Raw genomic sequence first — 57,671 nt, forward strand, 5'->3', positions numbered from 1 at the left:
TCCGTCCGGTGTTCATCCTGGTGGTACTGGCCTTGACCGTGCGCCTGGCCTGGCAGCACTGGTTCACCGTCGCAGCCTGAGGCAGGCCGGAGCGGCGCCTGGAATCAGGCGCCGCCGGGCAGGACAGGATCGGGACGACCGGCGCGGCGCGCCAGGTAGACCTCGATCAGGTAGCGGGCGATGGAGCGCTCGGCCGGCAGGCGCGGCAGCTCGTCGACGTGGAACCAGCGGGCGTCCTCGATCTCGTCAGGCTGCATGACGATCTCGCCACTGACGTACTCGGCGTGGTAACCGAACATCAGCGAATGCGGGAACGGCCAGGGCTGGCTGCCCATGTAGCGGATATTGCCGATCTCGACGCCTACCTCTTCGCGCACTTCACGCGCAACGCAGTGCTCCACCGACTCGCCCGGCTCGACGAAGCCGGCCAGGGTGCTGTACATCCCCGGCACGAAGCGCGGCGAACGCGCCAGCAGCACCTCATCGCCACGGGTCACCAGCACGATCATGCTCGGCGACAGCAGCGGGTAGCGCTGGATGCCACAGCTTTCGCAGTGCATCGCGCGGTCGCGGAGCATGCGCAGGCTGGGCTGGCCGCAGCTGCCGCAGAAGCGGTTCTGCCGCCACCAGATACCGATCTGGCTGGCGAAGCCGAGCATGGCGAAGATGTCTTCCTCGGCCTGCATCATGAACTGGCGCAGGCCGATCCAGCTGGCGCCTTCCAGCGGGTCGGTACGGTCGATTTCCAGCAGGTACACCGGCTCGCCGTCGAACTCGCCGACCGCATGCTCGGACAGCACCGAAAGGTCCTGGCGCTTGAGCCAGTCACGGGGGAACAGCACGCCGTTGCTGTCGGCGAGGAACTGCTGCTGGCAGTGGGCGAGTGCCCAGCCGCCGTTGGCAGCGACCTCGAACATCGCGGATTCCCAGCGTCCGGTACGCATCAGGCGGCCACCGTCAGGCCCAGGGCCTTGACGCTCTCGCTGGCGACGTCCAGGACGTCGGGTTGGCCTTCAGGCCGCATCATCGCTCCACCCTCCAGGTAGTACTCCAGGCCGGTCAGCGCATCCGCCAGGGTTTCCAGCATCTGCTCGGACGGCATCTGGGTCGTCTCGATCATCTGCCCCTGAATGTAATCGGCACAGGCACCCACGAGCAATGCCGCGCGCTCCTGACCGAGGAACCAGAGGCCGCCGCGTACCGCCTGCAGGCTGATCGGCACGTTGGCCAGATGCAGCTTGTCGCCGTTGGATTCCAGGTACGCGGTGATCGCGCGCTTGGCGAGCGCCAGGCCCGCCTGGGCCTCGTCGATCACCACGATGCGCGCTTCGGCGAGCTGGTGCACGGCGAAGGAATCGTCCTCCCCCACCGGCGTCGGACGCGCGCTCATGCGCTCGCCACGCTCCAGGTTGCCGACCATGCTCTCGACATACAGCAACGCGTCGGCCAGCGCGTTGAGCGCGGCCGGTTCGTCCACCGCGCCCTTGGCGACCCAGCCGGCGACCACGCCATGCTGATGCTGCAACGAAGTGGCAGCGGAGTTCAGGCCGACCATGCCCAGGGTCTTGGCCAGCTTGCCCAGCTGGGTGTGCAGGATGCCCAGCGCATCGGCCTGGGACACGCCGCGCTCGATCAGGTCGAGCTGGTCCTTCACCGCGGTGAGTTCCTCGCGGATCGCCACCGACAGCGAGCGCATCACCGACTGGCCGGGGCCGGACAGGCGTTGCGACTCGTCTTCGAGCAGGTGATCGGTGAACGGCAGCGCTGCCAGGCCGAACACCTGGCGCAGTTCGGTGGCACGCTCGCCGCTGGTATCAGCCAGCGTGGTGAGGTACAGCAGCTCCTTGAGCAGCTGCCGCGGCGCTTCGTACTGCGGGTTGGCGATCAGTTGCTTCAGCTCGCGGTCCAGGCGCGAGAACACCAGCTTGCGCGTCTTGCGCGGCAGCATCTGCGCATCCACCAGCGACTCCAGCGCACCAGCACCGACCCAGCACAGACGGGTGCGCGCGGCGCTGCCCAGCAGCACGTCGAGCTTGCCCAGCGCGCGGCCCATGAGCTTGAGGCTGGGGTAGAGATTCTGTTCGCGGATCAGCCCCACCAGGCCGACCTGGTACATCTGCCGCAGGCGGCGGACTTCACGGGCCGGGTCTTCCACCTGCGGCGCGGTGACGGCGCGCAGCGGGCGCGGCAGGTCCAGGCGCGCGCTGAAGAAGAAGCTCTCCGGCAACGCGGGCTGGCCGGCAGCCTGGCGCACATCGTTGATCGCCGGCAGCAGCAGCTCGGGGATTTCCTGGCGGTGCGCTTCGAGGTTTTCCAGGTAGCGACGCAGCACATAGAGCGCGTTGCCAAGCGCGGCCAGTTGGCCGTCGCGGTCTTCACTGACCCCGGTGGGAATGTCGGTGGCCAGGTCCAGCGCTTCCTGCGCCAGCAGTTCGGCACCGGCCAGCTCGATGAGATTCAGCGTGCCGCGAATCTGGCTCAGGCAATCGACGGAATGTTGCAGCAGGCTGCCGTTCTGACGCTCGGCGATGAAGTGCTCGAGATTCTGCTCGGCCTCTTCCATCGTCGCGAACAGCTCGTCGCGGACCAGACTGAGGGACGTGGCTCCAGTAACCATCGGCCTAGTGCGCCTCCTGCGCGCAAGAAGAGTGGACGGACATCAATCGGCGAACTCGGCGGTCTTCTTGCTCATGTGCGCCATCATGGCGGCCTGCAGGTCCGCGGACTGCAGCATGGCGGCGTTCCAGGTGGCGATGTACTCCAGGCCGTCCTCGACGCGGTGATCGCGGGCGTAGCCGATCATTTCCTTGGTGCCGCGGATGGCGATCGGCGACTTGGCGGCGATCTGCCGGGCCAGCTCCATCACGCCGTCCTGCAGCGCGGAATGATCGGCGTAGACGCTGTTGACCAGGCCGATGCGCTGCGCTTCCTCGGCGTTGACGTTGCGCCCGGTGTAGGCCAGCTCACGCATGATGCCGTCGCCGATCAGGCGCGGCAGGCGTTGCAGGGTACCGACGTCGGCCGCCATGCCCATGTCGATTTCCTTGATGGAGAACTGCGCGTCGGCGCTGCAGTAGCGCATGTCGCAGGCGGAGATCAGGTCGATGCCGCCGCCGATGCAGTAGCCCTGGATCGCTGCAAGGACCGGCTTGCTGCACTTGTCCACGGCGTTGAAGGAGCCCTGCAGTTGCAGGATGGTCTTGCGCAGAGCGCGGGCGTTGCGGCCGACGTCCTTGCCCAGGTGGCTGGCGGCCTGGGCCAGCAGGGCCAGGTCGATGCCGGCGGAGAAGTGCTTGCCGGCACCGCTGAGGACGACGACGCGGACTTCATCCGTTTCATCGGCCCACTGGAAGATATCGATGATTTCCTTCCAGAAATCGGCATTCATCGCGTTGAGTTTTTCCGGACGGTTGATCTGCACATGGGCGATCTTGTCCGCCAGTTCAACGCGGAAGGCTTTGTATTCGGTCACGGGAGATGTCCTCGGGAATGCCCTGCTTCTCGTCTGGGTGCGGCGCGCTGCCGCTGGAGCCCGGGCCAACAGTTCTTATGGTTGCCGCATACAGATTTTTGGCATCGCGCCACTATAACAAGGCAAGACCAAAAGTCGATGCCGCGGTCTGTGACACAGGCCACGGCATCGGTCGTGAATCTGCTCGCAATTCATCCACCAACTGCTTGATCTGCCAGGAAGGTGGCCGCCGCGCGGCAATCAGTCGCCAGCAGCCATCGGCAGCCCCTGCGCGCGGTTGCGGTACTGGCGCCAGGTGTACATCGGGATGCCCGCCATGAACACCAGGAAGCCCCAGAAGATCGCTTGCTGCCCCGTGCCGTAGAGCGCCCACAGCGAGTAGAGGAACCCCAGGCAGCCAATCGCCAGTACTTGCGGACGCGAGCGCGGCGAGAAGGACTCCGGCTTCACCGCCAGCATCTGGATCAGCGCAGCGGTGCAGAAGGCGTAAGGCACGACGCCGGTCATGGTGCCGAGCAGGATGATGACGTTGAACACCTCCACCAGTTCGCCATGGCCGTCGACCATCACCAGCGCAGTCACCAGCAGCCCGGAGGACAGCAGGCCGTTGGCCGGCGCGCCGTTCTTGTTGAGCTTGCCCAGGGATTCGGGGAACAGCCCGTCGCGGGCCGGCGCCACCGGGATCTGGCCCTGCAGCAGCACCCAGCCGTTGAGCGCGCCCAGGCAGGCGATCACCGCACCGCCAGCCACCAGGTAATAACCCCAGGTACCCAGCAGGATGCGCGCGGCATCGGCGAACGGCGAAGTGGACTTGGCCAGCACTTCCGGCGGCATCAGGCCCTGCACGGCGGTGATCGACAGGATGTACACCGCGGCGGCCGCCAGGGTGCCGAACAGCGTGGCGCGGGGGATGGTCTTCTTCGGGTCGCGCACATCGTCGGCCGGCACGGTAGCCGACTCCAGGCCGATGAACGACCAGAGCGTCAGTGCCGCCGTGGTGGCGATCGCCTGGGCGTAGCCCATGTTCGGCAGTTCGCTGGGCGCCGGGATGGTCAGGTAGTCGGGGTTGAAGTGGAACCAGCCGAGAATCCCCACCAGCAGCAGCGGGATCAGCTTGAGCGCGGTCAGGCAGTTCTGCACCACGGCGAAGGCGGTGATGCCGCGCAGGTTGATCAGGGTGCACAGCCAGATGGCGCCGATGGCCGTGGCGACCATCAGCAGCGGGTCGGCCAGGGCCGGGATGAATACCCGCAGGTAGCCCACCAGGGTCACGGCGATGGCGGCGTTGCCGATCCAGGCGGCTTTCCAGTACGTCCAGGCACAGAGATAACCGGCGAAGCTGCCGAAGCCGTCACGGGTATAGGCGTAAGGCCCGCCAGCTCCCGGGTTGAGCCGCGCCAGCCGGGCGAAGGTGAAGGCCAGGATCACCGCCCCGGTACTCGACACCAGCCAGCCGAACAGGCTGAGGCCGCCGAACGCCGCCAGGCTCGACGGCAGCAGGAATACCCCCGACCCCACCATGTTGCCAACCACCAGCGCGGTGCAGCTCCAGAACCCCATGCTGCCCTTTTTCGCTTCCGCCATCTGCGCTCCTTAGAAGCCCGCGATCCGTATTATCGTTTTGGCGCCCTGCTCCTTCGACGAGAAGACGCAGCGCGGCGATCTGTCCTACAGGGTAGACAGCGCCGGGCAAAGGAGGAAACCGTTTTGCAGGGCGAGACCGCCCGTTTCGAGCGATTTCGCCCCGTCTGGTCAATGCCGCTGCAGAAAATCCGTCGTTCAGGCGGACCCGACCTGGCGCGTGCCGATCTCGTAGAGCTGCTCGAACTGCAACGACGGCATCGGCTTGGCGAACAGGTAGCCCTGCCCTTCAGTGCAGCGTTCGGCACGCAGGCGATCACGCTGGGCGGTGGTTTCGATACCCTCGGCGATGGTCTCCAGATCAAAGCTGCGGGCCATGTCGAGGATCGCGCGGATCACCGAGAGGTCCTGCTGGGTCTCCAGCATGCCGATGACGAAGGTGCGATCGATCTTGATGCGGCTCAGCGGGTAGGTCTTGAGCAGGCTGAGGGAGGCATAGCCGGTGCCGAAATCGTCGAAGGCGATACCGACGCCGTAGGAACGCAGGCTCTGCAAGGTGCTGAGCACCGTGTCGTCGTGGTTGAGCACAATGTTCTCGGTGATCTCCAGCTCCAGCGCCTCCGCCGGCAGGCCGTGCCGTTCCAGCGCTTCCAGTACCTGTGTGACCAGGTTGCCCATGCGGAACTGCGCGCCGAACAGGTTCACCCCCATGCGCAGCTCCGGCGCACCGTTGCGCCGCCAGTAAGCCGCCTGGGCACAGGCCTCATCGAGAATCCACGCCCCGACGATGGCCGCCAGCGGTCCGCCCTCCAGTGACGGCAGGAAGGCGGCCGGCGACAGCAGGCCGCGCTGCGGATGCTGCCAGCGGATCAGCGCCTCGACCCCGCGCAGGGAGCCATCGCGCAGGCTGACCTGGGGCTGGTAGAACAGCAGGAACTCGCCGTTGGCCACGGCGCGATGCAACTCCATGCCGTACAGATGCCGCGCTGCCGCTTCCATCTTCAGCGCCGGAAGGAACACGAAGGCATGGCTGCGCCCGCTGCTCTTGGCCTTGAACAGAGCAAGGTCGGCGTCGCCCACCAGCTCCAGTGCCTCCTGCGCGTGCAACGGCGCCAGCGCCACGCCGCAACTGGCAGCGACCCGCACTTCATGCGCGTCGATGACGATGGGCTCGGCGATGCTGGCGATCACCGCCTGGGCGAAGCGCATGGCATGCTCGGGGGAAAGCAGGTTCGGCTCGAGGATGGCGAACTCGTCGCCGCCGATGCGCGCCACCGTGGCGCCCGCGGTCGCCAGCCGGTCCAGGCGCTCGGCGACCTGCCGCAGGATGCCGTCGCCCACCGCGTGGCCGAGGGAGTCGTTGACGTCCTTGAAGCCGTCGAGGTCGATCATCAGCACCGCTGCCGGGCGCGACTGCACCAGCACTTCCTCGGTACGCCGGTAGAACTGGCCGCGATTGGCCAGGCCAGTGAGCACGTCGACGCTGGCCAGTTGGCGCAGCGCCTCCTCTTCCCGATGACGGGCGGTAAGGTCCTTGAGCACGGCTTCGAACTTGAGCTTGCCTTTCTCGGTCCAGCTGAACAGCGTCAGGCCAAGGGACAGCTCGGAGCCATCCTTGCGCACGCCGACGATTTCCCCCGGCACGGCCATGCCATCCAGGGACGTGGCGTCACTGGCCCCACTGATCAGCGCGCGGAACCCCGATCGGTTGCGTTCAGGCAGCAACAGCTCGAAGGACTGGCCGCTGCCCTCGATCAGGTCGTAGCCGAACAGGTTGGCTGCCGCCTCGTTCCAGGCGCCGATCTCGCCCCAGCAATCGAACCAGACCACCGGCGTTGGCGAGGTGCCGGCGTACTCCTCGAACAGCGGCCGGGTGCGCGACGAGGCCACCTCGATGCGCCGCAGTTCGAGCCGGTCCGACGCCATGCGCGCCAACTCGACCAGCCTATCGCGGTCCTCACCGGAAAAATCTTCATGGGGCTGGCTGTCGATGATGCACAAGGCGCCCAGCGCCTGCCCCTCCACCGACAGCAGCGGCACACCCGCGTAGAAGCGCACACCATTGGGCGCGGTCACCAGCGGGTTGTCGTGGAAGCGTTCGTCGCGGCTGGCGTCGCCCACCACCATCACGCCGTCCTGGGCGATGGCATGGGCGCAGAAAGATACGTCGCGCCCCATGTCGACTTCGCCGATGCCGGTGGCGGCGGCGAAGAACACATGGTCACTGCCGATCATGTTCACCGCTGCGACCGGCATGCCGAACATGCGCACAGCGATCTGCACCACCGGGTCGAGGCTGGGCAGCAGGCTTTCGTCGTCGAATCCGTAATCGGAGAGCGCACTCAGGCGCTCGCTCTCGTTCGGCAACGTCACGGGACAGCGCATGGGGGAAACCTCCTTTTTTCCTCAATTTCTCCCTTTACCGATGCGCACAAGGATAGTTCCACTTTTCATACAGTGATGTATGTCACTGCTGTCAGGAGCCGGACGGTCACTTGCAGCATTCCACGGTGTAGCGCCGCTCGCCGTCTACTTCGCGCACTTGCAGCCCATGGACGTCCGAGTCGAAGCCGGGGAAGTTGCGCTCGAAACTCTGGGCGAAGGCCAGGTAATCGAGTATGGAACGGGTGGATTCAGTGAACCGCTCCCCCGGCATGATCAGCGGGATGCCTGGCGGATATGGCACCAGCATCACCGCGGCGATGCGCCCTTCCAACCGATCGATAGGCACCGCCTCGACTTCGCCGCGCACCAGCTGCGCATAGGCATCCGCCGGGCGCATGGCGATTTCCGGGAGCACGGTGTACATGCGCTTCATCGCCTTGGCCGTGGCGTGGTCGCGGTAGCAGCGGTGCAGCTCGTCACACAGGTCGCGCAGGCCCATGCCCGCATAACGCGCCCCGCCCGCCTGGGCAACGCTGGGCAGCGCATCCGCCAGCGGCTGGTTGGCGTCGTAGCTGCGCTTGAACTCCAGCAGTTCGGTGACCAGGGTGCTCCACTTGCCCTTGGTCACGCCCATGGAGAACAGCACGAGGAAGGAGTACAGCCCGGTCTTCTCCACCACCAGCCCGCGCTCCCAGAGGAAGCGGCTGACCACCGCGGCGGGAATCCCACGGGAGTCCAGGCGCCCGCCGGCGGTGAGCCCCGGCGTGGCCAGGGTGACCTTGATCGGGTCGAGCAGCACGTAGTCTTCCACCGCGTCGCCGAAGCCGTGCCAGTCGGCGTTGGGTTCCAGCACCCAGTCGCCGGTCTTCACCTCGTCGGTGCCCTCCACGCCCGGCGGCTGCCAGACGCAAAACCACCAGTCGTCCTCCGCGAGGTTCTGCTGCACGTTGGCCAGGGCGCGGCGGAAGCTCAGGGCTTCGTCGAAGGTCTCCTGGATCAGCGAACGTCCTGCCGGGCCTTCCATCATCGCCGAGGCCACGTCCAGCGAGGCGATGATGCCGTACTGCGGCGAGGTGGAGATGTGCATCATGAAGGCTTCGTTGAAGCGCGCCTGCTCGAAGCGCCGTACGCCGGCATCCTGCACGTGGATCATCGAGGCCTGGCTGAAGGCGGCGAGCATCTTGTGCGTGGAGTGGGTGGTGAACACCAGCGGGCCGCTGTCATCGCGGCTGGTGCCCATGCCATAGCGTCCGGCGTAGAACTCGTGGAAAGCCGCGTAGGCGTACCAGGCTTCGTCGAAATGCAGCACCTCGACGCTGTCGCCCAGGGCCTGCTTGATCATCTGCGCGTTGTAGCAGAGGCCGTCGTAGGTGGAGTTGGTCACCACCGCCAGCCGCACCCTGGGCTCCCGGCCGCGAGCCAGCGGGCTGGCCTCGATCTTCGCAGCGATGGATTCGCGGCTGAATTCCGCCAGCGGGATCGGCCCGATGATGCCCAGCTCGTTGCGCTCAGGCGTCAGGTACAGCGGGATCGCGCCGGTCATGATGATCGCGTGGAGGATCGACTTGTGGCAGTTGCGGTCCACCAGTACCAGATCATCGCGACAGACCATGGAGTGCCAGACGATCTTGTTTGCCGTGGAGGTGCCGTTGATCACGAAGTAGGTGTGGTCGGCGCCGAAATTGCGCGCTGCGCGGGCTTCGGCCTCGGCCAGCGGACCGGTGTGATCGAGCAGCGAGCCCAGCTCGGGGACCGAAACGGAGAGGTCCGAGCGCAGGGTGTTTTCCCCGAAGAACTGATGGAACGCCTGCCCCACCGGGCTCTTGCGATAGGCCACGCCACCGCCGTGACCGGGCGTGTGCCAGGAGTAGTTGGACTGCGCGGTGTGCTCCACCAGCGCGCGGAAGAACGGCGGCAACAGGCCTTCCAGGTACTTGCGCGCAGCGCGACTGACCTGGCGGGCGAGAAAGGGCACGGTGTCTTCGAACAGGTAGAGGATGCCGCGCAGCTGGTGCAGGTCGGCCATGGACTCGGCCGGCGCGTTCTCGATGGTCATCTGCTCGCCGAGGGCGAAGATCGGCAGTTGCGGTGCGCGCACCCGCGCCATGCGAATCAGCTCCACCACGTCCTGCAGCAGGCGCTGGTTCTCCCCCGCCCCCTCGGCGGCCACCAGGATGCAGGCGAGACCATGGTGGGTCGAGGCGACGATGCGCCCCTCGGCGGAACTGGCGGTGGAAAGGATGCTGAAGCCGTCCTGCTCCAGTTCCCGCGCGATATCCCGCACCCGGTCGCCGGCCACGGTATCGGCCTTGATGTCGCGGTGAACGATGAGGATGGGGAATTTCAGATCTTTGTACATTGTGACCCCCTGAATGACGTACGACTGGCGTCGATCCCTTTCAGAGTATGGACTCACGGAATGTAGGGGAATGCGCTCGGCTGACGGCTGTAATAAAACGTCGCGTGGGTGACAGGTGCGCTCACCTTGAGCGTTTTGCTCTGGCTCTGCCTCTAAAAGATTTCCAGAGAAATGCCAGCGCACTCCAGACTGCCCCGTTCAGGAGGCCTCGTTGAATTGGAGTTTCAGGGGTTGAGCGACAGGGATGTCGCGAGAGCCACGGAGCAAAAGAAAGCGCCGGCCTTGCCGGCGGGTCGCGGGCATGGCCCGCTCCTACACTGGACGCAGAAATGAAAAAGGCCCCTGTTCAGGGGCCTTTTTCAGACAGCGCGACGGATCACTCCTTCGGCGCCTCCATCTGTGCCCAAAGCGACGGACCACCCGCAGACTTCTCGATCACTGCCAGACGTGCCACATGCGCCTCGATCTCCGCATCGCTGGCGCGGATCACCCGCGTCAACCCACGCTCCGCCGCCAGGCGACGGATCGCCGAGGCCGTGGCACGGCCGCTGCCGTCCCCTTCTGCACCGTTGCCAGCCAGCGACAGGCTGGTCTGGCCACCGGTCATCGCCAGGTAGACGTCGGCGAGAATCTCGGCGTCGAGCAGTGCGCCGTGCAGATCACGGCCGGAGTTGTCGACGCCATAGCGCTTGCACAGCGCATCGAGGTTGTTGCGCTGGCCCGGGTGACGCTCGCGGGCCATCAGCAGGGTGTCGAGGATGCCGCAATAGTCGGCAACGTCGGCGCGCTCGCTCTGCCCCAGCAGGGCGAACTCGTTGTTGATGAAACCAACGTCGAACGCCGCGTTGTGGATGATCAGCTGGGCGCCCTTGATGAACTCGAAGAAGTCATCCGCCACTTCGCGGAAGCGCGGCATGTCCTTGACGTATTCATTGGTGATGCCGTGGACCGCGATGGCACCTTCGTCGATCTCGCGGTCGGGCTGCAGGTAGACGTGGAAGTGCCGACCGGTGAGACGGCGGCCCTCGAGTTCGACGCAACCGATCTCGATGATCCGGTGGCCGTCGGTGACCGGCATACCGGTCGTTTCGGTGTCGAGTACGACGCTACGCATTCTGTGTGAAACCTTCTTGCCATTGATGCGCCCGAATGGCTTCGGGCGCCCTTGATTCTGAGAGCCGGACGCTTAGCGCGGCAGCTCGCTCACGCCACGGTTGGCGAGCATGTCGGCGCGCTCGTTGCCGGGGTGGCCGGTGTGGCCGCGCACCCAGCGCCACTCGACAGTATGCCGGTTTACCTGCTCATCCAGCGCCTGCCACAGGTCGGCGTTTTTCACCGGTTGCTTGGCGGCGGTCTTCCAGCCGCGCTTCTTCCAGTTGACCATCCACTCGGTGATGCCCTGCATGACGTACTGCGAGTCAGTGACGATGCGCACCTCGCAATGCCGCTTGAGCGCGGCCAGGGCCATGATGGCGGCCATCAGTTCCATGCGGTTGTTGGTGGTTTCGGCCTCGCCGCCCCACAGTTCGCGCTCGGCGCCCTTGTAGAACAGCACGGCACCCCAGCCACCCGGTCCCGGGTTGCCCTTGCAGGCGCCGTCGGTGTAGATCTCGACTTTCTCTTCGCTCATTTGGCTCGCTTTCAGGACTCGGAATCGCGGCGGCTGACCTTGGCCACCGGCAGCGGCACCAGTTGGCCGCGCGGCTCGCGACGGGGCTGACGCAGGGGCCGCAGACCGACCACCAGCTTGCGCGCCACCAATAGATAGAAGCCGGCGCCAGAGCCTTGCAGGACGGGGCCCCAGGTCTCCATGCGGGCCAGACGGCCCTGCCATTTCGCCGATGCAAGCGGCGGACGATAACACCCGAAGCGGCGTTTCTCCAGCGCAAAGCCCAGCAGGTTGAGCCAGTCGCAGACCCGGTTCGGCGCGATGCAACGGGCACGGCGCAAGGCGTCGCGGGCGAAGTAATGGCGGATGCCCCAGGCGCTCCAGGGATTCACCCCGACCACCAGCAAGTGCCCGCCCGGTCGCACGCTGCGCGCGGCCTCACGCAGGAGCCGGTGCGGCGATAGGCAGAAATCCAGGCCATGCTGCAGCAGCACCACGTCAGCGGCATGCTCGCCCAGCGGCCAGGCCGCCTCGTCGCAGGCGATTTCCACACCGGGCAACGGTGGCCCGAGGCGCACGCCACGCTGGATATTGCCGACGCTCGCCGGCAACTCCGCATGCGGCCCGTAATGCACCAGATAGCCGCCGAAATAGCGCTCCAGTTCGTCGATCAGCAGTTGCTGTTCTTCGGCGAGCATCATTCCGCCCACCGGCCCGGACAGCCAGTGGCGGGCCTGGTCGATCAGTTCGAGCCAGTCGGCATCGGCCTGGGCGAAGGGTTCTTCGATCATCACTACCCCCCTGTGGGACAGCGCGACACAAAAGTGCGTATCCGCACTACTATGCGCCAATGCCCACCACTTGGCGACTTTCCACCCATGATACAGATAGATGCTCTGCCCGCCTTTTCCGACAACTACCTCTGGCTGTTGCAGGATGTGACCCGCCGCGAATGCGCGGTAGTCGATCCAGGTGACGCCGCGCCAGTCGAGCAATGGCTGCAGGCCCATCCCGGCTGGAAGCTGACCGATATCATCATCACCCACCACCATGCCGACCATGTCGGTGGCGTCGTTCGCCTCAAGACCGAAACCGGCGCCCGCGTACTCGGCCCGGCCGGAGAAAGGATTCCCGAACGCGATGTGGCGCTGGAGGACGGCGACCGTGTCACCGTACTCGGCCTGGATTTCGAGGTTATCCACGTGCCCGGTCACACGCTGGGGCACATTTCCTACTTCCATGACGACGCGGAACAGCCGCTGCTGTTCTGCGGCGACACCCTGTTCGCCGCCGGTTGCGGCCGGTTGTTCGAAGGCACGCCAGCACAGATGCACGCATCGCTGAGCCGACTGGCCGCCCTGCCCGGCAGCACCGCCGTGTACTGCGCCCACGAGTACACCCTGAGCAATCTGCGCTTCGCCTGCGCGGTGGAGCCGGACAACCCCGAAGTGCTGGCACGCTTCGAGGAAGTCAGCCGCTGGAGGGAACAAGGGAAGATCAGTCTTCCTTCTTCCATTGCTCTGGAGCGGGCTACGAATCCTTTCCTTCGCGTGTCGGAAACATCCGTTAAGAAAGTCGCCGACGAGCGGAGCGGCCAGCAAATCCGCACGCCGGAAGAGGTCTTTGCGACCATTCGCCGCTGGAAGGACCAGTTCTGAAGGCTGGCGAAATCTTGACCAGGGCCGGCTCGGTTTCTAGAATCGCCGAAATTTTTGCCCCGGACATAGTCATCAGCCAATGCCGCCCAAGACCAGAAAGACCTCCGATCTAGACGCATTGGCACGCGCCATCCGAGTCTCCATTGTCCTCCTCGCGGCGGGCCTGGCGGGCTGCCAGTCAACCCAGCAGAGCACCAGCGACAATCAGGCCCGCAGCGCCTCCCGCGCCGTCGACGTGCAGTTCAATCCCGCCTGGAACCAGGCCCAGAACGATATCTGGGAACGCATGCGTGGCGGCTTCCAGTTGCAGGACCAGCTCAATACCAACCCGCGCATCGAGCGTCAGCGCCTGTGGTTCATGAGCAACCAGTCGTTCCTGGAAAACGCCAGCGAGCGCGGTGCACCGTACATGCACTACGTCGTCGAGCGCCTGGAAGAGCGCGACATGCCGCTGGAACTGGCACTGCTGCCGATGATCGAGAGCTCGTACAACCCGATGGCCGTGTCGCGCGCCCAGGCCGTGGGCCTGTGGCAGTTCATCCCGAGCACGGGTACGCACTTCAACCTGCGCCAGACCAACTTCTACGACGGCCGCCGCGACATCACCGCGTCGACCAATGCCGCGCTGACCTACCTGAACCGCCTGCACGACATGTTCAACGGCGACTGGCTGCTCGCGCTGGCCGCCTACAACGCCGGGGAAGGTACCGTCAGCCGAGCGATCGAGCGCAACGAGCGCCTCGGCCTGCCCACCGACTACTGGAACCTGCCGCTGCCGCAGGAAACCCAGGACTACGTGCCCAAGCTGCTGGCCCTGTCGCAACTGGTGAATGCCCCGACCATCTACGGCATCAACCTCAGCCCGATCGCCAACCAGCCCTACTTCACCTCGATCCGCGTCAAGCCGGGCCTGGATCTTTCCCAGGTCGCCGCGGCGGGTGACCTGGACCAGGACGAACTGCAACAGCTCAACCCCGCCTTCAAACGCGGCGTGACCCTGGATGGCCCGCATCACCTGCTGGTGCCGCTGGCCAAGGCGGATTCCCTCAAGGCCGGTGTCGCGAACCTGGAGCCGGTACAGGTCAAGCCCCTGGTGGCATCGAAAAATGGCCATTACCGCGTGCGCAAAGGCGACAGCCTGCACAGCATCGCTCAGCGCTACCGTCTCAGCGTCGCCGAGCTCAAGGCCGCCAACCGTCTGAGCGCCAACCGCCTGCGCAATGGCCAGACCCTGGTCATCCCCGGACAGCCCGGCCGCCCGACCATCGAGCCGGAGAGCCCGCGCCAACTGGCCCAGGTCGAAAGCTCGAAGACCATCGCCAGCGCCCGGGTCGCTACTCGCAGCTACACCGTGAAGAATGGCGACACCCTGTGGAACATCGCCAAGAAGAACGGCGTCGAGGTCGCGGACCTCAAGCGCTGGAACAACCTGGACAGCCATGGCGTCAAGCCCGGCCAGACCCTCAAGCTGCAAAGCGCCGCTGCCACCCAGCTGGCCTCCAGCAGCAAGAGCAAGGCCAAGCAGGACACCGCGACCTACTACAAGGTCAAGCAGGGCGATTCGATGTACCTGATCGCCAAGCGCTTCAACGTCGAGATGCAGCACATCAAGCGCTGGAATCCGCGCAGTGGCCAGGCCCTGAAGCCGGGCCAGACCATCACGCTGTACCTCGACACCGCCAGCCGCTGAGCTTCATCCTGCGCCGGGGCGCACAGCCCCGGCCGCATGTCTTCTGGCAGCAAGGACAAGCTGCTACTGTACGACGCTAACCTCCTTCAGCCAGCCGGGATCGGATCCTACGCCTGATGCGTCGCTTGTCTCTCCTGCTCCTGGGACTCTTCCTGGGCCTCCCCGCCTCCGCCCAGATCACCGAGAGCCACGGCTACGCCCAGTTCGGCGACCTCAAGTACCCGGCCAGTTTCGACCACTTCGACTGGGTCAACCCCAAGGCGCCCAAGGGCGGCCTGCTGCGGCTGATGGGCCTGGGCACCTTCGACACGCTCAACCCCTACACCTTCAAGGGCAGCCCGCCGGTCAGCACCGCGGACTTCCTGCAGTACGGCGTCAGCGAGCTGAACGAGCCCCTGATGGTCGGGACCGGCCTGTACGACCCGTCCGGCGACGAGCCCGCCTCCAGCTACGGCCTGATCGCCCGCAGCGTGGAGTACGCCGAGGACCGCAGCTGGGTGGTGTTCAATCTGCGCCCGGAAGCCCGTTTCCACGACGGCAAGCCGATCACCGCCTACGACGTGGCGTTCTCCTATCGCACACTGCTGCACCACGGCCACCCGATGTACCGCACCAACCTGCAGGAAGTGCAGCGGGTCGACATCCTCTCGCCGACGAGCATCCGCTTCGTCTTCAAGCGCCACGACAATCCTCTGCTGATTCTGCGCCTGGGCGAAATGCCGGTGCTGCCGCAGCACTACTGGAAGGGCCGCGACTTCCAGGCCACCACCTTCGAGCCGCCGCTGGGCAGCGGCCCCTACCGGATCACCGAGGTGGAGCCGGGGCGCCGCCTGGTGTTCGAACGGGTCAAGGACTGGTGGGGCAAGGACCTGCCGGTGAACCGCGGCAAGTACAACTTCGATCGTGTCGAGGTGGACTTCTACCGTGACGCCGGCATCGCCTTCGAAGCCTTCAAGGCCGGCGAGTTCGACGTCTACATCGAGCACCAGGCGAAGAACTGGCGCAGCAACTACCGCTTCCCGGCCGTTCGCCGGGGCGACGTGCTGAAGGTGGAAATCCCCCACCAGATTCCCACCCAGACCCAGGCGCTGTTCCTCAACACCCGCCGCGCGACCTTCGCCGATCGCCGCCTGCGCGAAGCCCTGGGGATGATGTTCGACTTCGAATGGACCAACCGTGCGCTGTTCAACGATGCCTACGTGCGCGCCAGCAGCTACTACCCCAACAGCGCTCTCGCGGCCACCGGCGTACCCCAGGGCCAGGAGTGGCTGCTGCTCTCGCCGTACCGTTCGCAACTGCCCGAAGCGCTGTTCAAACGCCCCTTCACCGTGCCGGTGACCAAGGGTGCTGGCATCCCGCGGGAAACCCTGCGCCACGCTTTGGGTCTACTGGGCGAAGCCGGCTGGAAGCTCTCGGGGGATCGCCTGCTGGACGCCAACGGCAAGCAGCTGCGCTTCGAGATCCTGCTGGTCAACCCCAGCCTGGAACGCATCCTCCAGCCCTATCGCGAGAATCTCGCCAGCATCGGTATCGATGCGAGCTTGCGCACCGTGGACCGCGCCCAGTACAAACAGCGTCTGGACCAGTTCGACTACGACATGATTCTGATGACCCTGCCCCAGACCCTGAGCCCCGGCCTCGAACAATGGCAGTACTTCCATTCCAGCCAGGTGGCGGTGAAGGGCAGCAAGAACTATGCAGGCATCGCCAACCCCGTGGTGGACGCGATGCTCGAGAAACTCCTCGGCGCCACCAACCGCGACCAGCAGGAAGCCGCGGCACGCGCCCTGGACCGGGTGCTGCTGTGGCAGCACTACAGTATTCCCAACTGGTACCTGAACAAGCATCGACTGGCGTACCGCAACCGCTTCGCCTTTGTCACCACGCCGCCCTATACGCTGGGCCTGCGCGCCTGGTGGCAAAAAGACCAGGAGAACACCCTATGAAAAGCCCCCGCCGCGCCGCGCTCTGCGCCGGCCTGTTGCTGGGACTGCTGGGCAGTGCGCAGGCCGCGCCACAGCACGCCATCACCCTGTATGACGAGGCGCCGAAGTACCCGGCAAACTTCAAGCATTTCGACTTCGTCAATGCGGATGCGCCCAAGGGCGGCACGCTGCGCCTCTCCGACTTCGGCGGTTTCGACAGCCTCAACCCCTTCATCGCCAAGGGCAACTCCGCGCCGCAGATCAACCTGATCTACGACACCCTGACCTTCCACTCCCTCGACGAGCCCTTCACCGAATACGGCCTGCTCGCCGAGAAGATCGAGAAGGACCCGGAGCACCGCTTCGTCCGCTACTACCTGCGCCCCGAGGCGCGCTTCCAGGACGGCACGCCGGTCACCGCCGAAGACGTGGTGTTCACCTTCGAGACGCTGATGAAGGACGGCGACCCGATGTACCGCAACTACTACGCGGACGTCGACAAGGTGGTGGCCGAGGACAAGCTGCGGGTGCGCTTCGACTTCAAGCACGGCGACAACCGCGAGCTGCCGCTGATCCTCGGCCAGCTGTCGATCCTGCCCAAGCACTGGTGGGCCAGCCGCGACTTCAACAAGACCAACATGGAGCCGCCGCTGGGCAGCGGCCCGTACCGCATCGCCAAGGTCGAGGCCGGCCGTTCGATCCGCTACGAGAAGGTCAAGGACTGGTGGGGCGACAAGCTGGCGGTGAACCGCGGCTTCAACAACTTCGATGCCGTGGTGGTGGAGTCCTACCGCGACCTCACCGTCGCCCTGGAAGCCTTCAAGGCCGGGCAGTTCGACTTCAACGACGAGCGCATCGCGAAGAACTGGGCGACCGCCTACGACTCCCCCGCCGTGCGCGACGGCCGCATCGTTCGCGAGGAGCCAGTGAACGGCAACCCGTGGGGCATGCAGGCCTACGCCTTCAACATCCGCCGCCCGGTGTTCCAGGACCCGCGCGTGCGTGAGGCGATCACCAACCTGTTCGACTTCGAATGGACCAACAAGCAGCTGTTCTTCGGCTCCTACCTGCGCGATGGCAGCTACTTCGAGAACTCCGAAATGGCGGCCAAACAGCTGCCCGACGCCGAGGAGCTGAAGATCCTCGAGCCACTGCGCGACAAGCTGCCGCCCGAGGTCTTCACCCAGGTCTACGTGCCGCCCACCAGCGACGGCAGCGGCATCATCCGTGACCAGAAGCGCAAGGCCTACCAGCTGCTGCTGGAGGCCGGCTACAAGATCGAGAACGACAAGATGGTCGGCCCGGACGGCAAGCAGCTGAGCTTCGAGTTCATGCTCGCCCAGGCCGACTTCGAGCGCGTGCTGCTGCCCTTCAAGCGCAACCTCGCGGAGCTTGGCATCGACATGCAGCTGCGCCGGGTCGACGTCTCGCAGTACATCAACCGCCTGCGCTCGCGGGACTACGACATGATCGTCAGCAGCTGGCCGCAATCCAGCTCGCCGGGCAACGAACAGCGCGAATTCTGGCATTCCAGCAGCGCCGACAAGCCCGGCAGCCGCAACTTCATCGGCCTGCGCGATCCGGGCGTCGATGCCCTGGTGGAAGGCCTGATCAACGCCGGCTCCCGCGAAAGCCTGGTGCGCCACGCACGCGCCCTCGACCGCGCGCTGCTCTGGGGCCATTACGTGGTGCCCAACTGGTACCTGGGCAACTGGCGCATTGCCTACTGGAACCGCATCGCCCACCCGGAGAAACTGCCGCCCTACAGCTATGCGCTGCAGACCTGGTGGCAAGCCCGCGACAAGGCCGTACCGACCAGCACCGACGCCAAGGCCGCGAACGAAACGCCGGCTGACGGCACCGTCGCCCAAGGGGCCGAGTGATGCTGGCCTACATCCTGCGGCGTCTGCTGCTGATCATCCCCACCCTGTTCGGCATCCTGCTGATCAACTTCATCATCATCCAGGCCGCCCCCGGCGGCCCGGTAGAGCAGATGATCGCCAAGCTGGAAGGCTTCGACGCCGCCAGCGGCGGCGCCACCGGGCGCATCTCCGGCGGCGGCGGTGAAGTCGCCTCCGCCGGCACCCACTACCGCGGCGCCCAGGGCCTGGACCCGGAGCTGGTGAAGGAAATCGAGCGCATGTACGGCTTCGACAAGCCGGCGCCCGAGCGCTTCTGGATCATGCTCAAGAACTACGCACACCTGGACTTCGGCCAGAGCTTCTTCCGCGACGCCAAGGTCACCGACCTGATCGTCGAGAAGTTGCCCGTGTCCATCTCCCTCGGGCTGTGGAGCACGCTGATCATGTACCTGGTGTCGATCCCCCTGGGCATCGCCAAGGCGGTGCGCCACGGCAGCCATTTCGACGTCTGGACCAGCTCGGCGATCATCGTCGGCTACGCCATCCCGGCCTTCCTCTTCGCCATCCTGCTGGTGGTGCTGTTCGCCGGCGGCAGCTACTGGGACTGGTTCCCGCTCAGGGGACTGACGTCCAACAACTTCGACGAGCTGAGCTGGGCCGGCAAGGTCCGTGACTACTTCTGGCACCTCGCACTGCCGATCACCGCGCTGGTGATCGGCAACTTCGCCACCATCACCCTGCTGACCAAGAACAGCTTCCTCGACGAGATCGGCAAGCAGTACGTGGTCACCGCCCGCGCCAAGGGCCTGACCGAGCGCCGCGTGCTCTACGGCCACGTGTTCCGCAACGCCATGCTGCTGATCATCGCCGGGCTCCCCTCGGCCCTGCTGGGCATCTTCTTCACCGGCTCGCTGCTGATCGAGGTGATCTTCTCCCTCGACGGCCTGGGCCTGCTCAGCTTCGAGGCCGCGCTGAACCGCGACTACCCGGTGGTGTTCGGCACGCTGTTCATCTTCACCCTGTTCGGCCTGATCATGAAGCTGGTCAGCGACGTCCTCTACACGCTGGTCGATCCGCGCATCGACTTCGAGAACCGGGAGTAATCCGATGCGCCTGTCTCCCATCAATCAGCGCCGCTGGGCGCGCTTCAAGGCCAACAAGCGCGGCTGGTGGTCACTCTGGCTGTTCCTCACGCTGTTCATCCTCAGCCTGGGCGCCGAGCTGATCGCCAACGACAAGCCCCTGGCGATCCGTTACGACGGCGAGTGGTACTTCCCGGTGGTCAAACGCTATCCGGAAACCGCCTTCGGCGGCGAATTCCCCATGGAGGCGAACTACAAAAGCCCGTACATGCGCGAACAGATCGCGCAGAAGAACGGCTGGATTCTCTGGCCGCCGATCGCCTACAGCTACGACACCATCAACTACGACCTGCGGGTGCCGGCCCCTTCGGCGCCCAGCGCGGAGAACTGGCTGGGCACCGACGACCAGGCGCGCGACGTCATGGCGCGGGTGATCTACGGCTTCCGCGTGTCGGTGCTGTTCGCCCTGATCCTCACCGTGCTCAGCTCCGTCGTCGGTGTCGCCGTGGGCGCTCTGCAGGGCTTTTACGGCGGCTGGATCGACCTGCTCGGCCAGCGCTTCCTGGAAATCTGGTCGGGCCTGCCGGTGCTCTACCTGCTGATCATCCTCGCCAGTTTCGTGCAGCCGGGCTTCTGGTGGCTGCTGGGCATCATGCTGCTGTTCTCCTGGATGAGCCTGGTGGACGTGGTGCGCGCCGAGTTCCTCCGTGGCCGCAACCTGGAGTACGTGCGCGCTGCGCGCGCCCTGGGCATGCGCAACGGCGCGATCATGTTCCGCCACATCCTGCCCAACGCGATGATCTCCACCCTGACCTTCATGCCCTTCATCCTCACCGGCGCGATCGGCACCCTGACCTCCCTGGACTTCCTCGGCTTCGGCCTGCCCGCCGGCGCGCCGTCGCTGGGCGAGCTGGTCGCCCAGGGCAAGTCCAACCTGCAGGCGCCCTGGCTGGGCATCAGCGCCTTCGTGGTGCTGGCCGTGATGCTGAGCCTGCTGGTGTTCATCGGCGAAGCCGCCCGCGATGCCTTCGACCCGAGGAAATGACATGAGCCAGAACGAGAACCTCATCGAAGTCCGTGACCTGTCCGTCGATTTCCTCTGCGGCGATGAACAGGTGCGCGCGGTGGAACACATCAGCTTCGACATCCGCAGGGGCGAGACCCTGGCGCTGGTGGGTGAAAGCGGCTCGGGCAAGTCGGTGACCGCGCACTCCATCCTGCGCCTGCTGCCCTACCCCACCGCCAGCCATCCCTCCGGCAGCATCCAGTACGCCGGCAAGGACCTGCTCAAGCTGCCCGAGCGCAAGCTGCGCGGGATCCGCGGCAACCGCATCGCCATGGTGTTCCAGGAACCCATGACCTCGCTGAACCCGCTGCACACCATCGAGAAGCAGATCGGCGAAGTACTGGCCCTGCACAAGGGCATGAGCGGAAACCAGGCACGTGCCCGCACGCTGGAGCTGCTCGACCTGGTCGGCATCCCCAACCCCGCCAGCCGCCTCAAGGCCTACCCGCACGAGCTTTCCGGCGGCCAGAGGCAGCGGGTGATGATCGCCATGGCGCTGGCCTGCGAGCCGGAGCTGCTGATCGCCGACGAACCGACCACAGCGCTGGACGTCACGGTGCAGCTGAAGATCCTCGACCTGCTGCGCGACCTGCAGCAGCGCCTGGGCATGGCCATGCTGCTGATCACCCACGACCTCAACCTGGTCCGGCGCATCGCCCATCGCGTTTGCGTGATGAAGCGCGGCTGCATCGTCGAGCAGGCCGATTGCGAAGCCCTCTTCGCAGCCCCACAGCACCCCTACACGCGCGAATTGCTCGGTGCCGAGCCCAGTGGTACCCCTGCGCAGAACGAGCCAGGAGCGCCGCTGCTGGAGGTCGACGATCTACGCGTGTGGTTCCCGATCAAGAAGGGCGTGTTCCGCAAGACCGTCGACCACGTCAAGGCAGTGGACGGTATCGACTTCAGCCTGCCGCGCGGCCAGACCCTGGGCATCGTCGGCGAGAGTGGCTCGGGCAAGTCGACCCTGGGCCTGGCCATCCTCCGGCTGATCAGCAGCCAGGGCGGCATCCGCTTCGAGGGCCAGGCCATCGAAGGCATGAACCAGGCGGAAGTCAGGCCGCTGCGCCGCGAGATGCAGGTAGTCTTCCAGGACCCGTTCGGCAGCCTCAGCCCGCGCATGTCGGTGGGGCAGATCGTCGGCGAAGGGTTGGAGATCCATGGCATGGGCACGCCCGAGGAGCGCGAGCTGGCGATCATCGCGGCGCTCAAGGAAGTCGGGCTCGACCCGGACACCCGTCACCGCTACCCCCACGAGTTCTCCGGCGGCCAGCGGCAGCGCATCGCCATCGCCCGCGCGCTGGTGCTCAAGCCGGCGCTGATCCTGCTGGACGAGCCGACCTCGGCACTGGACCGCACCGTGCAGCGTCAGGTCGTCGAACTGCTGCGCGGACTGCAGGCCAAGTACAACCTGACCTACCTGTTCATCAGCCATGACCTGGCGGTGGTGAAAGCCCTCAGCCATCAACTGATGGTGATCCGCCACGGCAAGGTGGTCGAACAGGGGGTGGCAGACGAAGTCTTCGCCGCGCCTCAGCATGCCTACACACAGCAACTGCTGGAGGCAGCCTTCATGGTGCCCACGCAAGCCTGACAAGGAAGCAATGACATGGGGTTTCTCGCCGGTAAACGCGTACTGATCGTCGGTGTCGCCAGCAAGCTGTCCATCGCCTCCGGCATCGCCGCGGCGATGCACCGCGAAGGCGCCGAACTCGCCTTCACCTACCAGAACGACAAACTCAAGGGCCGCGTCGAGGAATTCGCCGCCGGCTGGGGCTCCAGCGCCGAGCTGTGCTTCCCCTGCGACGTGGCCAGCGACGCGGACATCGAAGCCGTGTTCGCCGCACTGGCGAAACAATGGGACGGCCTGGACTGCATCGTCCATTCAGTGGGGTTCGCGCCGGGCGACCAGCTCGACGGCGACTTCACCGAGGTCACCACCCGCGACGGCTTCCGCATTGCCCACGACATCAGCGCCTACAGCTTCGTCGCCCTGGCCAAGGCCGGCCGCGAGCTGATGCACGGCCGCAACGGCAGCCTGCTCACCCTCTCCTACCTGGGCGCCGAACGCACGATGCCCAACTACAACGTGATGGGCATGGCCAAGGCCAGCCTGGAAGCCGGCGTGCGCTACCTGGCCGGCAGCCTCGGCCCGGAAGGCACCCGCGTCAACGCCATCTCCGCCGGCCCGATCCGCACCCTCGCCGCCTCAGGCATCAAGAGCTTCCGCAGGATGCTCGCCGCCAACGAACGCCAGACACCGCTGCGGCGCAACGTCACCATCGAGGAGGTCGGCAATGCCGGCGCCTTCCTCTGCTCCGACCTGGCCAGCGGCATCAGCGGCGAAATCCTCTATGTGGACGGCGGCTTCAACACCACGGCGATGGGCCCACTGGCCGACGATTGAGGCTTTCCGCCGGACAAAGAAAAAGGCCGCAACAGCGGCCTTTTTCTTTGTCCGGAAAAAACAGGGGCCGCTTGCGCGGCCCCTGTTTCTTACTTCTTGGCGTCGTCGAATTTCTCGATCTTCGCCTGATCCTGCAGGTAGCGGCGGAAGGCAGCGAAGTCGTCCTGGCCGCTGCGCGAGGCGAGGAAGCGCTGGTACATCGCCTTCTCCTCCTCGGTCGGCTTGGCGGTCGGTTCGTTCACGCCACTGAGCTTGACCAGCACGAAGTCGCCGTTCTGCAGCGCGACACCACCCAGGCCGGGCTTGTCGGCGCCTTGCGGGCGAGCCATGCGGAACACGCTCTGCAGCACCACCGGGTCGACGCCTTCCTGACCACGGGCGGCAGCTTCCACGACTTTCCAGTCCTGGCCTTCCTGGGCCTGGGTCAGCGGAATCTTGCCGTCGCGCAGACCAGCCAGCAGCGCTTCACCGCGGGCCTTGGCGTCGGCAGCGGCATGCTCGACCTGCAGACGCTTGAGGATATCGGCACGCACCTGCTCCAGGGTTTCCTGTTCAGGCTTGTGATGCTCCTTCACGCGCAGTACGACCACGGTATCCGGGTCCAGCTCGATGGCGCCGCTGTTGGCAGCTTCTTCCAGCACTTCCGGGCTGAAAGCAGCCTGGATGACCTGACGGTTGGCGGTCACGCCTTCGCCGCCTTCCTTGCCGAACGGCTTGCTGGTCTGCACCTTCAGGCCCATGTCCTGAGCCGGCTGGCCCAGATCGGAAGCCTCGTAGGCGGAGCTTTCCAGTTGCTTGGTCGCGTCGACGAAGCGCTGCTCGACCAGTTGGGTCTTGGCTTCGTGCTCCAGTTTGGCCTTCAGGCTGTCGAAGGTCGGAACCTCCGGCGCTTCAACACCCAGCAGCTTGATCAGGTGCCAGCCGTAGGAGGTCTTCACCGGAGCGGAGACTTCGCCCTTCTTCAGCGCGTACAGCGACTCTTCGAAGGCCGGGTCATACACGCCACGACCGGCGAAGCCCAGGTCGCCACCGTTGGCGGCGGAGCCGGTGTCGTTGGACAGCTCCTTGGCCAGCTTGGCGAAGTCTTCACCCTTGTCCAGGCGTGCCTTGATCTCGTCGATCTTGGCCTTGGCCTGCTGGTCGGTCTGCTTGTCGTTCACCTCGATCAGGATGTGCGCGGCGTCGCGCTGCTCGGCCAGGCCGGCGATTTCCTTCTGATAGAGGGCATCGAGATCTTCCTTCTTCACCTCGACCTGATCGAAGAAGGCGGACTTCTTCAGCTCGACGTAGTCGATGGTGACCTGCTCGGGCGTCATGAACTCGGTGCTGTGGGCGTCGTAGTACGCCTTGATCTCGCTGTCCTCGACCTTGCTCTTGGCCGGGTCGGCCTTGAGCGTCAGGGTAGCGAAGTCACGGGTCTGCTTCTCCAGGCGGGCGAAGGCATTCAGCTCCTCATCAGTGACGAAGCCGGTGCCGGCAATCCCCGCGCGCAGCTGACCCATCAGCATTTCCTCGCCGAACATACGGCGGAACTGCATGCGGTCGTAGCCCATCTGGCGGATGACCTGGTCGAAACGATCAGCGCTGAACTTGCCATCCACCTGGAACTCAGGGGTCGACAGGATCAGTTGATCCAGCGCCTGCTGAGAGAAGGCGAACTTGTCGTTCTGCGCAGCCTGCAGGATCAGCTTGCGCTCGATCAGCGACTTCAGCGCCGAATCCTTGAGCAGCTTGTCGTCGAGCATGGACGCATCGAAGTCCTTGCCCAGACGCTGCATCAGCTGGCGACGCTGCATGTCCGCAGCCTGCTGCAGTTCCGGCAGGCTGATGTCATCACCGTTGACCTGAGCAGCGACGTTCTCGTGGTGGGTTGCGCGAATGATCTGATCGAACCCGGTCAAAGCCATGAGGACAACGATCACGCCCAGGATGGTCTTGGTGATCCAGCCTTGGGAATTGTCCCTGATGTTTTGCAGCATGCGGCCCCCGACGCGGCCACGGCTCACCGTCAATGGCGGCGCGGCGTGGAAAAAAGGCGGATATAAGAAAGGCGCATCCGAGGATGCGCCTTCTCGTAACTGGTGGAGCTTGCGGGCTTTGAGCCCGTGACCCCTGATGATTCCAACCGACCTACGCCAGCCGGGTCATCGCTCCGTGACCGGCCCAACCGAAGTTGAACCGGTCCAGGTCAAGTCCAAAAAGACGCTTAGTTGACAGCGTCCTTGAGGGCTTTACCGGCCTTGAAGCCCGGGATCTTAGCAGCAGCGATCTTGATCGGCTTGCCGGTCTGCGGGTTGCGACCGGTGCGAGCAGCGCGCTCTTTGACAGCGAAGGTGCCGAAGCCTACCAGTACGACGGAGTCACCAGCCTTCAGGGCGCCAGTTACGGACTCGATCACCGCGTCCAGAGCGCGACCGGCAACAGCTTTCGGGATATCAGCAGATGCGGCGATAGCATCGATCAGTTCCGACTTGTTCACTCTAAGTCCCCTTATTTCTGTTGAGTATGTTTCTATGTGTTAGGTGTAAGCAAAAGCAGGTGCTGGTTTGCCAACTGACAAAGCAAGTGCCGCTTTATAACAAGGGCTCAAAAACAGTGTCAAGAAAGCCCCCCAACTAATGCGTGCTGATTCGCTCCTTGGAATCAGACTCGCGCTTCTCATCCTTTGCAACCATCTCGGGAGCCGCATCGGGCAAGGGCTCCGGGGCGTATTGCAGCGCAATTTGCAGGACCTCGTCAATCCATTTAACCGGTTTAATAACGAGATCGGCCTTAATATTATCCGGAATTTCCCTAAGGTCCCGTACGTTTTCCTCGGGAATGATCACAGTCTTGATTCCACCCCGGTGCGCAGCCAGAAGTTTTTCCTTCAGGCCACCGATGGCCAGCACCTGCCCCCGCAGGGTGATCTCGCCGGTCATCGCAACGTCCGCGCGGACCGGGATCTGGGTGATCGCCGAAACCAGTGCGGTGCACATGCCGATGCCCGCGCTAGGGCCATCCTTGGGGGTCGCGCCTTCGGGCACGTGGATGTGAATATCGTGTTTTTCGTGGAAGTCCGGGGCGATGCCCAGGCTCTTCGAACGACTGCGAACTACGGTCAGCGCAGCAGTGATGGACTCCGCCATGACGTCGCCCAGCGAGCCGGTCTTGGTCAGCGCGCCCTTGCCGGGAACCATGGCCGATTCGATGGTCAGCAATTCGCCACCCACCTGGGTCCAGGCGAGACCGGTTACCTGGCCGATCTGGTCCTGCTGCTCGGCCAGGCCGTAGCGGAATTTGCGCACGCCCAGGTAGTTCTCCAGCGAATCCGGCGTCACTACCGCTTCGATGCGCTTGGCCTTGCCACCGTCCTTGACCGCTTTGCGGCAGACCTTGGCGATCTGACGCTCCAGGCTGCGCACACCGGCTTCGCGGGTGTAATAGCGGATGATGTCACGGGTAGCCGCTTCCTCGAACACCACCTCGCCCTTCTTCAGACCATTGGCCGCAGTCTGTTTCGGTACAAGATATTTCGAGGCGATGTTGATCTTCTCATCTTCGGTGTAACCCGGCAGGCGGATCACTTCCATGCGGTCCAGCAGCGCTGCCGGAATGTTCATGGAGTTCGCCGTGCAAAGGAACATCACGTCGGAAAGGTCGTAGTCGACTTCGAGGTAGTGGTCGTTGAAGTTGTGGTTCTGCTCCGGATCGAGCACTTCCAGCAGCGCCGACGCAGGGTCGCCGCGCATGTCGCTGCCCATCTTGTCGATTTCGTCGAGCAGGAACAGCGGGTTGCGCACGCCGACCTTGGTCATCTTCTGAATCAGACGACCGGGCATGGAACCAATGTAGGTACGACGATGGCCGCGAATCTCAGCCTCGTCACGCACGCCACCCAGGGCCATGCGCACGAACTTGCGGTTGGTCGCGCGGGCGATCGATTCGGCCAGCGAGGTCTTGCCCACGCCAGGCGGGCCGACCAGGCAGAGTACCGGGCCCTTGAGCTTCTTCACGCGCTTCTGGACGGCGAGATACTCAAGGATGCGCTCCTTGACCTCTTCCAGGCCGTAGTGATCGGCATCGAGGATGTCCTCGGCCTTGTCCAGGTCGTGGCGCACCTTGCTTTCGGCCTTCCACGGCACATTCACCAGCCAGTCGATGTAGGAACGCACCACAGTCGCCTCGGCGGACATCGGCGACATCTGCTTGAGCTTGTTCAGCTCGGCAGTGGCCTTGGCCAGGGCTTCCTTGGTCAGGCCGGCAGCATCGATGCGCTTCTTCAACTCCTCGACTTCGTTGTGGCCTTCGTCGATGTCACCCAGTTCTTTCTGGATGGCCTTCATCTGCTCGTTGAGGTAGTACTCGCGCTGGCTGCGCTCCATCTGCTTCTTCACGCGGCCGCGGATGCGTTTCTCGACCTGCAGCAGGTCGATCTCGGCATCCAGCATGGCCAGCACGTGTTCGACGCGGGCAGACAGCTCGGTAATCTCGAGGATTTCCTGCTTCTGCTCGATCTTCAGCGCCATGTGCGCGGCCATGGTGTCTACCAGACGGCCCGGCTCGTCGATGCTGTTGAGCGAGGACAGGACCTCTGCCGGGACTTTCTTGCCCAGCTGCACGTACTGCTCGAACTGGCTGAGCAGGCTGCGGGTGAAGACTTCTGATTCACGCTCGCCGACGGAGGCCTCGTCAATGATCGACACTTCTGCGCGGCAGTAGGCTTCCTCGTCGATGAAACGCTCGACCTGGCCGCGCTGCTCGCCTTCTACCAGCACCTTGACGGTGCCGTCGGGCAGTTTCAGCAGCTGCAGGACGGTGGCCACGGTACCCATGCGGTACAGGCCATCGGCGCCCGGATCATCGTCGGCCGGATTCTTCTGCGCCAGCAACAGGATCTGCTTGTCACTGGTCATGGCGGCCTCGAGGGCCTCGATGGATTTCTCTCGTCCCACGAACAGCGGGATGACCATGTGCGGATACACCACTACGTCACGCAGGGGCAGCAGGGGCAACTCGACGAGTGTTTTCATGATATTCGGCTCTACAGCGGCACTTGGCCAAAACGATGGGATTGGACCCTTCGGCCTAAGATGGGGTTAGGACTGGGAAAAAACAAGCGCGGTAGATGGGAAGAAAAAAGGGGCCCTAGGGCCCCTTCTGGTTTCAGGCGTCAGGTGCAGCCTTGGCCGGCTGCTCGCTGTTCTCGTAGATCAGCAGCGGCTGGGAGGAGCCCTCGATGACGCTTTCGTCGATCACCACCTTGCTGACATCGTTCTGCGAGGGGATCTCGTACATGGTATCGAGCAGGATGCCTTCGAGGATCGAACGCAGGCCACGGGCGCCGGTCTTGCGCTCCAGCGCGCGACGGGCGACGGCCTTGAGCGCGTCCGGACGGAACTCGAGGTCCACGCCTTCCATTTCGAAGAGCTTGGCGTACTGCTTGGTCAGCGCGTTCTTCGGCTCGGTCAGAATCTGCATCAGCGCAGGCTCGTCCAGCTCGTCAAGAGTCGCGATGATCGGCAAGCGACCGACGAACTCGGGGATCAGGCCGAATTTCACCAGATCTTCCGGCTCGACCTCACGCAGCGCTTCGCCGACCTTCTTGCCCGCTTCCTGGCTGCGAACCTCGGCGTTGAAGCCGATGCCGCCCTTGGTGGAACGGTTCTGGATGACCTTTTCCAGGCCAGCGAACGCGCCACCGCAGATGAACAGGATGTTGCGGGTGTCGACCTGCAGGAACTCCTGCTGCGGGTGCTTGCGGCCGCCCTGGGGCGGTACGGAAGCCACGGTGCCTTCGATCAGCTTCAGCAGGGCCTGCTGAACGCCTTCGCCGGACACGTCGCGGGTGATCGACGGGTTGTCGGATTTGCGCGAGATCTTGTCGATTTCGTCGATGTAGACGATACCCATCTGGGCTTTCTCGACATCGTAATCGCACTTCTGCAGCAGCTTCTGGATGATGTTCTCGACATCCTCGCCCACGTAGCCAGCCTCGGTGAGGGTGGTGGCATCGGCGATGGTGAAGGGAACATTGAGCAGACGCGCCAGGGTCTCGGCAAGCAGGGTCTTGCCCGAGCCGGTCGGCCCGATCAGCAGGATGTTGCTCTTGCCCAGTTCGACGTCGTCCTTGCGCTCACGCTGGTTCAGGCGCTTGTAGTGGTTGTACACCGCTACTGCCAGGGTTTTCTTGGCACGTTCCTGGCCGATCACGTACTGATCGAGGATGGTGCGGATCTCTTTCGGCGCCGGAAGCTTGTGCGCACTGCTCTCCGCCTGTGCTTCCTGCACCTCCTCACGGATGATGTCGTTGCACAGGTCGACGCACTCGTCGCAGATAAAGACCGAGGGGCCGGCAATCAACTTGCGCACTTCGTGCTGGCTCTTGCCGCAGAAGGAGCAATACAGCAGCTTGCCGTTGTCCTCGCCGTTGCGGGTGTCAGTCATTCGATCGTTCCAATCGGGGATATACGTGAAGGACAAGATGAAGGCATTCGCAGGCATTTTCAAGCCCGCGAGCGGCCGGATTACCGGCCGCGGTACAGCGGAGAGACTCAGCTAGCGGAAGGACGCTGAGTGAAGACCTGATCGATCAGACCGTATTTGACGGCCTCGTCGCCGCTCATGAAGCGGTCACGGTCGGTATCGCGGGCGATGACGTCCAGCGGCTGGCCGGTGTGGTGCGCCAGCACCTGATTCAGGCGCTCCTTGATGAAGAGGATTTCCTTGGCATGGATCTCGATGTCCGAGGCCTGGCCCTGGAAGCCGCCCAGCGGCTGGTGGATCATCATGCGCGAATGCGGCAGGCAGTAGCGCTTGCCAGCGGCGCCGCCGGCCAGCAGCAGGGCACCCATGCTGCACGCCTGACCCACGCAGATGGTGGACACGTCGGGCTTGATGAACTGCATGGTGTCGTAGATCGACATGCCAGCGGTCACGGAACCACCCGGGGAGTTGATATAGAGGTGGATGTCCTTGTCCGGGTTCTCGGCTTCGAGGAACAGCAGCTGGGCAACCACGAGGTTGGCCATGTAGTCCTCGACCTGGCCGACCAGGAAGATGATCCGCTCCTTCAGCAGGCGCGAATAGATGTCGTAGGAACGCTCACCGCGGGCGGACTGCTCCACCACCATCGGCACCAGACCACCAGCGGCCTGAATGTTCGGAACTTGCGGCATATAAGGATTATGCATGTCCGACGATCACTCCCTAATAAAAAGTCATGTCTCTATAGACGCACAAGCCAGCCCGAAGGCTGGCTTGTGACAATCGAACGAAGCGCTGGATCAGGCCGCTTGCGGAGCTTCTGCAGGCTTGACCGCGTCTTCGTAGGATACCTGCTTGTCGGTCACATTGGCCTTCTGCAGGACAGTATCTACAACTTGTTCTTCCAGTACAACCGAACGAACTTCGTTCAGTTGCTGGTCGTTCTTGTAGTACCAGGAAACAACCTGTTCCGGCTCCTGATAGGCGGAAGCCATCTCTTCGATCATTTCGCGAACGCGGGCTTCATCAGCCTTGAGCTCGTGCTGCTTGACCAGCTCGGCGACGATCAGACCCAGCACGACGCGGCGCTTGGCCTGCTCTTCGAACAGCTCGGCCGGCAGTTGGTCGGGCTTGATGTTGCCACCGAACTGCTGGACAGCCTGGACGCGCAGACGATTGACTTCGTTGCCGATCAGGGCCTTCGGAACTTCGATTGGGTTGGTCTCGACCAGACCTTCCATCACCTGGTTCTTCACCTTGGACTTGATGGCCTGACGCAGTTCACGCTCCATGTTCTTGCGAACTTCGGTGCGGAAACCTTCCAGAGTGCTTTCCTTCACGCCGAACAGAGCGAAGAACTCTTCGTTCAGTTCCGGCAGCTTCGGCTCGGCGACGCTGTTGACGGTAGCGGTGAACTCGGCGGCCTTGCCGGCCAGATCCAGGTTCTGGTAGTCCTCGGGGAAGGTCACGTTCAGAACGCGCTCTTCACCGGCCTTGGCGCCGACCAGGCCTTCTTCGAAGCCCGGGATCATGCGGCCGGAGCCCAGCACCAGCAGGGTGCCCTTGGCGGAACCGCCAGCGAAGGCTTCGCCGTCGATCTTGCCAACGAAGTCGATGTTCACCTGGTCGTCGTTCTGAGCGGCGCGGTCAACGGCTTCGAAGCGGGTGTTCTGCTTGCGCAGGATTTCCAGCATGTTGTCGAGATCGGCATCAGCCACGTCAGCCTGCAGGCGCTCGACCTTGATGCCGTCGAAACCGGCAACCTGGAACTCGGGGAAGACTTCGAAGGTAGCGATGTACTCGAGGCCCTTCTCTTTCTCGAACACTTTCGGCTCGACGGAAGGAGCACCGGCCGGGTTCAGCTTCTGCTCGACCACGGCTTCGTAGAAGGTTTCCTGGATCAGGTCACCGAGGGCTTCCTGACGAGCGGCGGCTTCGTAACGCTGACGGATCACGCTCATCGGCACCTTGCCGGGACGGAAGCCAGGAACCTTGGCGCGACGAGCGGTCTGCTGCAGACGCTTGTTGACTTCGGTCTCGATGCGCTCGGCCGGCACGCCAACGGTCATGCGGCGCTCAAGAGCGGAGGTGCTTTCAACGGAAACTTGCATGGATATTCCTCGTGGCACAGACGTAAGCCGGTCCTTCCGGCTCCCAGAATCAAGGGCAAGCATTCTAGTAGCTAGAAATGCAGAAGTCACCCTGAGTGGAAGCTGCGGAAATTCACGGATGCGAGAGCTTATGGAAAGAAGATGGTGCGGACGGAGAGACTCGAACTCTCACAGCTTGCGCCACCGGAACCTAAATCCGGCGTGTCTACCAATTTCACCACGTCCGCAGGGTACCGCAGAAACGAAAACGCCAGGCTCTAGGCCTGGCGCTTCGGAATATGGGGTGGACGATGGGAATCGAACCCACGACACCAGGAGCCACAATCCTGTGCTCTACCAACTGAGCTACGCCCACCATATTACATTTGCTTGTACCGAACGCCACTTGGCGCACCCGGCAGGACTCGAACCTGCGACCATCCGCTTAGAAGGCGGATGCTCTATCCAGCTGAGCTACGGGCGCTTTAGTGGCGGCAACCCTTGCTAAGCAGACTCAGTGGAAACCACCGAATCGGTTGGCACCGCCTCTTTCGTGTTTCAGGCTGTGCTCGGCAAGCGGGGCGCATGTTATCGATGAGGCCATACCCCGTCAACAACTTTTTTAAAAAAAGTTCAAAGAGATAAAGGAGTTACGCCAAATCAGGGGCTCCCGCCTTTGCCTTAGGGAGGCAGCATGCGAAAATGCGCGCCTTCTTTTCACCCGCCTTAATGGTTATCCCCCCGACATGACTGCAAAACTGATCGACGGCAAAGCGATCGCCGCCAGCCTCCGCCAGCAGATTGGCCAACGCGTCAACGAACGCCGCCAGCAAGGACTGCGCATCCCCGGCCTGGCTGTGATCCTGGTCGGTAGCGACCCCGCCTCTCAGGTCTATGTCGCGCACAAGCGCAAGGACTGTGAAGAGGTCGGCTTCCTCTCCCAGGCGTACGACCTCGCCGCCAGCACCACCCAGGACGAACTGCTGGCACTGATCGACCGCCTGAACGCCGACCCGGCCATCGACGGCATCCTCGTCCAACTCCCCCTCCCCGCCCACCTCGATGCCTCCCAGTTGCTGGAGCGCATCAGCCCGGACAAGGACGTGGATGGTTTCCATCCCTTCAACATCGGCCGCCTGGCCCAGCGCATCCCGCTGCTGCGCCCCTGCACCCCGAAAGGCATCATGACCCTGCTGCAAAGCACCGGCGTCGACCTTTACGGCATGGACGCAGTGGTAGTCGGCGCATCGAACATCGTCGGCCGCCCCATGGCGCTGGAACTGCTGCTGGGCGGCTGCACCGTCACCGTGACCCACCGCTTCACCCGTGACCTGGCCGACCACGTACGCCGCGCCGACCTGGTGGTCGTCGCTGCCGGAAAGCCGGGCCTGGTCAAGGGCGAATGGATCAAGGAAGGCGCCATCGTCATCGACGTGGGCATCAACCGCCAGGCCGACGGCAAGCTGGTGGGCGACGTCGAGTATGAGGTTGCCGCCGAGCGCGCCAGCTGGATCACCCCGGTTCCGGGCGGCGTCGGCCCGATGACCCGCGCCTGCCTGCTGGAAAATACCCTGTACGCCGCCGAACACCTGCACCCCTGACAGGTTTCGATGCGCAAGAAAAAGGCCGCTGATCAGCGGCCTTTTTCGTTTTCGGAGGACAGTTACTCGGCGAGGCGCCAGGTCGTGCCGCCCTTGCCGTCTTCCAGCACCACGCCCAGAGCGGTCAGCTCGTCGCGGATGCGGTCAGACTCGCCCCAGTTCTTCGCCGCGCGTGCGTCCAGGCGCGCCTGAATCAGCGCCTCGACCTGCGCCGCATCGACCTTGCCAGCTGCGCCGGCCTGGAGGAACTCGTCGGCCTCCAGCTGCAGCACGCCCAGCAGAGCCCCCAGCTCACGCACGCGCGCCGCCAGTGCAGCCGCAGCCGCCGGATCGCTATCGCGCAGGCGGTTGACCTCGCGAACCATCTCGAACAGCACGGCAACCGCTTCCGGCGTACCGAAGTCGTCGTCCATCGCCGCACCGAAGCGCTCGACGAACTCCTCGCCACCCGCAGCAGCTACTTGCGGCAGGCCGCGCAGCGCGGTGTAGAACCGTTCCAGCGCGCCCTTGGCTTCCTTCAGGTTGTCTTCGGAGTAGTTGATCGGGCTGCGGTAGTGGCTGGAGACCAGCAGGAAGCGCACGACCTCCGGGTGGTACTTCTCCAGCACCTCGCGGATGGTGAAGAAGTTACCCAGGGACTTGGACATCTTCTCGCCGTCCACGCGCACTGCGCCGGCGTGCATCCAGCTGGCCGCGTAGAGCTTGCCAGTGGCCGCTTCGCTCTGGGCGATCTCGTTCTCGTGGTGCGGGAACACCAGGTCCGGGCCGCCGCCGTGGATATCGAAGGTTTCGCCCAGGCAGCAGGTGGACATCACCGAGCACTCGATGTGCCAGCCCGGACGCCCGGCGCCCCAGGGCGACTCCCAGCTCGGCTCGCCCGGCTTGGCGCCCTTCCAGAGTACGAAGTCCAGCGGGTCTTCCTTGGATTCGTCGACCTCGATACGCGCACCGATGCGCACGTCCTCGATCTTCTTGCGCGACAGCTTGCCGTAGCCGGCGAACTTGCCGACCCGGTAGTAGACGTCGCCATTGCCCGGCGCGTAGGCGTAACCCTTGTCGATCAGGGTCTGGATCATCTCGTGCATGCCGGCGATGTGGCCGGTGGCGCGCGGCTCGATGTCCGGACGCAGGACCGACAGGCGCGCCTCGTCTTCATGCATCGCGGCGATCATGCGGGCGGTCAGGTCCTCGAACGATTCACCGTTCTCCTGGGCGCGACGGATGATCTTGTCGTCGATGTCGGTGATGTTGCGCACATAGGTCAGGTCATAGCCGCGATGGCGCAACCAGCGGGCGATGACGTCGAACGCCACCATCACGCGGGCATGGCCGATGTGGCAGAAGTCGTACACGGTCATGCCGCACACGTACATGCGCACCTGGTTGCCTACCAGCGGCTTGAAGCTGTCCTTGGTCTTGGACAGCGTGCTGTAGATCTGCAAGTCAGCCATCCGTTACTGCCCCCAGGAATCGCGCAGGGTCACGGTGCGGTTGAATACCAGGGCGTCGGCCCTGGAGTCCTTGGCGTCCGCGCAGAAGTAGCCCTCGCGCTCGAACTGGAAGCGATCCTCGGCAGTGGCGCTGGCCAGCGACGGCTCGGCGCGGCAACCCTTGAGCACCACGAGGGAGTCCGGGTTGATGTTGTCGAGGAAGCTGCCGCCTTCTTCGGATTTCTCCGGATTGGCGGAGCGGAACAGGCGGTCGTACAGGCGCACTTCGCACTCGACGCTCTCGGCAGCCGGCACCCAGTGGATCACGCCCTTGACCTTGCGCCCTTCCGGGTTCTTGCCCAGGGTGTTCTCGTCATAGCTGCAGCGCAGTTCGACGATGTTGCCGGCGGCATCCTTGATGGCTTCGTCGGCGCGGATCACGTAGCTGCCGCGCAGGCGCACTTCGCCGCCCGGAATCAGGCGCTTGTAGCCGGCCGGCGGGACTTCCTCGAAGTCGCTGGCGTCGATGTAGATCTCGCGACTGAACGGCAGCACGCGCACGCCCATGTCCTGCTTCGGATGGCGCGGCAGTTCGAGGTTCTCGACCTGGCCTGCCGGGTAATTGGTGATGACCACTTTCAGCGGCTTGAGCACGCACATGGCGCGACCGGCGTTGGCATCGAGGTCGTCGCGGATGGCGAATTCCAGCATGCCGATATCCACCACGCCGCCGGCGCGGTTCACGCCGATCATGTCGCAGAAGGCACGGATCGACGCCGGGGTGTAGCCGCGGCGGCGGTAGCCGGACAGGGTCGACATGCGCGGGTCGTCCCAGCCATGCACGTGGTTTTCATCGACCAGTTGCTTGAGCTTGCGCTTGCTGGTGATGGTGTAGTTCAGGTTCAGGCGCGCGAATTCGTACTGGCGCGGCTGAGCCGGGACCGGCAGGTTGGCCAGGAACCACTCGTACAGCGGGCGGTGATCCTCGAACTCCAGGGTGCAGATGGAGTGGGTGATGCCCTCGATGGCGTCCGACTGACCGTGGGTGAAGTCGTAGCTGGGGTAGATGCACCACTTGTCGCCGGTCTGGTGGTGATGGGCGTGGCGGATGCGGTAGAGGATCGGGTCGCGCAGGTTGATGTTCGGCGAGGCCATGTCGATCTTCGCACGTAGCGAGCGGGCGCCGTCCGGGAACTCGCCGGCCTTCATGCGGGCGAACAGGTCCAGGTTCTCTTCCACCGAACGCTCGCGGAACGGGCTGTTCTTGCCCGGCTCGGTCAGCGAGCCACGGTAGGCGCGCATTTCCTCGGCATTCAGGTCGCAGACGAAGGCCTTGCCGGCCTTGATCAGGTCCACCGCCCAGTCGTGCAGCTGGTCGAAGTAGTTGGAGGCATAGCGCACCTGGCCGGCCCAGTCGAAGCCCAGCCACTTCACATCGGCCTCGATGGCGTCGATGTACTCCTGGTCTTCCTTCGCCGGGTTGGTGTCGTCGAAGCGCAGGTGGCAGTCACCGCCGAACTCCTTGGCCAGGCCGAAGTTCAGACAGATGGACTTGGCGTGACCGATATGCAGGTAGCCGTTGGGCTCCGGCGGGAAGCGAGTGACGATCTTCTGGTGCTTGCCACTTTCCAGGTCGGCCGCAACGATCGGGCGCAGGAAGTTGGCGGCAACAGTGGCTTCTTTCGTATCGGCGGTAGGCTTGCTCATGGTGTCCTTGATCATGCTGGTGTTCGGCCAGGGTAGGCCAGCCAAACCAAAGCGCTTATCATAGCCGAAGCTGTCAACCCCCTGACAGGCCTTCTATTTCTACAAAGAGCGGAAATCCCTGATGTCTACCACCGTCAAACTGCAGACCAACTTCGGCGATATCACCCTTGAACTGTTCGACGACAAGGCGCCGGAAACCGTGGCCAACTTCAAGGAGTACGTGAAGGCCGGCCACTACGACAACACCGTGTTCCACCGCGTGATCAACAACTTCATGATCCAGGGCGGCGGTTTCGAGCCGGGCATGAAGCAGAAGTCCACCCGCAAGTCGATCAAGAACGAAGCCAACAACGGCGTCGGCAACAAGGTCGGCACCGTCGCCATGGCCCGCACCATGGAGCCGCACTCGGCCAGCGCGCAGTTCTTCATCAACGTCGCCGACAACGATTTCCTCAACCACAGCGCGCCGACCGTACAGGGCTGGGGCTACTGCGTGTTCGGTGAAGTGAAGGACGGCATGGACGTGGTCAACAAGATCAAGACCGTCGCCACCACCATGCGCTCCGGCCACCAGGACGTACCGGCCGACGACGTGATCATCGAGAAAGCAGAAGTCATCGGCGAGTGAGTCGATGAGCGTCCTGTTCATCTCGGACCTGCATCTCGAAGCGGAACGCCCGGACATTACCCGGGCGTTCTTGCATTTCCTCGCCACCCGCGCCCGCACGGCGCAGGCGCTGTACATCCTCGGTGACTTCTTCGAAGCCTGGATCGGCGACGACGGCATGGACGAGTTCCAGCACTCCATCGCCCGCGCACTGCGCGAATTGTCCGACCGCGGCACACGCATCTACCTGATGCACGGCAACCGCGACTTCCTCATCGGCCGGGCCTTCTGCCGCGAAGCCGGCTGCACCCTGCTGCGCGACCCGAGCCTGATCGACCTGGACGGTGAGAAGATCCTGCTGATGCATGGCGACAGCCTGTGCACCCTCGACGTGGCGTACATGAAGCTGCGCCGCTGGCTGCGCAACCCGCTGAGCCTGTTCATCCTGCGCAACCTGCCGCTGCCGACCCGCCATAAACTGGCGCGCAAGCTGCGCAAGGAAAGCCGCGCGCAAACACGGATGAAGGCCAGCGAGATCGTCGACGTCACCCCGGCAGAAGTCGAGAAGATCATGCGCGCCAAGGGCGTGCGCATCCTGATCCACGGCCACACCCACCGCCCCGCCGTCCACGAACTGGATATCGACGGCCGCCCCGCGCGGCGCATAGTGCTCGGCGACTGGGACCGCCAGGGCTGGGCCCTGGAGGCCGACGAACTGGGCCTGCGGCAGGCGTCTTTCCCCCTGTGACGCTCCGGGCCACCGCAATGGTGGCCTTCTGGCGTTAACCCACCCGCACCGCCAGACATTTCTCCTTGACCGGCACCAACCGCCTTGCGCAGCATTCGCGGTTTGCCCAATCAAGGAAGAAACATGTTCAGCAAGGGAAATCTCATCAAGTTCGGCGCCCTGCCCCTGGCGCTGGTCGCCGCCGCCTTCATCCTGTTCAACGGCATCTTCTTCTATAACGAAGCCGGCTACATGACCCACGTGCGGACTATCTTCGGCGACGAGAAGATCGTCGACGACGTCGGCTACGCCACCAAGTGGTTCGGCCGCGCCACTACCTGGAAGAAGGCCATCAGCGTGCAGTCCGTGCTGGTCATGGATGAGAACGACAACAACCCGGACAACGACGCTCTGGGCGCCACCATAGAAGCCTTCCCCATCGTGTTCCTCGGCAACGTCGACGCCAAGGTCGAGTCCTCGGCACGCTTCCGCCTGCCCGGCGGCGACCAGTTCCTGAAGATGGCCCAGGAGTACCGCAACCCGGACAACTTCATCCGCACCGCGCTGGTCCCGGCGATCAAGGAAACCCTCCAGGCCACCGCCTCGCTGATGACCGCCGATGACTACTACGCCGGCGCCCGCAGCGAGTTCGCCGCGGAGTTCGAGAACCAGCTCAACGACGGCCTGTACCTGATCAAGCGCAAGGAAGTCCGCGGCCCGCGTGGCGCCGTCCCGCACCAGACCGCCATCCTGCAGGCCGGCACCGAACAGGGCAGCTTCGGCGACAACAACGCCAGCCAGTTCGTCACCGAGAAGGTCATCGACGCCAAGGGCCTGCCGGTGCGCAAGCAGCAGCAGTTCCGCAAGTTCGGCGTGGAAGTGGTGGAGGCGCGCATCACCAACGTCGACCCGAATCCGCAGTACAAGCAGCGCATGGTCAAGGTGCAGCAGGCGCTGGCCGAACTGGCCGTGGCCCGCCAGAACCGCCTGAAGGAAGAGGAAGAGAAGCTGCTGGTCACCGCCCGCGGCGAGAAGGAGGTGGAAGCCAAGCGCCAGGAAACCCTGCGCGACCAGATCGAGCGCACCACCCAGGCGGAAACCGAGAAGCAGCTGGCGGTGATCAACGCCGAGCGCGAGAAGCAGCGCGCCGAGATCGAGAAGCAGACCGCCGAACTGCTGCGCGACAAGGCCACTGTCACCGCGCAGGCCACCAAGATCACCGCCGACGCCGATGCCTATGCCCGCGAAGCGGTGATCAAGGCGGACGGCGCGCTGCAGCCCAAGCTCGACGCACTGATCGCCATCAACAAGGTCTGGGCCGAAGCCGCCGCCCAGGCGCCCGTTCCCAGCGTCATGATGGCCGGCGGACAGAACAGCGCCAGCAGCCGTCAGGACGAGATCGGCCAGCTGATGGGGGTACTGGCGACCAAGGCCGCGCGCGACCTGGCGCTGGACCTGAAGGTGAAGGACTGAGCCCCACCAGAAGCGACAAAGAAAAAGCGCCCATCAGGGCGCTTTTTTCATTTCGGCGGACGACTCAGGCCGCCTGCTCCACCGGCACACCGCTGTGGAAACGGAACTCGCTGTCCGGCGACTGGATCAGGCCGGCCTCCACTTCGCGGATTTCGGCCACACGGCGGTCGATATCAGCGTCATCGCCATAACGGCGCGCGAGGCTCAGGTAGCCCTGGAAGTGCCGCGCCTCGGACTTCAGCAGCGAGCCGTAGAACTTGGCGAGGTCGGCGTCCAGGTGATCCACCAGCGCGGCGAAACGCTCGCAGCTGCGGCACTCGATGAAGGCGCCGACGATCAGGGTATCCACCAGCTTCTGCGGCTCATGGTTGCGCACCACGGTACGCAGGCTGGAGGCGTAGCGGCCGGCAGAGATCGGCCGCAAGGCAATGCCGCGCTTCTTCATGATCGCCAGCACCTGCTCGTGGTGGCGCAGCTCCTCGCGCGCCAGGCGCGACATGAAGTTCACCAGCTCCTCGTGGGCGCTGTACTTGGCGATCAGGGCCAGGGCCGTGCTGGCGGCCTTGAACTCGTTGTTCTTGTGGTCGATCAGCATCACCGCCTGATCCCGCAGCGCGGCTTCCACCCACGCGTCCGGCGTGGCACAACCGAGGAATTCCCTGATTTCAGACAACATGCTGTTTCTCCAACCCGCAGACCGCCGCGCGGCCGCGCAAACGCTTGGCGCACCGGCGCGCAACTGGCCGGTGCCATAAAGGCGGAGCATTATACGAATGCCACCGCGCGGAACCAGCTTCCGGCGTTGATATGCCTCAACGTCATGAACGAGATATCCCGACTACAGTTGTTCCACATAAACAACGCGCACGAAGGGAGACGATCATGCAAGCCATCCGTAGCATCCTCGTAGTCGTGGACCCGGACCAGCCGGAAGGTCTCGCACTGAAACGGGCCCGCCTGATCGCCAGCGTGACCCAGTCGCACCTGCACCTGCTGGCCTGCGAGCGGCGCGCCGACTACAGCGCCAAGCTCGAGGAAGTCGCCGAGGTGCTGCGCCAGGAGGGTTTCAGCGCTTCCAGCCGCCAGGCCTGGAAGGACAACCTGCACCAGACCATCATCGCCGAGCAGCAGGCCGAAGGCTGCGGGCTGGTGATCAAGCAGCACAGCCCGGACAACCCGTTGAAGAAGGCCCTGCTCACCCCGGACGACTGGAAGCTGCTGCGCTTCTGCCCTGCCCCGGTACTGCTGGTGAAGACCAGCCTGCCCTGGGCCGGACGCAACATCCTCGCCGCCGTGGACGTGGGCAACAACGATATCGAGCACCGTACCCTGCACGCCGGGATCGTCAGCCACGCCTACGACATCGCCGGCCTTGCCCATGGCCAGCTGCACGTCATCAGCGCACACCCCTCGCCCATGCTCTCGGCGGCCGACCCGACCTTCCAGCTCAGCGAGACCATCGAGGCCAAGTACCGCGAGGCGTGCAAGGCGTTCCAGGCCGAATACGGTGTGGATGACCAGCACCTGCACATCGAGGAAGGCCCGGCGGACGTGCTGATCCCCCGCGCGGCGCATAATCTGGACGCCGCGGTGACGGTAATCGGCAGCGTGGCGCGCACCGGGTTCGCTGGCGCGCTGATCGGCAACACCGCCGAAGTGGTGCTGGATACCCTGGAAAGCGACATCCTGGTGCTCAAGCCGGACGACATCATCGCCCATCTGGAAGAGATCGCCGCCAAGCCTTGACGGGCGCGGATTGAAGCTCGCTCCTACAAAAGCAGAAAGCCGCCCATCGGGCGGCTTTCTTATTGTGCGGCGGCTATCAGACCCGCGACTCCAGCGCCTCAGCCAGGAAGCTCGGTGCGATGTACCGCTCGTAATGCGCCTCGGAGAGGATGAAGAACTCCTTGTCGATGGCATCGCGCAGGTCCGGCAACGGCCAGCCACGGAACTCCGGCAACAGCGCCAGGCCGTAGGCTTCCACCTGGTTGATCATTCGCGAGCCGCGGGCGATCAGCTGGTAGGCCCAGCAATAGGGCGACTGCTCGGGCACGAAGCGGATCTGCCGCTGCTCCAGCTGGCTGCGCAGCAGAGACGCATCGAAGACCTCCAGCTTGGCCATCATCACCTGCGTCAGCAGGATCTCCAGGCGGCTCAGCACCGCCCGCTTCTCCTCGTCGCCGTAGCGGTTCCAGTTCACCACTTCGTGGTGGAAGCGCTTGCAGCCACGGCAGACCAGGTCGCCATAGACCGTCGAGCAGAGCCCGACACAGGGGGTTTTGATGCGTTGCGAAGACATGGCTGAACAGATAGCTGGCAAAGCGGGCATGTTAGCCCTTTGTCTAGGCAAGATCACCCTCGGGCGCCACGCAAATCGGCTTACCAAGCCCCATTAATTCCATTAGAATGGCTGCGCCTTTTTGGCGTCATTGTCCGAAAGAAGCTGTTTTCAAAGCGTCACGAAGCACAGATTCCGGCAGCCGCGCGGTCTGGGCGCCTCCCTCAAGCGCCCATTCCCATCAGTCCCAGGCCACCCCGGCGTAAAACTTTGAAAACAGCTTCTGCCCGGAGATCGCCGGTGCCGTCGTAGGTCAGTGGATTACCGTCCACCATGCCTGACGAATGGATCGGAGAGGTCTCCTGGATACGCGTCCTCCGGGACCACTGATGAGGGAAATACTGTGCTTGAAGCCTATCGCAAACACGTAGAAGAGCGTGCCGCCCAGGGCGTCGTGCCCCAGCCGCTGAACGCCGAACAGACCGCTGGTCTGGTCGAACTCCTGAAGAACCCGCCGGCCGGCGAAGAAGAATTTCTCCTCGACCTGATCACCAACCGCGTACCGCCGGGCGTGGACGAAGCTGCCTACGTCAAGGCCGGCTTCCTGTCCGCCGTCGCCAAGGGTGAAGCCACTTCCCCGCTGCTCTCCAAGACCCGCGCCCTCGAGCTGCTGGGTACCATGCAGGGTGGCTACAACATCACCACCATGGTCGAGCTGCTGGACAGCGCCGAGCTGGCCGAAGTCGCCGCTGCGCAACTGAAGCACACCCTGCTGATGTTCGACGCCTTCCACGACGTCGCCGAGCGCGCCAAGAAAGGCAACGCCGCCGCCAAGTCCGTGCTGCAGTCCTGGGCCGAAGGCGAGTGGTTCAAGGCCCGTCCGGCCGTCGCCGAGAAGCTGACCCTGACCGTGTTCAAGGTCCCCGGCGAAACCAACACCGACGACCTGTCCCCCGCTCCGGACGCCTGGTCGCGCCCCGACATCCCGCTGCACGCCCTGGCCATGCTGAAAATGGCCCGCGACGGCATCGAGCCGATCCAGCCGGGTTCCGTCGGTCCGCTGAAGCAGATCGAAGCCGTCAAGGCCAAGGGCTTCCCGGTTGCCTACGTCGGTGACGTGGTCGGCACCGGTTCGTCCCGTAAGTCCGCCACCAACTCGGTGCTGTGGTTCTTCGGCGACGACATCCCCTACGTGCCGAACAAGCGCGGCGGTGGTTTCTGCTTCGGCACCAAGATCGCCCCGATCTTCTACAACACCATGGAAGACGCCGGCGCCCTGCCGATCGAATTCGACTGCACCAACCTGGCCATGGGCGACGTCATCGACGTGTACCCGTACGAAGGCAAGGTCACCCGTCATGACAGCGGCGAAGTGGTCACCACCTTCGAGCTGAAGACCCCGGTTCTGCTGGACGAAGTCCGCGCCGGCGGCCGTATCCCGCTGATCGTTGGCCGTGGCCTGACCGAGAAGGCCCGCGCCGAGCTGGGTCTGCCTGCCTCCGACCTGTTCAAGAAGCCGGAAGCGCCGGCCGACAGCGGCAAGGGCTTCACCCTCGCGCAGAAGATGGTTGGCCGCGCCTGCGGTCTGGCCGAAGGCCAGGGCGTACGTCCGGGCACCTACTGCGAACCGAAGATGACCACCGTCGGTTCCCAGGACACCACCGGCCCGATGACCCGCGACGAGCTGAAAGACCTGGCTTGCCTGGGCTTCTCCGCCGACCTGGTGATGCAGTCCTTCTGCCACACCGCGGCTTATCCGAAGCCGATCGACGTCAAGACCCACCACACCCTGCCGGACTTCATCATGACCCGCGGCGGTGTCTCCCTGCGTCCGGGCGACGGCATCATCCACAGCTGGCTGAACCGCATGCTGCTGCCTGACACCGTCGGCACCGGCGGCGACTCGCACACCCGCTTCCCGATCGGCATCAGCTTCCCGGCCGGTTCCGGCCTGGTCGCCTTCGCCGCGGCCACCGGCGTCATGCCGCTGGACATGCCGGAATCGGTTCTGGTGCGCTTCAAGGGCCAGCTGCAACCGGGCATCACCCTGCGTGACCTGGTCCATGCGATCCCCTACTACGCCATCCAGGCCGGCCTGCTGACCGTCGAGAAGAAGGGCAAGAAGAACATCTTCTCCGGCCGCATCCTCGAGATCGAAGGTCTGAACGACCTGACCGTCGAGCAAGCCTTCGAGCTGTCCGACGCCTCCGCCGAGCGTTCGGCTGCCGGTTGCACCATCAAGCTGCCGGAAGAGGCGATCGCCGAGTACCTGAAGTCCAACATCACCCTGCTGCGCTGGATGATCGGCGAAGGCTACGGCGACGCCCGCACCCTGGAGCGCCGCGCACAAGCGATGGAAGCCTGGCTGGCCAACCCGCAACTGCTAGAAGCCGACAAGGACGCCGAGTACGCCGCGGTCATCGAGATCGACCTGGCCGACGTCAAGGAGCCGGTACTCTGCGCTCCGAACGACCCGGACGACGCCCGTCTGCTGTCCAGCGTCGAAGGCCGCAAGATCGATGAAGTCTTCATCGGTTCCTGCATGACCAACATCGGTCACTTCCGCGCTGCCGGCAAACTGCTGGACAAGGTCAAGGGTGGCATTCCGACCCGTCTGTGGCTGGCTCCGCCGACCAAGATGGACGCCCACCAGCTGACCGAGGAAGGCTACTACGGCATCTACGGCAAGGCTGGCGCGCGCATGGAAATGCCGGGCTGCTCGCTGTGCATGGGTAACCAGGCTCGCGTACAGACCGGTTCGACCGTGGTTTCCACCTCGACCCGTAACTTCCCGAACCGTCTGGGCGACGCCACCGACGTGTTCCTGGCATCTGCCGAGCTGGCCGCTGTCGCTTCGATCATCGGCAAGCTGCCGACCGTCGAGGAGTACATGGCCTACGCGAAGGATATCGACAGCATGTCTGCCGACATCTACCGCTACCTGAGCTTCGACCAGATCGCCGAGTTCCGCGAAGCGGCTGCCAACGCGAAGATCCCGGCCGTTCAGGTCTGAGACTCCTAGCGTGATGAAAAGCCCCGCCTTGTGCGGGGCTTTTCTTTTCCAGGCCCCGAAACAGAGCGCTCGCGCCCGCCCCTAACGATGGGCCTAATACTTATTGACCGGTTGCGCCACAGGGCTGCGGGGCTAAGGTGAACGACAGGCTCCTGCCGATATCCGTGCTCAGGTGCCCTTGTGGAACCCTCCAGAGGTGCGCTCCCTTCCTCTGCGCCCCGCCCTCCATGGCGGGGCTTCTTTTTTTCCACCCCCGCCTGGCACAGCCCTTGCTCAACTCCTGATACCTGCGGTCCAACGGCGGATCGCCCCCCGACAATGGCGTCGCGTCTACCTCCTGTGACGGCAGGTGGCGCGGCGCTTTTTTTGTTGCGTTCAGAGGTGGAGATGATCGACAGCACCAACCCACTGCCGGACAGCCTGGCCTGGGTGGCCGGCTCCGATGCCCCGGAGAAGACCGCCCTCAATCTGGGCTTCATGGCCCTGACCGACTCCGCCTCGCTGGTGGTGGCCGCGACTCAGGGCTTCGGCCAGCCCTACGGCCTGACGCTCAACCTGCAACGACAGAACTCCTGGGCCGGCCTGCGCGACCGCCTGCTCAATGGCGAACTCGACGCCGCGCAAAGCCTCTACGGGCTCATCTACGATCTGCAGCTGGGCCTGGGCGGCGCTCCGGCCACCAACATGGCCGTGCTCATGGGGCTGTGCCAGAACGGCCAGTCGATCAACCTCTCCGCCCCACTGCTCCGCGACGGCGTGACCTCTGCCGGGGCACTGCAGAGTCACGTGCGCCAGAACGGTGCGCAACTCACCCTGGCCCATACCTTCCCCACCGGCACCCATGCGATGTGGCTCTACTACTGGCTGGCCAGCCACGGCATCCACCCCCTGCAGGACGTCAGAAGCCTGGTGGTGCCGCCGGCGCAGATGGTCGAGCACCTGAAAGCCGGGCGTATCGACGGCTTCTGCGCTGGCGGCCCCTGGGGCGCCCTGGCGGTGGACGAAGGCATGGGCTTCACCCTCGCCACCAGCCAGCAGATCTGGCCGGACCACCCGGAGAAGGTCCTGGGCACCACCCGCGCCTTCGTCGAGCAGTACCCCAACACCGCCCGCGCACTGGTCATGAGCCTGCTGGACGCCAGCCGCTTCATCGAAGCCAGCGCAGACAACCTGCACAGCGCCGCACAGCTGATCAGCAGCGAAGACTACGTCGACGCCCCGCTGGCCAGCATCGAGCCGCGTCTGCTCGGCCGCTACCAGGACGGCCTCGGCCACGCCTGGCAGGATGCGCACCCGCTGCGCTTCTTCAACGACGGGCAGGCCACCTATCCCTGGCTCTCCGACGGGTTGTGGTTCATGACCCAATTCCGCCGCTGGGGCCTGCTGCGCGAGGACGTCGACTACCTCGGTATCGCCCGCCAGGTCCAGCAACTCGACCTGTATCGCGAAGCCGCCAGCGCCGTGGGCGTCAGCGTGCCGGACGCCGAAATGCGTGCTTCGATGCTGATCGACGGCCGTCTCTGGGACGGCCGCGACCCGGCCGGCTATGCCCACAGCTTCGAGCTGAATGCCCTGGCGGAGCGAGGTTGAGCATGCTGCGCGTCCTGCTGATCAACGACACCCCGAAAAAGGTCGGGCGCCTCAAGGCTGCCCTGGTGGAATGCGGCTTCGAAGTCATCGACGAGTCCGGCCTCACGGTCGACCTGGCGCAACGGGTGGAGGCCCTGCATCCGGATGTGATCCTCATCGACACCGAATCCCCCGGCCGCGATGTGATGGAACAGGTGGTGCTGGTCAGCCGCGACCAGCCACGCCCGATCGTCATGTTCACCGACGAGCACGACCCGCAGGTGATGCGTCAGGCGATCCGCTCCGGGGTCAGCGCCTACATAGTCGAGGGCATCCAGGCCGAGCGGCTGCAGCCGATCCTCGATGTCGCCATGGCCCGTTTCGAGAGCGACCAGGCCCTGCGCGCCCAGTTGCAGGCCCGCGAGCTGCAGCTGGCCGAGCGCAAGCGCATCGAGCTGGCCAAAGGGTTGCTGATGAAGATGAAGGGCTGCGCCGAGGAAGAGGCCTACACCCTGATGCGCCGCCAGGCCATGGGCCGCCAGCAGAAGCTGGTGCAGGTGGCCGAGCAGATCATTGCGATGCACGAGATGCTCGGGCACTGACGCCGCAAAAACCAGGCGGCCAACGGCCAGCGGCGGCAAGGCGCGATCATTTCGCCAGCCGCCGAGCTGGCCCCCTCCTCGACCGCAACGCCCTATGCTGCGCCCGCCCGGTCTTCTGGCCGGGCCCCAGGAGCGTCATCGGCAGGGTTCGATGGCGCATCGCAGTGGCCGCCGCCGGCTAGGCACCTCGGCGCCACCCGACCTCGCCGCCGGCGCGGCTCAGCAAGGGCAAGCCCATGATCGACCTCACCACCTGGAACCTCAGCGTTCCCACCGACCCTCGCCCCACCGAAGTCAGCACCGAGCAGATCGCCCGGGGCTACCAGAGCCGCTACTTCCAGCGCAACGGCAGCCAGGTGGTGTTCTGGGTGCCGGTCAACGGCTCGCACACTTCCGACAGCGTCTACCCGCGCAGCGAACTGCGCGAGACCAGCACCAGCGGCGAAGTCTCCAACTGGTACTACAACCAGGGCGACAACGAGCTGCGCGTGACCATGAGCGTCCAGCAGGTGCCGTCGAAGAACAAGATCATCATCGGCCAGATCCACAGCCGCTCGCCCTACTCCGGCGATGGCGAGCCACTGGTCAAGCTGCAGTACCACTACCTGCCCACCCTGGAGAGCGGGCGCCTGGAAGCCCTGGTGCGCAACCACCCCGACGACAGCGCCAGCATCAACGTGCCGCTGATCGACAACATCGCCCTGGACCAGACCTTCAACTACAGCCTGCGCGTCACTTCGGTAGGCAACCTGGCGATCCGCGTGGAGACCTCCGACGGCCGGGCCCACTACTACCGCAAGATCCTCAGCACCACCTGGTCCAAGCAGTTGCTCTACTTCAAGGCCGGGGCCTACATCAACGACAACTACGGCGACAGCAGCGAGGGCGCGCGGGTGACGGTCTTCCACCTGAACTCGGCGCACCGCTGATTCGCCATTCACTGCCCTGATGAGGCGCGGGGCGGGCGGACTGCGCGTAGAATGCGCAGCACGTCCGCACTATTCACCGCACTATTCATTGCATTGCCCGCCGCCTTGTCATCGAGAGCACCATGGCCCGCCTGAAACTGGAATTCCCCGAAGAACTGTTCCTCTACGAAACCAAGCTCACCGTCCGCGTCACCGACATCAACGGCGCCAACCACCTGGGCAACGACTCGATGATCTCGATGATCTCCGAGGCCCGCGCACGCTTCCTGTTCGACTACGGCATCCGCGAGACCGGCATCATCGTCACCGATCTGGCCACCACCTACCGCGCCGAGGCCCACGCCCGCGACCAGCTGCTGTTCGAGGTCGGCGTGATGGACTTCAACAAGTACGGCGGCGACATCATCTTCCGCATCACCCGCCCGGCCGACGACACCCTGGTGGCCATGGCCAAGTCCGGTTTCGTGTTCTTCGACTACAAGCTGGGCAAGGTCGTACCGATCCCCGAGGCCTTCCGCGACACCTTCCCCAACGTCAACTGGGTCGCCTGACGCTCCAGCACAGGGCACGCCGCCCTGCGGCGCGCCCTATGCCGGGTCATCCATGATCCGAACTCCCGCCCCATCTCCTTGATCTGCCAGGGATTTTCCATCCTGGCCCGCGCCTTGCTCAGCACAGGGCGATGGTAATCAACGGCGATTACCCGAATTCGACAAAGGCGTCGCATCCGCACCCGCGCACAGCGGTGGGTGGAGCGACGCCTTTTTCGTTTGCCCCGGCGCAGGGGCCCACGACCTTCTCGAACCCGGCGGCTGCCAAGTGGCGCACGACCGGGCTCCTCTACCGTTGCTGATGAGGTGTTCGATGAACACGAGTTTCTGGAAAGCCGGCCACGCGCCGACCCTGTTTGCCGCCTTCCTGTACTTCGACCTGAGCTTCATGGTCTGGTACGTCCTCGGCCCGCTGGCGGTACAGATCGCCACCGACCTGCAACTGACCACCCAGCAGCGCGCGCTGATGGTCGCCACGCCGATTCTCTCCGGCGCCATCCTGCGCTTCCTCATGGGCCTGCTGGCCGATCGCTGGTCGCCCAAGGCCGCCGGCATCCTCGGCCAGGTGATCGTCATCTGCGCGCTGTTCGGCGCCTGGCGGCTGGGCATCCACAACCTCGAGCAGGCGATGATCCTCGGCGTACTGCTGGGCATGGCCGGCGCCTCCTTCGCCGTGGCCCTGCCGCTGGCCTCGCAGTGGTATCCGCCGCAGCACCAGGGCAAGGCCATGGGCATCGCCGGCGCCGGCAACTCCGGTACGGTGCTCACCGCACTGTTCGCGCCAGCCATCGCCGCCGCCTTCGGCTGGCAGAACGTCTTCGGCTTCGCGCTGATCCCGCTGCTGGCCACCCTGGTGGTGTTCGCCCTGCTCGCCCGCAACGCCCCGGAACGTCCGCCGGCGAAGTCCCTGGCGGATTACCTGAAGGCCCTGGGCGACCGTGACAGCTGGTGGTTCATGTTCTTCTACAGCGTGACCTTCGGCGGCTTCCTCGGTCTGGCCAGCACCTTGCCCGGGTACTTCCATGACCAGTACGGCCTCGACCCGGTGCAGGCCGGCTACTACACCGCCGCCTGCGTCTTCGCCGGCAGCCTGATGCGCCCGCTGGGCGGCGCCCTGGCCGACCGCATCGGCGGCATCCGCAGCCTGCTGGTGATGTATACCGTCGCCTCGATCTGCATCGCTGCCGTGGGCTTCCACCTGCCCAGCGCGGTGGCAGCGCTGAGCCTCTTCGTGGTCGCCATGCTCAGCCTCGGCGCGGGCAACGGTGCGGTGTTCCAGCTAGTGCCGCAGCGCTTCCGCCAGACCATCGGCGTGATGACCGGCCTGATCGGCATGGCCGGCGGCATCGGCGGCTTCTGCCTGACGGCGGGCCTGGGCGCGATCAAGCAGGCCACCGGCGACTACCAGATCGGCCTCTGGCTGTTCGCCAGCCTCGGCGTCCTGGCCTGGTTCGGCCTGCACGCGGTGAAAGCCCGCTGGCGCACCACCTGGGGCAGCGCCGCCGTTACCGCGGCGCGAGTCTGACCATGGCCTGTAGGAGCGAGCTTGCTCGCGAACCGCATCCAGCCGGAGCTGTCGGGAACTCCGTTCGTGAGCAAGCTCGCTCCTACCAAGAGCTGCGTCTGAGCTTCGCCCAGGCCAGCGCCACCGGCCCGCGCGACGAGAACCAGGATGCCCTGCGGGTGGTCACCCCGCCTGCCGGGCTGGCCGCCAGCAAGGGGCACCTGTTTGCCATCGCCGACGGCGTCAGCCACTGCGCCGACGGCGGCCTGGCCGCGCGCCTGAGCCTGCAGGCGCTGGCCGCCGACTACTACGCCACCCCCGAGACCTGGGCCGTTGCCCAGGCCCTCGACCGCCTGCTGATCTCGCAGAACCGCTGGCTGCAGGCCAACGGCGGCGGCCAGCCGCTGCTCACTACCCTCACTGCGCTGGTCCTGCGCGGCCGGCGCTTCACCCTCGCCCATGTCGGCGACTGCCGCCTGTACCGCTGGCACGCCGGCCAGCTGGATTGCCTGACCCAGGACCACGTCTGGGAGCAGCCTGGCATGCAGCACGTGCTCAAGCGCGCACTGGGCCTCGACCAGCATCTGGTGGTGGACTACTGCGACGGCGAACTGGAAGCCGGACAGCGCTTCCTGCTGGTCAGCGACGGCATCTGGGCCACCCTTGGCGACAGCGCCATCCAGCGTTTGCTGGAGGACGCACAGAGCCTGCAAGCCTGCGCCGATGCACTGGTCAGCGCCGCCCACCTGGCCGGCAGCCAGGACAACGCCAGCGCCTTGCTCCTGCAGGTAAACGAACTGCCGCCCGCGAGCCTCGGCGACGCCCTCGCCCAGCTCGACCACTGGCCCGCACCACCCACCCTGCGGGACGGCCAGGAGTTCGAAGGCTGGCAGGTGGAAGGCAAGCTGGCCCAGTCGCGCCAATCGCTGATCTACCGCGTGCGCGACCGGCAGAATCGCCCCTGGCTGCTCAAGACCCTGCCGCAGGCGCTGCGCGCCTCCGCCGCAGCCGCCCAGGCACTGCTGCTGGAAGAGTGGTTCCTGCGCCGCGTGCAAGGCCGCTACTTCCCCGAACTGCACAGCCTGCCGCAACGCCAGCACCTGTACTACGTGATGCGCGAATACCCGGGGCAGACGCTGGACGAGCACATGACGCTCAACGGCCCCATGAACCTGCCCGACTGGCTGAACCTTGCCCAGCGCCTGCTTCGCGGCCTGGGCCAACTGCACCGGCGCAACATCCTGCACCGCGACATCAAGCCGGAGAACCTGCACTGGGCCGAAGACGGCGAGCTGCGCCTGCTGGACTTCGGCCTGGCCTACTGTCCGGGATTGTCGCAGGAAGACCCGCACGACCTACCCGGCACCCCGAGTTACCTCGCTCCGGAATCCTTCCAGGGCGCGGCGCCGGAAGCCCGTCAGGATCTCTACGCGGCCGGCGTCACGCTCTACCGGCTGCTCTGCGGGCACTACCCCTATGGTGAGATCGAAGCCTTCCAGCATCCACGCTTCGCCGCGCCCGCCCCGGCCAGCCGCTATCGCCCGGACGTGCCGGCCTGGCTCGACGACTGGCTGGCGAAACTGACATCCGCGCAGCCACACCAGCGCTTCGAAACCGCCGAGGAATGCCTGCTGGCCCTCGAACAAGGTGAACGCCAGGCACCGCCGCGCCCACGCCCGCTGCTGGAACGCGAACCACTGCGGGTCTGGCGCGGCGTCGCCCTGGCCTCGCTGGCGATCAACCTGGGACTGCTGCTCTGGCTGCTGCACGGGGGCTGAAGGCGCACCAGTTCGGTTCAGAACGCATCACCACAGTGCAGCAAAAAGCCCACCAGGCAGGACGGGCCTGCTGAAAGCCCCGCAAACCGCGGTCAGAGCAAGTTGGCACAGCCCCTGCAATAACGATCGCAACAATCTACAAAAGCGCGTCCCTCAACGAAGAGGCTCGCACTTCCCGATCGATCGGGACTTGGACAAAGGCGTCCTCGCTGGGTAACCGGCGGGACGCCTTTTTTGTTTTCCGCGATTGCGTGACGGAGCCCTGACATGAAAAAGCTCAAGCTCGTACTGATCGGCAACGGCATGGCCGGTGTGCGGACCCTGGAAGAACTGCTGAAGATCGCCCCCGATCTTTACGACATCACCGTGTTCGGCGCCGAGCCCCACCCCAACTACAACCGCATCCTGCTCTCCCCCGTCCTGGCCGGCGAACAGGCCTTCGAGGACATCGTCCTCAACGACCTCAACTGGTACAGCGAGAACGGCATCCGCCTGCTGCTCAACCGCAAGGTCAGCCGCATCGACCGTCATCGCCGCAAGGTCTACGCCGAAGACGGCACCGAGGCCGAGTACGACCGTCTGCTGATCGCCACCGGCTCCAACCCCTTCATCCTGCCGGTACCAGGCAGCCGCCTGCAGGGCGTGATCGGCTACCGCGACATCGCCGACACCCAGACCATGATCGACACCGCCGGCACCCATAGCCACGCCGTGGTCATCGGCGGCGGCCTGCTCGGCCTGGAAGCGGCCAACGGCCTCAAGCAGCGCGGCATGGACGTCACCGTGGTGCACCTCTCCGACTGGCTGCTGGAGCGCCAACTGGACCGCACCGCCGGCAAGCTGCTGCAGGAAGCGCTGGAATCGCGCGGCATTGCGTTCCGCCTCAACACCCACACCGAAGAGCTGATCGACGACGGCAGCGGCCGCGTCTGCGCCATCCGCTTCAAGGACGGCGAAGTGATCGCCGCCGACCTGGTGGTGATGGCCGCCGGCATCCGCCCCAACACCGAACTGGCAGAAAAGACCGGCCTGCCCTGCAACCGCGGCATCCTGGTCAACGACACCCTGCAGACCTATGACCCGCGCATCTACGCCCTGGGCGAATGCGCCAGCCACCGCGGTATCGCCTACGGCCTGGTGGCACCGCTGTTCGAGCAGGCCAAGGTCTGCGCCAACCACCTGGCCATGCTCGGCTTCGCCCGCTACCAGGGCTCGGTCACTTCGACCAAGCTCAAGGTCACCGGCATCGACCTGTTCTCCGCCGGCCAGTTCATGGGCGGCGAAGGCACCGAGACCATCACCCTCTCCGACCCCATCGGCGGCGTGTACAAGAAGCTGGTGATAAAGGACGACGTGCTGGTCGGCGCCTGCCTCTACGGCGACACCGCCGACGGCGGCTGGTACTTCCGGCAGATCCGCGAGAACCACAACGTCAGCGAAATCCGCGACCACCTGATGTTCGGCGAAAGCAGCATCGGCGACGTCGGCCACCAGGGCCAGAGCAGTGCGGCGAACATGCCGGATACCGCGGAAGTCTGCGGCTGCAACGGCGTGTGCAAGGGCACCATCGTCAAGGCGATCCAGGAGAACGGCCTGTTCAGCGTCGACGAAGTGAAGAAGCACACCAAGGCCGCCAGCTCCTGCGGCTCCTGCGCAGGGCTGGTGGAGCAGATCCTGATCAGCACCGTGGGCGGCGCGGCGGACGTGAAGCCCAAGAGCGAAAAGGCCATCTGCGGCTGCAGCGACCTCAACCACGGCCAGGTACGCCAGGCGATCCGCGAGCACCACCTGGTCACCCTGGGCAGCGCCATGCGCTTCATGGACTGGCGCACCCCGGACGGCTGCGCCACCTGCCGCCCGGCGCTGAACTACTACCTGATCTCCACCTGGCCGGGCGAGGCCAAGGACGACCCGCAGTCGCGCCTGATCAACGAGCGCGCCCACGCCAACATCCAGAAGGACGGCACCTACTCGGTGGTCCCGCGCATGTGGGGTGGCGTCACCAACGCCGCCGAACTGCGGCGCATCGCCGACGTCGCCGACAAGTACCAGGTGCCCATGGTCAAGGTCACCGGCGGCCAGCGCATCGACCTGCTGGGGGTCAAAAAGGATGACCTGCCGGCGATCTGGAAGGAACTGGACATGCCCTCCGGCCACGCCTACGGCAAGTCCATCCGCACCGTGAAGACCTGCGTCGGCAGCGAGTTCTGCCGCTTCGGCACACAGAACTCGACCCAGTTGGGCATCGACCTGGAGCACGACCTGTTCAACATGTGGTCGCCGCACAAGGTCAAGCTGGCGGTCTCCGGCTGCCCGCGCAACTGCGCCGAGGCCGGCATCAAGGACATCGGCATCATCGGCGTGGATTCGGGCTGGGAGCTGTACATCGGCGGCAACGGCGGGATCAAGACCGAGGTGGCGGAGTTCTTCGTCAAGCTCAAGACCGCCGACGAAGTCCGCGAGTACAGCGGCGCATTCCTCCAGCTCTACCGCGAGGAAGCCTTCTACCTCGAACGCACCGTGCACTACCTGCAGCGCGTGGGCATGGAGCGCATCCGCAAGGCCGTGCTGGAAGACGCGGACAACCGCCAGGCGCTCAACGCCCGCCTGCAGTTCTCCCTGTCGCTGGAGCAGGACCCGTGGCAGGAACGCATCGCCCAGCAGCCGCTGAAGAAGGAATTCGAGCGGATTCCCCTGACCCAACTGGAACCCGCCTGAATGCCGCCGGGCCCCGCCACCGGGGCCCCTACTACCCGATTGCCGGAGACACCCCATGAACTGGTTCGACATCTGCGCCCTGGACGACATCAACCCGCTGGGCTCGCGCGTCATCGCCGGCCCCAAGGGCGACATCGCGATCTTCCGTACCTCCGATGACGAGGTATTCGCCCTCGACGACCGCTGCCCGCACAAGGGCGGCCCGCTGTCCCAGGGGCTGATCTACGGCAAGCGCGTGGCCTGCCCGCTGCACAACTGGCAGATCGAACTGGCCAGCGGCGAGGCGGTGGCTCCCGACCAGGGCTGCGCCCATCGCCACGACGTGAAGGTCGAGGATGGCCGCGTGCTGCTGGCCCTGCGCGACAACCTCGCCCACTGCGCCTGATCCCCCGACCTTGATTCACAGCGAGGCCGCGCCATGACCCCGAACCGTCGCACCACCGCATCCACCTGCTGCTATTGCGGCGTGGGTTGCGGCGTACTGATCGAGCACGACGACGAGCGTATCCTCGGCGTGCAGGGCGACCCGCAGCATCCGGCCAACTTCGGCCGCCTGTGCAGCAAGGGCTCGACCCTGCACCTCACTGGCGACGTAGATGCCCGCGCGCGGTTCCCGGAGCTGCGCCTGGGCAAGGGCCTGGCACGTACCCGCACCGACTGGGATACCGCGCTGGAGCACGCCGCCGGCGTCTTCGCCGAAACAATTCGCGAGCACGGGGCGGACAGCGTCGCCTTCTACGTCTCCGGCCAGTTGCTGACCGAGGACTACTACGCCTTCAACAAGCTCGCCCGCGCCCTGGTCGGTACCAACAACATCGACAGCAATTCGCGCCTGTGCATGTCTTCGGCGGTGGTCGGCTACAAGCGCAGCCTCGGCGCCGACGCCCCGCCCTGCAGCTACGAGGACATCGAGCTGAGCGACTGCGTGATGATCGCCGGCAGCAACATGGCCTACGCCCACCCGGTGCTGTTCCGCCGCCTCGAAGAGGCCCGCGCGCGTCGCCCGGAGATGAAGCTGATCGTCATCGACCCGCGCGTCACCGACACCGCCGAACAAGCCGATCTGCACCTGGCGATCCTGCCCGGCACCGACGTCGCGCTGTTCCACGGCATCCTGCACATCCTGCTCTGGGAAGGCTGGATCGACCGCGCCTTCATCGACGCCCACACCGATGGCCTGGATGAACTGAAGGCTCTGGTGCGTGATTACGGCCCGCTGGCCGTGGCGGAAATCTGCGGCATCGCCGTCGATGACCTGCAGCGCGCGGCCCAGTGGATCGGCCAGTCGCCGTCTTTCCTCTCGCTCTGGTGCATGGGGCTGAACCAATCCAGCGCCGGCAGCGCGAAGAACAGCGCGCTGATCAACCTGCACCTGGCCACCGGGCAGATCGGCCGCCCCGGTTCCGGCCCCTTCTCTCTCACCGGTCAGCCCAACGCCATGGGCGGCCGCGAGACCGGCAGCCTGTCCAACCTGCTACCCGGCCACCGAGAAGCCGCGAACGCCGAACACCGCGCCGAAGTCGCCACCTACTGGGGCGTCGAGCAACTGCCGGAGAACCCCGGCCTGAGCGCCATCGAACTCTTCGACGCGGTACGCGATGGGCGTATCAAGGCCCTGTGGATCGCCTGCACCAACCCGGCACAATCGCTGCCGGACCAGACCCGCGTGCGCGAAGCCCTGGCCGCCTGCCCCTTCGTCATCGTCCAGGAAGCCTTCACTACCAGCGAGACCTGCCAGTACGCCGACCTGCTGCTGCCGGCCGCCAGCTGGGGCGAGAAGGAAGGCACGGTGACCAACTCCGAACGCCGCATCAGCCATGTACGCCCAGCCATCCCGGCAATCGGCGAAGCGCGGGCGGACTGGAGCATCGTCTGCGACTTCGCCCGCCGCCTGGAGCAGCGCCTGCGCCCCGGCGAAAACAGCCTGTTCGACTTCGCCTCGCCGTCCGCCCTGTTCGACGAATACAAGCAGCTGACCCGCGAGCGCGACCTCGATCTCTCCGGCGTCGACTACGCGCTGCTGGACACCCGCGGCCCGCAGCAATGGCCTTTCCCTTCCGGTGCGGCCCAGGGCACAGAGCGCCTGTATGGCGACGGCCAGTTCCCTACCGCCAATGGCCGCGCCCGGCTGATCGCCGAGCCCTACCGCGCGCCGAAGGAAAAACGCGATGCGCGTTATCCCCTGATCCTCAACACCGGCCGCCTGCGCGATCAGTGGCACGGCATGACCCGCACCGGCACCGCACCGCAACTGTTCGGCCACGTGGAGGAAGCCGTACTCGGCCTGCACCCGGATGAACTGCGCCGCCGGCGCATCAGCGACGGCCAGCTGGTGCGCCTGCACAGCCGCCGTGGCGAGCTGGTGCTGCCGGTGCAAGCCGATGAGCGCCTGCGCCCCGGCCAGGCCTTCCTGCCGATGCACTGGGGCGACCGCTTCCTCAAGGGCCTCGGAATCAACGTGCTGACCCTGCCGGCGGTGGACCCGCTGTCACGCCAACCCGAGCTGAAACACGCCACCGTGGAAGTCAGCCGCATCGAACTGCCCTGGCAGTTCTTCGCCCTGGTGGAAGGCGAGGTGCAGCAGCGCTTCGATGCCCTGCGCCCGCTGTTCGAAGACCTGCGCTACGCCAGCTTCAGCCCCAGCGGCCGCGAGCGCCCGGCACTGGTGATCCGTGCTGCGCACGTTGATGCCCCCAGTGCGGACTGGCTGGCCCGTATCGACACCCTGCTCGACCTCGGCGACGGCCCGGTCATGGCCTATGACGATCCGCGCCGCACCGTCGGCAAACGCGTGCGTATCGAACAATCGCGAATTGTCTCGCTGCGCCTGGCCGGCGAAACCGCTGCCCGCGCCTGGCTGCGCGAATTGTGGAAGGAAGGCCGCGCCGATCAGGAACTGCGCCGCTGGCTGCTCGCGCCGCTCAGTGCCGCGCCGGGCAAGGCGGGAGCCGCTGCCGACAAGACCCTGTGCAGCTGCCTGAACGTCAGCCAGAGCCGCATCCGGGCCGGGATCGACAAGGGCCTCGACCTGGAAGGCCTCCAATGCGAACTCAAGTGCGGGACCGCCTGCGGCTCCTGCGTACCGGAAATCAAGCGCCTGCTGGCTCAGAAGCCGCTGGCCGCTACCGCCTGAATCAAGCCGCGAAGACGGCAGCCTGAGGAGAACGACATGAGTGGAAAAGTCTGGCTGATCGGCGCGGGCCCCGGCGACCCGGAGCTGCTGACCCTGAAGGCCGTCCGGGCCATGGCTCAGGCCGACGTGGTGCTGATCGACGACCTGGTAAACCCGGCGGTGCTGGAGCACTGCCCTTCTGCGCGGGTGATTTGCGTTGGCAAACGCGGCGGCTGCCGCTCCACACCGCAGGACTTCATCCACCGCCTGATGCTGCGCTACGCCCGTCAGGGACGCCGCGTCGCACGCCTGAAAGGCGGCGACCCGTGCATCTTCGGCCGTGGTGGCGAAGAGGCAGACTGGCTTTCCGCGCGGGGCATCGACTGCGAGTTGGTCAACGGCATCACCGCCGGGCTGGCAGCCG

At 65.0% G+C, this 57,671-nt stretch carries 44 protein-coding genes and 3 tRNA genes (2 of these 47 only partly in view); 25 read left to right on the forward strand and 22 right to left on the reverse strand.

What is annotated here, in order from left to right; all coding sequences use genetic code 11:
• On the forward strand, positions 1-80 hold the 3' portion of the coding sequence (locus tag J2T47_RS22105; RefSeq protein ID WP_253451645.1) for a TSUP family transporter. It extends 703 nt beyond the left edge of the window; only the last 80 of its 783 coding nucleotides appear in the window; the start codon falls outside the window, past its left edge; the stop codon is at positions 78-80.
• 24 nt (positions 81-104) lie between these two features.
• Here J2T47_RS22105 and nudC read toward each other — a convergent pair whose 3' ends face one another.
• The 9 genes from nudC to J2T47_RS22150 all read right to left on the reverse strand — a co-directional run bounded on the left by nudC (position 105) and on the right by J2T47_RS22150 (position 12,194).
• On the reverse strand, positions 105-944 hold the full coding sequence (gene nudC, locus J2T47_RS22110) for an NAD(+) diphosphatase (protein WP_253451647.1): 840 nt from the start codon (positions 942-944) through the stop codon (positions 105-107).
• Positions 944-2,617, reverse strand: a complete 1,674-nt coding sequence (locus J2T47_RS22115) for a ferrous iron transporter B (protein WP_253451649.1) — start codon at positions 2,615-2,617, stop codon at positions 944-946. Before J2T47_RS22115 ends, nudC begins: the two co-directional genes overlap by 1 nt.
• Before the next feature lie 42 nt (positions 2,618-2,659).
• Positions 2,660-3,472 carry a crotonase/enoyl-CoA hydratase family protein gene (locus tag J2T47_RS22120; RefSeq protein WP_253451651.1) on the reverse strand — a complete coding sequence of 271 codons (813 nt, stop codon included), beginning with the start codon at positions 3,470-3,472 and terminating at the stop codon, positions 2,660-2,662.
• Positions 3,473-3,712: 240 nt separating this feature from the next.
• Positions 3,713-5,056 (reverse strand): amino acid permease, encoded by a 1,344-nt coding sequence (locus J2T47_RS22125; protein ID WP_045208363.1) that lies wholly within the window; start codon positions 5,054-5,056, stop codon positions 3,713-3,715.
• Positions 5,057-5,251: 195 nt separating this feature from the next.
• A complete protein-coding gene (locus J2T47_RS22130; RefSeq protein ID WP_253451653.1) occupies positions 5,252-7,438 on the reverse strand; it encodes a putative bifunctional diguanylate cyclase/phosphodiesterase in 2,187 nt (728 codons plus the stop codon).
• Positions 7,439-7,544: 106 nt separating this feature from the next.
• The gene (locus J2T47_RS22135; protein WP_253451655.1) at positions 7,545-9,797 is read right to left on the reverse strand and encodes an arginine/lysine/ornithine decarboxylase; all 2,253 of its coding nucleotides are present in this window, start codon (positions 9,795-9,797) and stop codon (positions 7,545-7,547) included.
• Positions 9,798-10,173: 376 nt separating this feature from the next.
• On the reverse strand, positions 10,174-10,911 hold the full coding sequence (dnaQ, locus tag J2T47_RS22140) for a DNA polymerase III subunit epsilon (protein WP_253451657.1): 738 nt from the start codon (positions 10,909-10,911) through the stop codon (positions 10,174-10,176).
• 72 nt (positions 10,912-10,983) lie between these two features.
• A complete protein-coding gene (gene rnhA / locus J2T47_RS22145; RefSeq protein WP_253451659.1) occupies positions 10,984-11,427 on the reverse strand; it encodes a ribonuclease HI in 444 nt (147 codons plus the stop codon).
• 11 nt (positions 11,428-11,438) lie between these two features.
• Positions 11,439-12,194 (reverse strand): class I SAM-dependent methyltransferase, encoded by a 756-nt coding sequence (locus J2T47_RS22150; RefSeq protein ID WP_253452029.1) that lies wholly within the window; start codon positions 12,192-12,194, stop codon positions 11,439-11,441.
• A 90-nt stretch (positions 12,195-12,284) separates the two neighbouring features.
• On the opposite strand from J2T47_RS22150, the gene gloB reads away from it, so the two are divergent.
• The 8 genes from gloB (at position 12,285) to fabI (ending at position 23,093) form a co-directional block, all read left to right on the forward strand.
• Positions 12,285-13,064, forward strand: coding sequence for a hydroxyacylglutathione hydrolase (gloB, locus tag J2T47_RS22155; RefSeq protein ID WP_253452031.1), 780 nt, complete (start codon positions 12,285-12,287; stop codon positions 13,062-13,064).
• A gap of 79 nt (positions 13,065-13,143) precedes the next feature.
• A complete protein-coding gene (locus J2T47_RS22160) occupies positions 13,144-14,754 on the forward strand; it encodes a lytic transglycosylase (protein ID WP_253451661.1) in 1,611 nt (536 codons plus the stop codon).
• A gap of 116 nt (positions 14,755-14,870) precedes the next feature.
• Positions 14,871-16,700 (forward strand): extracellular solute-binding protein, encoded by a 1,830-nt coding sequence (locus J2T47_RS22165; RefSeq protein ID WP_253451662.1) that lies wholly within the window; start codon positions 14,871-14,873, stop codon positions 16,698-16,700.
• The gene (locus tag J2T47_RS22170; protein WP_253451664.1) at positions 16,697-18,562 is read left to right on the forward strand and encodes an extracellular solute-binding protein; all 1,866 of its coding nucleotides are present in this window, start codon (positions 16,697-16,699) and stop codon (positions 18,560-18,562) included. Before J2T47_RS22165 ends, J2T47_RS22170 begins: the two co-directional genes overlap by 4 nt.
• Positions 18,562-19,644, forward strand: coding sequence for a microcin C ABC transporter permease YejB (locus tag J2T47_RS22175; RefSeq protein ID WP_253451666.1), 1,083 nt, complete (start codon positions 18,562-18,564; stop codon positions 19,642-19,644). The genes J2T47_RS22170 and J2T47_RS22175 overlap by 1 nt, the downstream gene beginning before the upstream one ends.
• 4 nt (positions 19,645-19,648) lie before the next feature.
• Positions 19,649-20,668: an ABC transporter permease gene (locus J2T47_RS22180; RefSeq protein WP_253451668.1), complete on the forward strand. Its 1,020-nt coding sequence runs from the start codon at positions 19,649-19,651 to the stop codon at positions 20,666-20,668.
• A 1-nt stretch (position 20,669) separates the two neighbouring features.
• Positions 20,670-22,280: an ABC transporter ATP-binding protein gene (locus J2T47_RS22185; protein WP_253451670.1), complete on the forward strand. Its 1,611-nt coding sequence runs from the start codon at positions 20,670-20,672 to the stop codon at positions 22,278-22,280.
• Between the two features lie 15 nt (positions 22,281-22,295).
• The gene (gene fabI / locus J2T47_RS22190; protein WP_253451672.1) at positions 22,296-23,093 is read left to right on the forward strand and encodes an enoyl-ACP reductase FabI; all 798 of its coding nucleotides are present in this window, start codon (positions 22,296-22,298) and stop codon (positions 23,091-23,093) included.
• A gap of 89 nt (positions 23,094-23,182) precedes the next feature.
• Here fabI and J2T47_RS22195 read toward each other — a convergent pair whose 3' ends face one another.
• From J2T47_RS22195 to J2T47_RS22235, 9 genes are all read right to left on the reverse strand, one after another.
• Positions 23,183-25,072: a SurA N-terminal domain-containing protein gene (locus J2T47_RS22195; protein WP_253451674.1), complete on the reverse strand. Its 1,890-nt coding sequence runs from the start codon at positions 25,070-25,072 to the stop codon at positions 23,183-23,185.
• Between the two features lie 227 nt (positions 25,073-25,299).
• On the reverse strand, positions 25,300-25,572 hold the full coding sequence (hupB, locus tag J2T47_RS22200) for a nucleoid-associated protein HU-beta (protein ID WP_003087931.1): 273 nt from the start codon (positions 25,570-25,572) through the stop codon (positions 25,300-25,302).
• A 136-nt stretch (positions 25,573-25,708) separates the two neighbouring features.
• A complete protein-coding gene (gene lon, locus J2T47_RS22205; protein ID WP_253451675.1) occupies positions 25,709-28,105 on the reverse strand; it encodes an endopeptidase La in 2,397 nt (798 codons plus the stop codon).
• Positions 28,106-28,238: 133 nt separating this feature from the next.
• Positions 28,239-29,519: an ATP-dependent Clp protease ATP-binding subunit ClpX gene (gene clpX / locus J2T47_RS22210; RefSeq protein ID WP_017519553.1), complete on the reverse strand. Its 1,281-nt coding sequence runs from the start codon at positions 29,517-29,519 to the stop codon at positions 28,239-28,241.
• Between the two features lie 107 nt (positions 29,520-29,626).
• On the reverse strand, positions 29,627-30,265 hold the full coding sequence (gene clpP / locus J2T47_RS22215) for an ATP-dependent Clp endopeptidase proteolytic subunit ClpP (protein WP_081516473.1): 639 nt from the start codon (positions 30,263-30,265) through the stop codon (positions 29,627-29,629).
• Between the two features lie 93 nt (positions 30,266-30,358).
• Positions 30,359-31,669 carry a trigger factor gene (gene tig, locus J2T47_RS22220; protein ID WP_054907730.1) on the reverse strand — a complete coding sequence of 437 codons (1,311 nt, stop codon included), beginning with the start codon at positions 31,667-31,669 and terminating at the stop codon, positions 30,359-30,361.
• A gap of 142 nt (positions 31,670-31,811) precedes the next feature.
• A tRNA-Leu gene (locus tag J2T47_RS22225) sits at positions 31,812-31,896 on the reverse strand.
• Positions 31,897-31,948: 52 nt separating this feature from the next.
• A tRNA-His gene (locus J2T47_RS22230) sits at positions 31,949-32,024 on the reverse strand.
• 31 nt (positions 32,025-32,055) lie between these two features.
• A tRNA-Arg gene (locus J2T47_RS22235) sits at positions 32,056-32,132 on the reverse strand.
• 262 nt (positions 32,133-32,394) lie between these two features.
• Between J2T47_RS22235 and folD the strand changes: the two genes are divergently transcribed.
• Complete coding sequence (folD, locus tag J2T47_RS22240) at positions 32,395-33,249, forward strand: bifunctional methylenetetrahydrofolate dehydrogenase/methenyltetrahydrofolate cyclohydrolase FolD (protein ID WP_253451677.1); 855 nt, start codon at positions 32,395-32,397, stop codon at positions 33,247-33,249.
• Between the two features lie 62 nt (positions 33,250-33,311).
• Here folD and cysS read toward each other — a convergent pair whose 3' ends face one another.
• Both cysS and J2T47_RS22250 read right to left on the reverse strand, forming a co-directional pair.
• The gene (gene cysS / locus J2T47_RS22245) at positions 33,312-34,700 is read right to left on the reverse strand and encodes a cysteine--tRNA ligase (RefSeq protein ID WP_253451679.1); all 1,389 of its coding nucleotides are present in this window, start codon (positions 34,698-34,700) and stop codon (positions 33,312-33,314) included.
• A 3-nt stretch (positions 34,701-34,703) separates the two neighbouring features.
• Positions 34,704-36,386 carry a glutamine--tRNA ligase/YqeY domain fusion protein gene (locus J2T47_RS22250; RefSeq protein ID WP_253451681.1) on the reverse strand — a complete coding sequence of 561 codons (1,683 nt, stop codon included), beginning with the start codon at positions 36,384-36,386 and terminating at the stop codon, positions 34,704-34,706.
• Positions 36,387-36,507: 121 nt separating this feature from the next.
• Here J2T47_RS22250 and J2T47_RS22255 point away from each other — a divergent pair, with 121 nt between their 5' ends.
• The 3 genes from J2T47_RS22255 (at position 36,508) to J2T47_RS22265 (ending at position 39,193) form a co-directional block, all read left to right on the forward strand.
• A complete protein-coding gene (locus J2T47_RS22255; protein WP_184590894.1) occupies positions 36,508-37,014 on the forward strand; it encodes a peptidylprolyl isomerase in 507 nt (168 codons plus the stop codon).
• A 4-nt stretch (positions 37,015-37,018) separates the two neighbouring features.
• Complete coding sequence (lpxH, locus tag J2T47_RS22260; protein ID WP_253451684.1) at positions 37,019-37,741, forward strand: UDP-2,3-diacylglucosamine diphosphatase; 723 nt, start codon at positions 37,019-37,021, stop codon at positions 37,739-37,741.
• A gap of 123 nt (positions 37,742-37,864) precedes the next feature.
• Entirely contained in the window at positions 37,865-39,193 is a 1,329-nt protein-coding gene (locus tag J2T47_RS22265; RefSeq protein WP_253451686.1) for an SPFH domain-containing protein, read from the forward strand.
• A gap of 64 nt (positions 39,194-39,257) precedes the next feature.
• Here J2T47_RS22265 and J2T47_RS22270 read toward each other — a convergent pair whose 3' ends face one another.
• Entirely contained in the window at positions 39,258-39,869 is a 612-nt protein-coding gene (locus J2T47_RS22270) for a tRNA-(ms[2]io[6]A)-hydroxylase (RefSeq protein ID WP_253451688.1), read from the reverse strand.
• A 206-nt stretch (positions 39,870-40,075) separates the two neighbouring features.
• Between J2T47_RS22270 and J2T47_RS22275 the strand changes: the two genes are divergently transcribed.
• Positions 40,076-40,939: a universal stress protein gene (locus J2T47_RS22275; protein WP_253451690.1), complete on the forward strand. Its 864-nt coding sequence runs from the start codon at positions 40,076-40,078 to the stop codon at positions 40,937-40,939.
• Between the two features lie 76 nt (positions 40,940-41,015).
• On the opposite strand, the gene J2T47_RS22280 is transcribed toward J2T47_RS22275, so the two are convergent.
• Entirely contained in the window at positions 41,016-41,492 is a 477-nt protein-coding gene (locus J2T47_RS22280; RefSeq protein ID WP_253451692.1) for a DUF1289 domain-containing protein, read from the reverse strand.
• Positions 41,493-41,874: 382 nt separating this feature from the next.
• Here J2T47_RS22280 and acnB point away from each other — a divergent pair, with 382 nt between their 5' ends.
• The 11 genes from acnB to cobA all read left to right on the forward strand — a co-directional run.
• Positions 41,875-44,484 (forward strand): bifunctional aconitate hydratase 2/2-methylisocitrate dehydratase, encoded by a 2,610-nt coding sequence (acnB, locus tag J2T47_RS22285; RefSeq protein WP_151186560.1) that lies wholly within the window; start codon positions 41,875-41,877, stop codon positions 44,482-44,484.
• A gap of 387 nt (positions 44,485-44,871) precedes the next feature.
• Entirely contained in the window at positions 44,872-46,074 is a 1,203-nt protein-coding gene (locus J2T47_RS22290) for a CmpA/NrtA family ABC transporter substrate-binding protein (protein ID WP_253451694.1), read from the forward strand.
• 2 nt (positions 46,075-46,076) lie between these two features.
• Positions 46,077-46,655, forward strand: coding sequence for an ANTAR domain-containing response regulator (locus J2T47_RS22295; protein ID WP_253451696.1), 579 nt, complete (start codon positions 46,077-46,079; stop codon positions 46,653-46,655).
• Positions 46,656-46,891: 236 nt separating this feature from the next.
• Positions 46,892-47,584, forward strand: coding sequence for a polysaccharide lyase family 7 protein (locus J2T47_RS22300; protein WP_253451698.1), 693 nt, complete (start codon positions 46,892-46,894; stop codon positions 47,582-47,584).
• 122 nt (positions 47,585-47,706) lie between these two features.
• Positions 47,707-48,135: a thioesterase family protein gene (locus J2T47_RS22305; RefSeq protein ID WP_253451700.1), complete on the forward strand. Its 429-nt coding sequence runs from the start codon at positions 47,707-47,709 to the stop codon at positions 48,133-48,135.
• Positions 48,136-48,448: 313 nt separating this feature from the next.
• Positions 48,449-49,660 carry a nitrate/nitrite transporter gene (locus tag J2T47_RS22310; RefSeq protein ID WP_253451703.1) on the forward strand — a complete coding sequence of 404 codons (1,212 nt, stop codon included), beginning with the start codon at positions 48,449-48,451 and terminating at the stop codon, positions 49,658-49,660.
• A 2-nt stretch (positions 49,661-49,662) separates the two neighbouring features.
• Positions 49,663-51,417, forward strand: coding sequence for a bifunctional protein-serine/threonine kinase/phosphatase (locus tag J2T47_RS22315; protein WP_253451705.1), 1,755 nt, complete (start codon positions 49,663-49,665; stop codon positions 51,415-51,417).
• A 267-nt stretch (positions 51,418-51,684) separates the two neighbouring features.
• Positions 51,685-54,135 (forward strand): nitrite reductase large subunit NirB, encoded by a 2,451-nt coding sequence (gene nirB / locus J2T47_RS22320; protein WP_253451707.1) that lies wholly within the window; start codon positions 51,685-51,687, stop codon positions 54,133-54,135.
• 55 nt (positions 54,136-54,190) lie between these two features.
• On the forward strand, positions 54,191-54,520 hold the full coding sequence (gene nirD, locus J2T47_RS22325) for a nitrite reductase small subunit NirD (protein ID WP_253451709.1): 330 nt from the start codon (positions 54,191-54,193) through the stop codon (positions 54,518-54,520).
• Positions 54,521-54,553: 33 nt separating this feature from the next.
• The gene (locus J2T47_RS22330) at positions 54,554-57,268 is read left to right on the forward strand and encodes a nitrate reductase (protein WP_253451711.1); all 2,715 of its coding nucleotides are present in this window, start codon (positions 54,554-54,556) and stop codon (positions 57,266-57,268) included.
• Between the two features lie 36 nt (positions 57,269-57,304).
• Positions 57,305-57,671, forward strand: partial view of a uroporphyrinogen-III C-methyltransferase gene (gene cobA / locus J2T47_RS22335; protein ID WP_253451713.1) — the start only. It continues 371 nt past the right edge of the window; 367 of the gene's 738 nt are visible here — the first part of the coding sequence; it begins with the start codon at positions 57,305-57,307; its stop codon lies off the right edge, out of view.

Source organism: Pseudomonas nitroreducens, from assembly GCF_024170165.1.
Taxonomy (GTDB): Bacteria; Pseudomonadota; Gammaproteobacteria; order Pseudomonadales; family Pseudomonadaceae; genus Pseudomonas; species Pseudomonas nitroreducens_C.

Bases quoted from the DNA above. Each gene is read 5' to 3' on its own strand.
- nudC (WP_253451647.1), bottom strand. From the start codon at position 944: ATGCGTACCGGACGCTGGGAATCCGCGATGTTCGAGGTCGCTGCCAAC.
- J2T47_RS22115 (WP_253451649.1), bottom strand. From the start codon at position 2,617: ATGGTTACTGGAGCCACGTCCCTCAGTCTGGTCCGCGACGAGCTGTTC.
- J2T47_RS22125 (WP_045208363.1), bottom strand. From the start codon at position 5,056: ATGGCGGAAGCGAAAAAGGGCAGCATGGGGTTCTGGAGCTGCACCGCG.
- J2T47_RS22130 (WP_253451653.1), bottom strand. From the start codon at position 7,438: ATGCGCTGTCCCGTGACGTTGCCGAACGAGAGCGAGCGCCTGAGTGCG.
- J2T47_RS22135 (WP_253451655.1), bottom strand. From the start codon at position 9,797: ATGTACAAAGATCTGAAATTCCCCATCCTCATCGTTCACCGCGACATC.
- dnaQ (WP_253451657.1), bottom strand. From the start codon at position 10,911: ATGCGTAGCGTCGTACTCGACACCGAAACGACCGGTATGCCGGTCACC.
- rnhA (WP_253451659.1), bottom strand. From the start codon at position 11,427: ATGAGCGAAGAGAAAGTCGAGATCTACACCGACGGCGCCTGCAAGGGC.
- gloB (WP_253452031.1), top strand. From the start codon at position 12,285: ATGATACAGATAGATGCTCTGCCCGCCTTTTCCGACAACTACCTCTGG.
- J2T47_RS22160 (WP_253451661.1), top strand. From the start codon at position 13,144: ATGCCGCCCAAGACCAGAAAGACCTCCGATCTAGACGCATTGGCACGC.
- J2T47_RS22165 (WP_253451662.1), top strand. From the start codon at position 14,871: ATGCGTCGCTTGTCTCTCCTGCTCCTGGGACTCTTCCTGGGCCTCCCC.
- J2T47_RS22170 (WP_253451664.1), top strand. From the start codon at position 16,697: ATGAAAAGCCCCCGCCGCGCCGCGCTCTGCGCCGGCCTGTTGCTGGGA.
- J2T47_RS22175 (WP_253451666.1), top strand. From the start codon at position 18,562: ATGCTGGCCTACATCCTGCGGCGTCTGCTGCTGATCATCCCCACCCTG.
- J2T47_RS22180 (WP_253451668.1), top strand. From the start codon at position 19,649: ATGCGCCTGTCTCCCATCAATCAGCGCCGCTGGGCGCGCTTCAAGGCC.
- J2T47_RS22185 (WP_253451670.1), top strand. From the start codon at position 20,670: ATGAGCCAGAACGAGAACCTCATCGAAGTCCGTGACCTGTCCGTCGAT.
- fabI (WP_253451672.1), top strand. From the start codon at position 22,296: ATGGGGTTTCTCGCCGGTAAACGCGTACTGATCGTCGGTGTCGCCAGC.
- J2T47_RS22195 (WP_253451674.1), bottom strand. From the start codon at position 25,072: ATGCTGCAAAACATCAGGGACAATTCCCAAGGCTGGATCACCAAGACC.
- lon (WP_253451675.1), bottom strand. From the start codon at position 28,105: ATGAAAACACTCGTCGAGTTGCCCCTGCTGCCCCTGCGTGACGTAGTG.
- clpX (WP_017519553.1), bottom strand. From the start codon at position 29,519: ATGACTGACACCCGCAACGGCGAGGACAACGGCAAGCTGCTGTATTGC.
- clpP (WP_081516473.1), bottom strand. From the start codon at position 30,265: ATGCATAATCCTTATATGCCGCAAGTTCCGAACATTCAGGCCGCTGGT.
- tig (WP_054907730.1), bottom strand. From the start codon at position 31,669: ATGCAAGTTTCCGTTGAAAGCACCTCCGCTCTTGAGCGCCGCATGACC.
- folD (WP_253451677.1), top strand. From the start codon at position 32,395: ATGACTGCAAAACTGATCGACGGCAAAGCGATCGCCGCCAGCCTCCGC.
- cysS (WP_253451679.1), bottom strand. From the start codon at position 34,700: ATGGCTGACTTGCAGATCTACAGCACGCTGTCCAAGACCAAGGACAGC.
- J2T47_RS22250 (WP_253451681.1), bottom strand. From the start codon at position 36,386: ATGAGCAAGCCTACCGCCGATACGAAAGAAGCCACTGTTGCCGCCAAC.
- J2T47_RS22255 (WP_184590894.1), top strand. From the start codon at position 36,508: ATGTCTACCACCGTCAAACTGCAGACCAACTTCGGCGATATCACCCTT.
- lpxH (WP_253451684.1), top strand. From the start codon at position 37,019: ATGAGCGTCCTGTTCATCTCGGACCTGCATCTCGAAGCGGAACGCCCG.
- J2T47_RS22265 (WP_253451686.1), top strand. From the start codon at position 37,865: ATGTTCAGCAAGGGAAATCTCATCAAGTTCGGCGCCCTGCCCCTGGCG.
- J2T47_RS22270 (WP_253451688.1), bottom strand. From the start codon at position 39,869: ATGTTGTCTGAAATCAGGGAATTCCTCGGTTGTGCCACGCCGGACGCG.
- J2T47_RS22275 (WP_253451690.1), top strand. From the start codon at position 40,076: ATGCAAGCCATCCGTAGCATCCTCGTAGTCGTGGACCCGGACCAGCCG.
- J2T47_RS22280 (WP_253451692.1), bottom strand. From the start codon at position 41,492: ATGTCTTCGCAACGCATCAAAACCCCCTGTGTCGGGCTCTGCTCGACG.
- J2T47_RS22290 (WP_253451694.1), top strand. From the start codon at position 44,872: ATGATCGACAGCACCAACCCACTGCCGGACAGCCTGGCCTGGGTGGCC.
- J2T47_RS22295 (WP_253451696.1), top strand. From the start codon at position 46,077: ATGCTGCGCGTCCTGCTGATCAACGACACCCCGAAAAAGGTCGGGCGC.
- J2T47_RS22300 (WP_253451698.1), top strand. From the start codon at position 46,892: ATGATCGACCTCACCACCTGGAACCTCAGCGTTCCCACCGACCCTCGC.
- J2T47_RS22305 (WP_253451700.1), top strand. From the start codon at position 47,707: ATGGCCCGCCTGAAACTGGAATTCCCCGAAGAACTGTTCCTCTACGAA.
- J2T47_RS22310 (WP_253451703.1), top strand. From the start codon at position 48,449: ATGAACACGAGTTTCTGGAAAGCCGGCCACGCGCCGACCCTGTTTGCC.
- J2T47_RS22315 (WP_253451705.1), top strand. From the start codon at position 49,663: ATGGCCTGTAGGAGCGAGCTTGCTCGCGAACCGCATCCAGCCGGAGCT.
- nirB (WP_253451707.1), top strand. From the start codon at position 51,685: ATGAAAAAGCTCAAGCTCGTACTGATCGGCAACGGCATGGCCGGTGTG.
- nirD (WP_253451709.1), top strand. From the start codon at position 54,191: ATGAACTGGTTCGACATCTGCGCCCTGGACGACATCAACCCGCTGGGC.
- J2T47_RS22330 (WP_253451711.1), top strand. From the start codon at position 54,554: ATGACCCCGAACCGTCGCACCACCGCATCCACCTGCTGCTATTGCGGC.